Consider the following 57,671-nt stretch of genomic DNA (forward strand, 5'->3'; position numbering starts at 1 on the left):
TGACCACCTGACCGGCCACGCTCGGGGACGCCGGGACCATGGTGAGGTTGATCTTCATCCCGTGGGCGGCGAACTCCCGCCGGTAGCGCTGCGGGTCGGCCACCGGGTCCTTGATCCTGACCTCGATGTAGCGTTCGCGGCGGACGAAGCTGAGCGCGGCGACCGGCTTCGGGTCGAACGTCCCGGGCCGGGCGCTCGTGGACGGAACGGCACGCGGGTCCGGCGCGGAAGGCGTCGGCGACAGGATCAACGCGGCGGCGGCGGCGCAGGCGCCCGCCGCGACGAGCGGAACGCCGAGGGTCCAGCGCCACCGGCGGCGGGGCGCCGGCGCCTCGGTGCCGGTGTCGGCGATGATCTGTGCGAACAGCGCCTCGCGCGTCTCGGAACGCACCGGCCGCACGGCCTCGTCGTCGCTCAGCGGTGCGGCCTGGTGGACGAGGACGTCCAGGTCGTTGGTCATGCGGGCTCTCCCTTCGAGCGCGTGACGAATGCGGGGACGGTCGTGTGGTCGGCGCCCCGGCGTTGCAGTTCCTTGGCGAAGCGGCGGCGGGCGCGGTGCAGCCTGATGCGGACCGCGTTGCGGGAGACGCCGAGCACCGTGGCGATCTGCCCGTTGTCCAGTCCCTCCCAGGTGGCCAGGCCGAGCAGTTCACGGTCGCTGTCGGACAGCGCCCGGAACGCCGCGCCGATCTCCGGCCGCGCCGGGTGCGGGGCGGGGGCGGCCGCCAGGTCGGCGGCGAGATCCCCGGCGATCCTGGCGGTCAGGTCCCGGCGCCGCCGTTCCCCGCGCCGCTGGTTGGCCAGCGCGCGCCGGGCGACGCCGTAGAGGTAGAAGCGCGCGGCGTCGCCTCGCGGGACGTCGTCGAGGCGGCGCCAGGCGACGAGGAACGTCTCGGCGATCACATCGGCGGCGTCGTCGGGGTCGTCCGTGCGTCTGCGCACATAGCCCGTGACGTGTCCGAGGTGAGCCGCGTACAGCTCCTCGAAACGGGCCGAACGTTCGTTTCCCAAGCCGTCTCCTTCCGGAGCGCCGCCGTGCCGGGGCGCTGATGACCGACGACGAGGGAGTGTCCGGCGGACGGTCGAGCATTTCACGCGAAATGCTCGGCTCCGCCCGGACATCTCGACGACGGGCAGGAAGTGAAGCGGCGGGCGCACGCCTCGGGGGCCCAGGGGGCCGAGCCGGATCGCTGCGAATAATGAGGGAATGCGACTCACCCTTCTGGGCGCCACCGGGGGCACCGGGCGTGCGCTGCTGGACCAGGCTCTGGAGGCGGGGCACGAGGTCACCGTGGTGGTGCGGAACCCGGACGGGCTGCCGGACGCCGTCCGCGACCGCGTCACCGTCGTGCGGGCCGAACTCGCCGACCATGACGCGCTGGCGGCGGCGGTCAAGGACGCCGACGCGGTGATGTCCGCGCTCGGTTCGCGGGCCGGGCGCGCGCCGACGACGGTGTGCGCCGATGGGGCCCGCGCCATCATCCGGGCGACGGGCGGCACCGGCCGCGTGCTGTTCGTGAGCGCCTCCGGGCTGGAGAGCGACACCGGGGACGGCCTCGCCGCCCGGTACCTGGTGAAACCGCTGATCCAGCGGATTCTCCGGGCCCCCTACGACGACCTGCGGGAGGCCGAGAGGCTGCTGCGCGCCTCCACCCTCGACTGGACGATCGTGCGGCCCGCCCGGCTGGTCGACGGTCCGCGTAGCGCCCGGCCGCGCACGGCCGTCGACCGCAGCGTCCGCGGCGGCATGACCACCAGGCGCGCGGACCTGGCGGCCTGCATGCTCGACCTGGTCAACGACGAGACGTCGGTGCGGCACGTCGTCTCCGTCGCCTCCTGACCTGTCGCACCGCGAGCAGGGCCTGTCGCCGCGACAGCGTGTCAGGGCAGCAGATGCCGGTCGTAGGCGACGGCCACGGCCGCGGCTCGGTCTTTGACGTCCAGCTTCGCGTAGATGTGGGTGAGGTGCGTCTTGACCGTGGCCTCGCTGATGAACAGTTCGGCGGCGATCTCCCGGTTGCTGGTGCCGCGGGCCACCAGGCGCAAAACCTCCAGTTCGCGGGTGGTCAGGGACTCGCTGCGGGGTTCCCGCACGCGGGAGACCAGGCGGGAGGCGATGGCCGGGGACAGCACGGTGCGGCCCTCGGCGGCGGCGCGCACGGCGTTGAAGAGGTCGTCGCGGGGGGCGTCCTTGAGGAGGTAGCCGGTGGCGCCGGCCTCGATCGCCGGGATCGTGTCGGTGTCGGTGTCGTAGGTGGTGAGGACGAGGACCTTGCAGGGCAGGCCGCGGCGGGTGAGCTCGGTGATGGCCTCCACGCCGCCTCCGCCGGGCATCCGCAGGTCCATCAGGACGACGTCGGGGCGGAGTCGTTCGGCGAGGGCCACGGCCTGACGGCCGTCGGCGGCCTCGCCCAGAACGCGGAAGCCGGTGGTCGCGGCGAACATGCCGCGCAGCCCGTCCCGGACCACGGGGTGGTCGTCGACGATCAGCACGGTGATGTCAGCCATGGCGGATCAACGGTACGCGGACGGAGACGGCCGTGCCCCGGCCGGGTTCGGACTCGATCTCCAGGGTGCCGGCGACGCGTTCGGCGCGTTCGCGCATGGCGGTCAGGCCGAAGCCGCGCGAGGGACGGGTGAAGCCCCGGCCGTCGTCGCGGATGTCGAGCGTCACCTCGTCGTCCATGTAGGAGAGGGTCACGCCGATGCGGCTCGCGTGCGCGTGGCGGGTGGCGTTGGCGAGGGCCTCCTGGGCGATGCGCAGGAGGGTGGCCTCCAGCTCGTCGTGCAGGGGTTCCTCCCTTCCGGTGACGGTGAGGTCGGCCCTGCCATCGGTGATCTTTTTCAGGGCGTCGGGGAGCGTGTCGTGCTCCAGCTGGGTGGGCGCGAGGTCCTGGACGGAGCGGCGGGCCTCGCGGAGGCTCTCCCGGGCGAGGTCGGTGGCGCGGCGGACGTGCTCGCTCTCCTCGGCGGCCTGGAGCTGGGTGATGATGCCCGTCAGGCCCTGGGCGATGGTGTCGTGGATCTCGGCGGCCAGGCGGCGGCGTTCGTCCGCGACGCCGGCTTCCCGGGCCTGGACGATGAGCTGGGCCTGGAGGGCGGCGTTCTCGGCGAGGGCCTGTTCCAGACGGGCGTTGGTCCGTTCGAGTTCGGCGATGGTCTCCGCCTGGACGCGGGCCTGCTCGGTCTCTCTGTCGGCGAGGAGGCCGAAGAAGAGGATGAGCCCGGAGTTCAGGACGAGCAGGCCGCCGAAGGCGGCCACATGGTGGAGGCTCTCCGGCGGCAGGCCGCCCGCCTGGGCGCCGGCCATGGTGACCACCGTGACGGCGAATCCGGCCGGAACCCAGCGGCGGGCCAGGTAGTGCACGGTGTCGAAGTACCCGAGCACGGCGTAGATGCAGAAGAAGGGGTTCAGCCAGGTGAGGGCGAAGGCCAGGACGCTGCGGATCCAGTAGTGGATGTGGCCCGGGATCCGCTCGGTGACGTGGAGGATCTGGAGGGCCAGCGCGATGAGGACGAGGGGAACGGCCGTCCGCTGCTCCGCGGGCGACATGACGACCTCGCGGACGAGCAGTGCCATCAGGGTCGCGAGGGACAGCAGGCCGAACGGTCCCCAGCGGTAGAACCGTTCCCACTGCTCCTGGATCGTCGCCATCGCGAGTATTTTCCTATTCCCAGCGGAACCAGCGCACGGCGGCCGCGATCAGGACGGCGGCCCAGGCGGCGGTGACGCCGAGGTGCGTCCAGTCGGGCCAGGCGCCGTCGGCGGCCTGGTGGAGGGCCTGGGACGCGGCGCCGAACGGGAAGTACTCGACGATGTGACGCAGCAGCTCGGGCATGGCCTGGACGGGGACCCAGACGCCCGCGACGAACATCATCGGGAAGACGGCGAGCGAGCCGACCACGGTGGTGGCCTTGGTGGTGGGCGTGACCGCGGTGACCGCGGCGCCCATGGCGAGCGCGCCGAGGGCGCCGAGGAGGAGCGCCAGCAGGTAGCCGGGAAGATGACCGGGCAGCGCCACGTCGAAGGCCAGCCGGCCGACCGCGATCACCAGCAGCGACGAGCCCAGGGCCGCCGCGAAGTGCAGGACGATCTGCGCGGTCAGCAGCGCGGCGGGCCGTACGGGGGTGGTGGACATGCGGCGCAGGATGCCGCGTTCGCGGTAGCCGGACAGGACGGGCGGCAGCGCCTGCACCCCGGCCATGATCATGGCGAGCAGCACGTTGACCGGGACGTACAGGTCGATGACCCGGCCCCCGCCGAGCTCGGGGTCCGGTTCCCGGAACGACGGGATCAGGCCGAGGATCGTCAGCAGGACGCTGGGGAAGACGACGATCCAGAACAGGGTGAACGGCTCGCGGCCGAAGAGCCGCAGCTCCGCCTTGAGGACGGCGGTGGACACGGACACGTCAGTTCTCCCGGTCTTCGGTGAGTTCGAGGAAGGCGTCGTCCAGCGTGGAGTCGGTGACCCGCAGCTGGCGGGCGGTGATCTGGTGGCGGGCGAGCAGGGAGATGACCGCGTTGACGGTCGTGTCGGTGCCGTGGATGGTGAGGTGGCCGTTCCGGCGTTCGATGGTGGCGGCCTCGGGCAGGCCGGCCAGGTCGCCGTCGTCCAGGGGCCGGGACGGCGCGAACGAGATCACGGTGCCGCCGGAGCTGCGGCGGATCAGGCCGGACGGGGTGTCGAGCGCGGCGACCCGGCCCTGCTTGAACACCGCGATCCGGTCGCAGAGCCGCTGGGCCTCCTCCATGAAGTGCGTGACGAGCAGGACGGTGACGCCGGAGTCGCGGACCTCCTCGATCAGCTTCCATGTGTCGCGTCGGGCACGCGGGTCGAGACCGGTGGTCAGCTCGTCCAGTACGACGACCTGGGGGCGGCCGATGAGGGCCAGGGCGATGAACAGGCGCTGCTTCTGGCCGCCGGACAGCCTGCCGAAGCGGGTGGTGAGCTTGCCGGTGAGGCCGAGGCGTTCGGCGAGGCCGCGCCAGTCGGCCGGGTCCGGGTAGAAGGCGCCGTAGAGCTCCAGGGCCTCCCGCACGGTCAGCTTCTCCTGGAGATCGCTCTCCTGGAGCTGCACGCCGAGGGTGCGGGTGAGCTCGTCGCGGTCGGTGCGCGGATCGAGGCCGGCGACGCGGACGGCGCCGGCGTCGGGTTCGCGCAGGCCCTCCACGCATTCGACGGTGGTGGTCTTGCCGGCGCCGTTCGGGCCGAGGATCCCGAAGATCTCCCCCTCCTCGACGGCGAACGTGACGTCGTCCACCACGGGACGGCCGCCGTAGGCCTTGCGCAGGCCGTTGACTTCGATGATGGGCATGGTCCGAGGATCGCCTCGGGCGGTGCCCGCCCACATCGCCCGAGGCGCTCGTCCCGCCATCAGCCGATCGGTTGATGCCGCCGTACGACCACGGCGGCGGCGCGGGGCCGGCCTGCCCGGCCCCGCCTGTTCACCGTCAGCCGGAGACGCTGGGGCGGCCGTTCTCGACGTGGCCCATCAGGCGGCGGCGGAAGGTCTTCTCCCCGCGGATCGTGATCTCGACGTCGTACCAGCCCCGGCGGGTGTGCCAGTTGACGGTGCGGCTCTGACCGGCGGGGACGGTGATCTCACGGCGGCGGTTGCCGTAGGCCAGGGCCGCGAGCCGGAAGGTCAGGGCGGTGCGGCCGGTGTTGCGGAGGGTGATGCGCAGGTCGGCGCCGGGCGTCGACGTCACCTCGGCGGTGTCGCGCACACTTCCGGCGAATTCGCGGCGGAAGCCGTTCGGGCCGATGAGCGTCAGGTCGTAGGCGTCGCCGTTGAGGGGGATGTCGGCGCGTTCGGTGCGCGACACGTCGAAGTGCCGAGGGTGCGGGAACTCGCCCGCGTACGGGTAGAGGGCGAAGTGCACGCTCTCCGATCCGCGGTTGGCGAGGTCGACGCGCAGCGTCCGGCCCGTGACACGCGCCGACGCCTCCGGCTGGTACGGCAGGGGGCGGGCGGGGCGGGTGCCCGGCTCCTGCGACGGCATGCGCTGGTCGGCGGGCGGGGTCGGACGCCAGCGGCCGGTGAACGGCGGAACGTCGCCGGGCCGGGTCAGCTTCGGCGGGTGGCCGGCGGAACGGAAGTCGAACGCCGAGGTCAGGTCGCCCGCCACGGTACGGCGCCAGTCGCTGATGTGCGGCGCGCGCACGCCCAGCCAGCATTCGGTGAACCGCACCAGCGACGAGTGGTCGAACACCTGCGAGTTGACGAACCCGCCCACCGACCACGGCGACACCACGATCATCGGGACGCGGAAGCCCAGCCCGATCGGCTTGCCGCCGGTGAACTCGTCGGCGGCCGAGGACGGCGGGATCGGCGGCGGCACGTGGTCGAACAGGCCGTCGTTCTCGTCGTAGGTGATGAACAGCGCCGTGGACGACCACACGTCCGGATGGGACGCGAGGGCGTCGAGGATGTCGTAGGTGATGCGGGCGCTCTGGATCGGCGACGACGCCCCGGGGTGCTCGGAGTCGACCGACGACGGCACCAGGTACGACACCTTCGGCAGCCGCCCGGCCGCCACGTCGGCGCGGAAGCGGGCGGCCAGGCTGCCGGGCTCGTGGCGGCGCAGCGCCCGTTCGAACAGGCGGCGCTCGGCGGCGGGCAGGGCCGCGACCTTGGCGTCCAGGTCCTTGAGGAGGCGTTCGCGGTCGGCGGCGTCCGCGCCCTGCACGGCGCCGTAGAACGACTCGATGGACTTGTACCGGGACGGGATCACCTTGGCGGCGATGCGCTTGAACGAGGCGAAGAACTCGATGTTGTTGTCGGTGAAGTTGTCCCACTCCTGGTAGACCTGCCAGGACACCCCGGCCTTCTCCAGCAGCTCGGCGTACGTCGTCCACGTGTAGCCGGGGTGCGCGTCGGAGTAGGCGGCGTTGGTGACCGCGCGCGTGCCGTCCGCCTCGAAGCCGGTGTACCCGGAGACGAGGTAGTTGCGGTTCGGGCTGGTGGAGCTGAACACCGAGCAGTGGTAGGCGTCGCAGATGGTGAACGTGTCGGCGAGCTCGTACTGCAACGGGATGTCGGAGCGTTCCAGGTACGTCATGGTCGCCGGGGTCTTGGCCCCGATCCAGCCGTTGTTCCAGCCGTCGGCGTGCGCGGCCTGCCCGTCCGGCCAGCCGTGCGGCAGGTCGCCCATCCACTGCGGGTCCCTGCCCGCCGTCCGGGCCGCCTCGCGCAGGGAGAACGGCAGCACCGTGCCTCCGCCCGCCGAGGGCTGCTCGAACACCGAGCCGCCGCCGGGAAGCCGGAGCGCGTTGCGGTCGGAGAAGCCGCGCACGCCGCGCAGCCGTCCGAAGTAGTGGTCGAACGAGCGGTTCTCCTGCATGAGGAAGACCACGTGCTCGATGGCCTTCAGCCCGCCGGGGCGTACGGGCAGGGCGAGCGCCGCGTGCACGGACGGCGGCAGCAGGGAACTCGCCAGCGCGCCGCCGCCCACGACCGCGCCGCCCCGCAGGAACCGGCGGCGGCCGATGCCGCCGCCACGAGTGTCGGTGTTCATGGGAGCTTTCTCCAGCGCCGCGATGACGGCCGCCGGACGCGTGGGCGGCCCGCCGGTGTCCGGGCCGCGAACGGTGCCCGATGCCGCGCGGGTGGTTCAGCCGCAGGCGGCGGGGAGGGAGAAACGCCGCGACCACTTGCGCAACGAGGACCCGTCGGTGGTGGCGCAGATCCGGTTGATCGCCTGGTCAAGGTCGGTGGACCACACGCGCAGGACGCGGTCGTTCCCGGCGCTGGCCATGGTGCGGCCGTCGGAGCTGTAGGCGGCGCTGTCGAGGGCGCCGGTGTGGCCCCCGGTCAGGGGGTTGCCGGACGGGTAGGCGCGGGACGGGACGGAGACGTTCCACAGCCGCACCGTGCCGTCGTCGCCGGCGCTGGCCAGGGTGCGGCCGTCCGGGCCGAACCCGACCCAGCGCACGGGCAGGCTGTGCCCGGTCAGGGGGTGCCCCGGCGCGACGGGACGTGCGGGGTCGCGCACGTTCCACAACTGGACGGCGTGACCGGCGCCCGCCGTGGCCAGCAGCCCGCCGTCGGAGGAGAAGGCGCCCCACAGGATCCCGCCCTTGTCGCCGGTGACGATGGGCGGCAACGCGCGGGGGCGTGCCGGGTCGTGGACGTCCCACAACCGCACCTTGTCGTCGGAACTGCTGCCGGCGAGGGTGCGTCCGTCGGGGCTGAACGCGGCCCAGTGCAGTTTGCTGATGTGCCCGGTGAGGGGCCGCCCCAGCCTCGTGGGGTGCGCGGGGTCGGACACGTCCCACAGCCTGAGCGTGAAGTCGCGCCCCCCGGTCGCCAGGACGCGTCCGCTGGGGTGGAACGCCAGCGCGTCGGCGGCGGCTGCGTCCCCGATGGGGATCGACGCCAGCGGGCGTGGACGGGCGGGGTCGGACACGTCCCACAACCGCGCCGTACGGTCGCGGCCGGCGGTGGCGAGTATGCGGCTGTCGGGGGTGAAGACCGCGCGTGTGACGTCATCGGTGTGCGCGGTCAGGGGCGGCCCCCAGGGGCGGCGGGAGCGGGGGTCCCAGAGCCGTACGGTGCGGTCGTCGGAGGCCGTGGCGATGGTGCGGCCGTCGCGTGCGTAGGCCACCGCGTTGATGGTGCCGGTGTGGCCCGTCAGGGCGGTCTGCGGCAGGTTCCACAGCCGCACGGTGCGGTCGTTGCCCGCGCTGGCCAGCCAGCGGCCGTCGGGGCTGAACACGGCCCAGACGACGAAACCGGTGTGGCCGACCAGGGGCGGCCCCAGCCGCCCCGGCCGGGCCGGGTCGGACACGTCCCACAGGCGGAGGGTGTGGTCCGCGCCGCCGGTGACGAGGGTCCGGCCGTCGGGGCTGAAGTTCACGGCGAGGATCGTGTCGGTGTGACCGGTCAGCGGCCTGCCGAGGGGCCTGGCGCGGGCGGGGTCGGACACGTCCCACAACCGCACCGTGCGGTCGTCGCCGACGCTGGCGAGGGTGCGGCCGTCGGGGGAGAACGCGACCGCGTACACGTCCTCGCGGTGGCCGGTGAGGGGCGGCCTCCACAGGGTGGGGTGCGCGCGGTCGGTGACGTTCCACAGCCGGATCGTGTGGTCGTGGCCCGCGCTGGCGACCGTGCGGCCGTCACGGCTGAACGCCGCGGACGCGACCGAGTCGGTGTGGCCGGTGAGCGGCTCGCCGAGGGGCTTGGCACGGGCGGGGTCGCGGACGTCCCACAGCCGCACCGTCCGGTCGTACCCGGCGGTGACGAGGGTGCCGCCGTCGCCGCTGAACGACACCGAGAACGCGTAGCCGGTGTGGCCGGTGAGGGGCTGCCCCAGCGCCTTGGGACGGGCGGGGTCCGACACGTCCCACAGCCGTGCCGTACGGTCGCGGCCGGCGCTGGCGAGGGTCCGGCCGTCGGGGCTGAACTGCAGCCAGTTGACCGAGCTGGAGTGCCCGGTCAGCGGCGGACCCAGCGGACGGGGACGCGCCGGGTCGGAGGTGTCCCATAGGCGGATGGTGGTGTCGACCCCGCCCGTGGCCAGGGTGCGGCCGTCCGGGCTGTAGGCGACCGCGTAGACCGCCTGGGTGTGCCCGGTCAGCGGTCTGGACAGGGCGATGTTCTGCGTGTCGAGCAGGTCGGTGCGCGCCAGCCGGGTGGGACGCAGGCGGTAGGCGGCCAGGTCGAGCCGGGCGGCGAGCGACGGGTCGGTGTTCGCGACGTGGTCCGCCGCGGTCATGATCCGCTCGGCGGTGGCGCGGTCGCGTTCGGTCCTGGCCGCCGAGCGCTGCTCGACGGCGACGGCGGCGGTCACCGAGGCGAGCAGCGCCAGCGCGGCCAGCGCGGCGACGGCGGCGCGGCGCACGACGGCGGCGCGCCGTTCGTGCCGGGCCGAGTCTGCGAGGAAGTCGCGCAGGCGGTCGCCGAGCAGGACGTCGTCGCGGTGCCGGTCGGCCCACTCGGTGGCGGCGGCCAGGCGGCTGCCCCGGTACAGCAGGCCCGGGTCGCGGTTCTCGCGGTCCCAGGCGAGGGCGGCCTCCGCCAGCCGCTGATGGGTGAGCAGGTCGGCGCGGTCCTCGTCGCGCCAGCGGCGCAGGCGCGGCCAGGCGTCCAGCAACGCCTCGTGCGTGATCTCGACGGTGTCGGCGTCCAGCGTGACCAGCCGGGCGCGGGCCAGCGCGTCCAGCACCGCGTCGACGTCGGGGCGCCCGGCGCCCAGCTCGTCGCGGTGGACGCGCCGCTTGGTGTCCCCGGTGCCGTCGCCGAGGGCGACCAGGCGCAGGAAGACGCCGCGGGCCAGCCGCCGCTGCTCGGCGGTCAGGCCGGTGTGGACGGCCTCGGCGGTGCGGGACAGGGCGTGCCGGATGCCTCCGGCGGCCTCGTAGCCGGCCAGGGTGAGGGTGTTGCCGCGGCGGCGGCGCCACGTCTCGCGCAGCGCGTGCGACACCAGCGGCAGCGCGTTGGCCTGGCCGCCCGCGTCGGCGATCACCCGGGCCAGCAGGGCGCCCTCGACGACGCATCCGGCCCGGACGGCGGGCTGGGTGATCGCCCGGCGCAGCTCGTCGGTCGTCATCGGCCCCACCGGCACCTGGGCGTCCCGCAGCGCCTCCACCAGGTCCGGATGCTGGGAGCAGCGGGCGTAGAAGTCGGCGCGGACGCCGAGGACCACACGGGTGCGGCTGTTGGGGGCGTTGACGGCGGCGAGCAGGGCGGCGATGGTCCGGGCGCGCTCGGACTCGTCGGCGCACAGCGTGAAGACCTCTTCGAACTGGTCGACCACCAGCAGCAGGTCGACGTCCGCGGGGTGCCCGGCCAGCGCCTCCAGCACCGCCAGGTGCAGCGCGCGCTCGTCCACGGCCAGCTCCTTGCGCAGCGCGGGCGCCGAGCCCCCGCCGAGCCCCGCCAGCGACACGGCGCACTCGTCCAGCGGATGCGGGCCGGGGGTCAGCAGCACGGTGGGCCACGCGGCCCCGGCCGCCGCCGTCTCGGCGCGGATCCGGGCCAGCAGCCCGGCGCGCAGCAGCGAGGACTTCCCCGAGCCGGACGCCCCGAACACGGCCAGAAACCGCCGCGAACGGACGCGGCGGACCAGATCGTCGGTGAGCCGCTCCCGGCCGAAGAACCATTCACAGTCCTCCGGCTGAAAGGCCGCGAGACCCGCATAGGGGACTCTTTCCCGATCGCCGGCGGGCCCGGATGTGATAGACCGTGAATCTGCGGATTCGTCGGGCTCGTCGGAATTGTCGGCCGCCAGTTCCGCGGCCGCCCGCCGCCACCGCTCCTCCCATTCCGCGGTGTCACCCTCGCAAGCCTGGACATATGCGAGCGTGACCGTCAAACTGGGCAATCTACGTCCGGACGCCGCGTCTGCCAGCGTGGACGCCGAGTAATGCGCCCGCCGCGCCAGCTCACGATAGGGCGGGGAACCCGCTTTCGCCCGCAGCAGACGCAGATCCGCGGCGAATCGCGTCACCACCCCGCCGTCATCGTCCAGCGGCCGTTCAGGACGAGGCATCGCCACCCCACATGGTCACGTCGCTGCGCCCATTGTCCGGCGGCTGTTGTCCGGTGTCCACTCACCGACACCGGACAACTTTCAGCCGTTAGAACCGATCCAAGAAAGACCGGTCACAGCACCCGGGAGCATATCCGGTCACCGACAAAAAACCTTCAAAAGGAGAAACAGCCATGAAGCTCTCCACTGCCGCCCGCGTCGTGGCGGGCGCGGCCCTGGGCGCCGGACTGGTGGCCCTCGCCCCGCCGTCCGACGCCCCCGCGGCCACCGTGTCCACCGTGTCCTCCACCACGTCCACCACCGCGTCCACCACCGCCGGCCCCGCCCGCGCGACGACCGCACTCCGGGAGAACTGCTGGAAGGGCAAGCCGGATCCGATCAGGGGCGCCCGGATGGAGTACTACGAGTGCCGGCGGGACATGCCGGGCACGCAGCAGACCTTCATCTACTTGCGGGTCAAGGACACCCGCGCCGACGGCAGGTGCGCCGTGGCGCGCGGCGCGATCGGCTACAGCTGGGACCGGCACTCCGTCCGCACCCGGGTGAAGGTCAGGAGCTGCACCCCCGGCCGCTGGTCGGCCTGGCGTACAAGCGACTGGTGGAACGGCAACCAGGGCTACGAGTACGTCTACCTCCGCCACCGCTGACGGTCGCGGCGGCTGACGACCTCCCCTCCCCCTGACACGCAGGTTCCCCTCCGCCCCCGGCGGAGGGGAACCTGCGGCGCCTCCGCCTTCTCGTCGTAGGGTGGGCGACCGGCGCGTCACGGCGCCCGCGGCGAACGCGCTCGTCGCCGCGGGCGCCGTGGCCGCCGCGTGAAAGCCGGGAGTGAGGGGGGAGCGACATGAACAAGCTGGGCGTGCACGCGCTGGTGTGGACGGGCGGCTGGGACGAGGACGAGGCGCGGCGCGCGATCGCCGAGACGGCGCGCGCCGGGTTCGACCTGATCGAGCTTTCGGTGCCGGTGCCGTCCTCCGTCGACACCGGCATGACACGGCGGCTGCTGGACGAGCACGGCCTTGAGGTGGCGTGCTCGCTCGGCCTGCGTTTCGACGCCGACATCTCCAGCCCCGACCCCGAGGTCGCGCGGCGCGGCGCCGAGCTGCTGGACGACGCGCTGTCGCTCGCCCGCGGCGTCGGCGCCGGATACCTGGGCGGCGTCATCTACTCGGCGCTCGGCAAGTACCCCGGGCCGGCCACCCCGCAGGGGCGCCGCAACTGCGTGGACGGGCTGGCGCGCCTGGCCGAGAAGGCGGCGGCCGACGGCATCACGCTCGGCCTGGAGGTCGTCAACCGGTACGAAAGCAACATCCTCAACACCGCCGAGCAGGCGCTGGAGCTGATCGACGAGGTCGGCGCCGACAACGTGGTGGTGCACCTGGACACCTACCACATGAACATCGAGGAGCCCGACTTCGCCGCCCCGGTCGAGACGTGCGGGGCGCGGCTCGGCTACGTGCACATCGGCGAGAGCCACCGCGGCTACCTCGGCACCGGCACCGTCGACTTCCCGCAGTTCTTCGCCGCGCTGGCCCGCTCCGGCTACGACGGCGTGATCACGTTCGAGAGCTTCTCGTCGGCGGTGGTGTCCCCCGCCCTGTCCAACGACCTGGCCGTCTGGCGGAACCTGTGGCAGGACGGCGCCGACCTGGCCCGGCACGCCCGCGAGTTCATCGCCTCGGGCCTGGCGGCGGCGCGGGGCTGAGGGCACGGGCTGTTCCATGGGCGTTCCCGTCCTGGTCGGCGTCGACCTCGGCACGAGCGGCGTCAAGGTGGTGGCGCTCGGGCTGGACGGCGTGGTCCACGCCGAGGCGGCCCGCGAGTATCCCGTGCGCAGCCCGGCCCCGGGGCAGGCGGAGACGCGCCCCGAGGACTGGTGGGACGCGGTCGTCGCGGCGCTGGGGGAGGTGCTGTCGTCCGGCGCGCTGGAGGTCGCCGGCGTCGGCCTGGACGGGCAGATGCACGGCCTGGTGCTCGCCGACGAGGACGGTTCGCCCGTACGGCCCGCGCTGCTGTGGGCCGATTCCCGCGCCACGTCCGAAGTGTCCGCCTGGGAGCAGCTACCGGATCCGCTCCGGCACAGGCTCGCGAACCCGCTGTCCCCCGGCATGGCGGGGCCGCTGCTGCTGTGGGTGCGGCGGAACGAGCCCGCCGCCTACGAGCGGGCGCGTGCGGCCCTGCTTCCCAAGGACTGGTTGCGTCATCGCCTCACCGGCGGGGCGTTCGCCACGGACCCGTCCGACGCCTCGGCCACGCTGCTGTGGGACGTTCCCGGTGACGGTTGGGCGGAGGACGTCGTCACGGGGGTCGGCCTGGACGCCGCGTTGCTGCCGCCCGTACGTCCCTCCGGCGAACGAGCCGGAGGGCTTTCGGGCGGTGGGCTCTCGGGCGTCGACGCGGGTGTTCCCGTAGCGGTCGGTGCGGCGGACACGGCGGCGGCTCTGCTGGCCACCGGGCTCACCGACCCGGGAGACCTGCAGATTTCCGTGGGGACGGGCGCGCAGATCGTTCGTCCCGTCCACGACCCCGTCGTCACTCCGCACCCGCGTACGCACCTGTACCGCTCAGCGGCGGAGGACAGCCGGTGGTACGCGATGGCGGCCGTGCAGAACGCGGGGCTCGCCCTGGGCTGGGCCCGGCGCGTGCTTGGCCTGAGCTGGGAGGAGTTGTACGCGGCGGCGGACGGCCCCCCGGGCGCGGGCGGGGTGACGTTCGTTCCGTACCTGACCGGTGAACGTTCCCCCGTGCTCAACGCCCAGGCCCGTGGCGCATGGCTCGGCTTGGACCTCGCCAGCGACCGCGCGTCCCTGGCCCAGGCCGCCGTCGAGGGGGTGGCGTTCGCGATCCGGCACGCCCTGGAAGAACTGCCGTCCGTCCCGGGGGCACCGCTCGAACACGCACGTCTCGTCGGAGGCGGAATCGCCACCCCCGGCTTCCGCGCGCTGCTCGCCGACGTGTTGGGAATCCCCCTGCGTCCCGTGGGGGTGCGCAGCGCGTCGGCCGTGGGAGCGGCCATGCTCGCCGCGTCGGCAGCAGGACTTCCCATGCCCCCGCCACCCGTCACCACCGATCCCGTCGTCGTCCCCACCGGCCGCGCCGAGCAGTACCAGGGCCCGTACCGCCGCTACCGCGACCACGCCGAAAGCCTGGCGGGGATACGCTCACCCTGAGCGGCCGCGCCGCCGGGGCTCATAGAAGGAACATGCTCCTGGAGTCCTTGGCGCGAAGCTGCGCCTTTCCGTCGGTGGCCAGGCTGATGACGGCTCCGACGGTCGCCGGCGTCTTCGTCTGCCACCCTACGACGGTCCCGATGGGCTTGGCCGTCACCTGGACGGTGTAGAGCTTCTTATCGCATGTGGCGGGGCCTTTCCCCGCGGCGACCCTCCGTGGCAACTCATCGCCGCTTTGCGCGACGGCGACGCTGAGGGTGTTCCCCTTGGTGCAGGTGTACGTCACCGTCACCGCCACATTCCGCCCGCCCTTCAACACCATGGCCCGGTCGGCCCGGATGACGTCGTGCGCGATGGTGTCGGCGGACGCCACCGGCGCGGTGACCAGCAGCGCGGCCGCGGCCGCACCGAGCGCGTTAACCCGTTGCCTCGCCTTCATGGTGCCCTCCACTTCCGTCGTGCACGTGGCTCGCGCCCGTGGCTTGGTCTGTGCATGGCTCATGTGCGCGGCTCATGCGCGTGGCGTCATGCGCGCGGCTCTGTTTTCCACGCTTGCGGAAGGGCTGCGATTTCCCAACCAAGCCCGCGCCAATATTTCCGATGTGCGGCGCAAGGGCGGTTCGGAGGCGGTTCGGAACGGATCAGGGGATGTGGGCCACGCCGCCGTACATGGAGACCTTGTCGACGGGCGAACGCGCCTCCGGTGCGTCATCGGGACGCCACTCGACAATCGAGGTGATGCCGGGCGGCAGCAGTTCCAGTCCGGTGAAGAAGCGGGTGAACTCCTCCCGGGAACGCAGCCGGAACGGCACTCCGCTGCGTTCGTTGGCCGCGACGGCCTCGGCGTACTGCTCGGGCGTCAGGTGGTCGCCGGTCGCGTGCGTGATCACGACGTGGCTGCCCGGCGGGAGCGGTTCCAGCAGCCGGGCGAGGATGCCGTAAGGGTCCTCGTCGTCGGGCAGGAAGTGCATGATCGCGACGAGCATCAGCGCCACCGGCCGGGACAGGTCCAGGGTGGCGTGCAGCTCCGGATGCGTCATGATCCCGTCGGGGTCGCGCAGGTCCGCCTCCAGGTAGGCGGTCGCGCCCTCGGGCGCGCTGGTGAGCAGCGCGCGGGCGTGAACGAGCACGATGGGGTCGTTGTCGACGTAGACGATCCGCGCGCCGGGGTCGATCGCCTGGGCGACCTCGTGGACGTTGCCCGCCGACGGCAGACCCGTGCCGATGTCCAGGAACTGCCTGATGCCGCGCTCGGCGGCCAGGTACGACACCGCGCGCCTGAGGAACCGCCGGTTCTCCAGGGCGGCCAGGCGTACCGTGGGGAACCCGGAGGCGACCATCTCCGCGGACGCCCGGTCGGCGGCGAAGTTGTCCTTGCCGCCGAGCCAGTAGTTGTACCTGCGGCTGGGATGCGCCTTGGTCGGATCGATCCCCAGGGGTGCCTGCTCGTTGTCCACGCTGACCTCGTTTCGCCCCGTTCGCCTGGAGCGCCGCGTGCGGGCGCCGGGTAGGCGCGTCCCATTCTGCCGGGACGCGCGCCGACCGAAGCGTCGGACTTGTCTCAAACATGAAACTTGTACGCAACCAGGTGGCGTGTCCGTACAAATCAGGACATGATCGGCTTCGTTGCGACGGTGCGGCGAGCCGGAAGGCGTAGGCGATGGACCTCTTCTACAGCCCGTACGACTTCGACGTGCAGGAGGACCCCTACCCGGTCTACGCGCGCCTGCGCGACGAGGCGCCCGTCTACCGCAACGAGCAGGACGACTTCTGGGCGCTGTCCCGGCACGCCGACATCCTCGCGGCGCTGCGCGACTCCGGCCGCTTCTCCAGCCGCAACGGCCTGCGCATCGAGCCCGCGTTCTGGGGGCCGGACGCGGAGCGGTTCTTCTCGTTCGTCGCCATGGACCCGCCCAAGCACACCCGCATGCGCGGCCTGGTCTCCCGCGCCTTCACCCAGCGCCGCGTCCAGGCCCTCGAACCGCGGCTGCGCGAGATCGCCCGCGCGCACCTCGAACCGCTGCTGGACGGCGACGCCTTCGACCTGATGGAGTTCGCCGGCCGCTTCCCCACCGACGTGATCTCCGAGCTGGTCGGCGTGCCCGAGGCCGACCGCGACCGGCTGCGCGACCTCGGCATGGCGATCATGTACCGGGACGAGGAGTCCACCGACCTGCCCCCCGAGGCGCTGCAGGCCATCGGCGCACTCGTCGGCTACTACACGGAGCTGACGGTCGAACGCGCCCGCGAGCGCCGCGACGACCTGCTGTCGGGCCTGCTGGACGCCGCCGAGGGCGACGACCGGCTCACCCCCGAGGAGATCGTCGGAGTGCTGATCCTGCTGGTCGGCGCGGGCATCGAGACCACGATGCTGCTGCTCGGCAACGCCTGGCACGCCGCCTGGAAGCACCCGGACGAACGCGCCCGCGCCTTCGCCGGACGCGTCGAGGACTGGATCGAGGAGACCCTGCGCTGGGACCCGCCCACGCAGGCCCTGGCGCGCACCACCACCGAGGCCGTGGAGCTGCACGGCGTGAAGATCCCGGCGGACGCGCGCATCCTCCTGCTGGTGGGGTCGGCCAACCGCGACCCGCAGGTGTTCGCCGACCCCGACCGCTTCGACCTGGACCGGGACACCGGGCCGTCCCTCGCGTTCGGCAACGGCCGCCACCACTGCCTGGGCGCCAACCTGGGCCGCCTGGAGGCCCGCATCGCCCTGCGCGAGCTGGTCGACGTCATCGCCGACTACGAGATCGACACCGCCGCCGTGAAGCGCGTCCACTCCTCCAACGACCGCGGCTTCGCGTCCCTGCCGACCCGCATCACGACCCGCCGCTAGACCGGGGCTACGGCAACGGCTAGAGCACCTTGCCTTGGACGTAGACCCACGCGTCGTCATGCCGGACGAACCGGCTGACCTCGTGCAGTTCGCCCGCCTGCCCGCCCTGCACGTAGTGGGCGCGGAACTCCACCGTGCCCTTGCGGTCGGACGGCCCGCCGTCGGCGACGCGCAGGATCTCCAGGCGCTGCCAGCGAAGGCCGGGGTCGAGTTCTAGTTGCGGGGGCCGCGTCGCGGGATGCCAGGTCCTGAGGAGATAGTCCGTTTCCCCCAGGGCGAAGGCACTGTAACGGGACCGCATGAGCTGCTCAGCCGTCTCGGCCTGTGCGGTGCCTTCGTGCAGCCGTCCGCAACACTGCGCGTACGGCATCGACGACCCGCACGGACACGCCCGACGTTTCCCCATACACCCATTCTGGGGCCGGATAGCGGGCATCCGAAAACGGTGGTACCGGCAAAACGCGGACCACCTGTGATTTACGCAACAACATTTCGGAATAGGCGGGCGGCGGATTCTGTGTCACGTTGAGCACGTCGGGGGGGCGGCCAGGAGTCGACCGGGAGGAGACCCGATGACGTGGCGCCGGAGAGTGCTGTCCACCGTCTCGACGCTCGTGCTGGGAGTCACCGCGGTCGTGGCCGTGGACGTCCCGGCGGCGTCGGCGGCCCCGCTGGACCTGTCCAACTTCAGGTTGCAGGTCGCGTCCAACGCCGAGTATCTGAAGTCCACCGTCTCCAGGCTCGACGCCGACCTGCCCAACGTGGGCGTCGGCGACATCATGGCGGAGGCCAACCGCACGGGCAGCGTACGGAACGGGGCCGCGTGCGAGCCGGCCGCCGTCACCGACGCCGACAGCGACAAGACGGTCTCGGTGTCCAAGAGCCTGTGCTTCGAGGACGGTGACAACGGCACCACCGACTGGATCCCTCAGGGCGTGACGACCGTGGCCGACGCGCAGGCCGACCAGAAGTGGGGCACCTCCAACCAGCCCGTCCTGGTCAGCTGGTACTTCGCGGGCAGCGCCCCCACGGGCAACTCGCAGAAGGGCGTGCGGGTCACCTTCATCGACCCGAGCACCGGACGCTACCGGCACGTCCTGCTCGCCCACCCGTACGAGAACTCCGCCGGCAACGCCAGCTACACCAGCGTCCGCACCGACCAGACCGCGGGCGAGGGCACCTCCCTGCACGCGGGCGGGATCGTCTGGTACGGCAACTTCCTCTACGTGGCGGACACCGGGCGCGGTTTCCGCGTCTTCGACATGCGCCACATCTACGACCTGACGGCCGCGGGCAGCAAGGGCAACGTGACCGACAAGAGCAAGATCGGCCGCATCGACGGCGTCTTCTACGGCTACGGGTACCGCTACGTCATGCCGGAGGTGACGGTGTGGCAGCACTCGGTGCCCGACAGCGGAACGCCCTGCACGACGAGCGCCGTGGCGCCGAAGTTCTCGTTCGCGAGCCTGGACCGCAGCGGCGTCGACCACCTGCTCGCGGGCGAGTACTGCGACGGCGCCATCGGCCGCGTGTTCACCTGGAAGATCGCCGACGCCACGCTCGACGGGGAACAGCGGCTCAGCGGGTACTGGAACGCCGACGCCGCCTACAACCTGCCGGTGTCCAACGTGCAGGGCGCCACGCGGTTCGGCGGGCGCTGGTACATCAGCCAGAGCCACGGCCAGAACGTGTCCGGCCAGGACGACCTGGGTGAGCTCCACACGACGACACCGGTGACGTCCACAACGGGCACGTTGCGTGTGGACAGGACGCAGCCCGCCGCCATAGGCGTGGAGGACCTGTCCCACTGGCCGTCGGGGACGCAGGACTCGCCGGCCCTCGGCACCATCTGGTCGGTCTCCGAGCACCGCTACGGCCGCATGGTGTACGCGACGCCCCCGCAGTAGTTCCCCGAGGACTTGTGGGCCGTGCCTGCGGGGGGCGCGGCCCACAAGCTGCTAGACCGGCCCGCGTCGCGCCGGGGCAGCAGCACCAGGCTCACCACAGGGACCGCCGCGAGGACGAGCCAGGGCACGGCAGCAGGAAGCCCCGAATCGAGCAGGGAGCCTGTGGCCGCGCTGCCGACGAGCACGACGAGCCCGGAAATCGACGACATCGCGCCCGTGTACAGGCCGAGGCGACCGTCCTCGGCCAGATCGGGCACCCACGCCCGCGCGGCAGGGGCGACCAGCATCTGGCCCAGGGTGAGCAGGACGACGAACCCCGCGGCGGGCACGAGCCCACCCGTACCGGTCCACCCGGCCGGGCGGGCCGCCGCCACCACGGCGAACCCCGCCGAGATGACCAGCAGGCCCACGGCCATGGACCGGCGCAGGTCGAGCCGGTCCGCCGCCCACCGCGTCACCGGAAGTTGCGTCAGGACGACCAGCAGGGACGACAACGCGAACAGCCATGCCAGGGGAGCCTGCGAGCCCGCGGCCCGTTCCACCTCTTCCGGCAGGGCGAGGTACAGCTGGTTGTACGCCAGCAGGTAGGCGCCGTAGGCACCGCACACGGCCAGGAAGCGGCGGTTGCGCAACATCGGGCGCACGCCTCCGCCAAGGCGTGTCCTGGCGCGGCCGGGGATGTGCTGGGGCAGCAGCCAGAAATGCCCGGCGAGCACCACCACGAAAACGCCCGCCCCGGCGAGACAGGCCGTGCGGAAGTCCACGGCCAGCAGCAGCGCGCCCAGCAGCGGCCCGACGAACGCTCCCGCCTGGCTCGCCACGGTGAACAGCGCCAGCACGCTCGTCCGGGAGCCGCCGCCCGCCTCCTCCCAGCACACCGCCTGCCGGGCGATCTCCGACTCCACCGCGGGGGAGAACAGCGCGGCGGCGAACCCGATCAGCAGGACGGCCCCGACCACCGCCCCCACGGCCTGGGCGTATCCGAGCCAGGCGAATCCGGCGATCCGCAGCGCGCAGCCCGTGAGCACGACCGGCCGCACCCCGAACCGGTCGACCAGCGCGCCGCCGACGACGAACAGGCCCTGCTGGCTGAACGTCCGCAGCCCCAGCACCAGCCCGACCAGCCAGCCCGCCAGGCCGACGGTGCCGCCGAGGTGCTCGGCCAGGAACGGCAGGACGGCGAAGAAGCCGACATTGAAGGCGAACTGCGTGAGGATCAGCAGGCGCGGCAGCGCGGGCAGGCTCCGCCACGTCCGCTCTCGCCGGGACTCTCGCCGGGCCGCGGAAAGGGGGCGGATCACGTGACGTCCTCGGGGATTCCGGCGGGCACCCGCCGGGTCGCCGCATGCGCAGTACCGCGCGGCCACGGCCGGGGCCAACGCACCCCACCGGCCGCCGTCACCGCGAGCGCTCCCAGCAGGGCCAGGACGCACGCCGGGGCCAGGACGGCCCAGGGTGCGCGTTCGGCATACGGCTGGTTCTCGGCGAGCAGCAGACCCCATTCCGGGGACGGCGGTTGCGTCCCCAGCCCGAGAAAGCCCAACGCCGCCAGAGCCAGAGCGATCCCCGGCAGCCGCAGCAGGGCGTGCCGGACGACCGGGGGCAGGATCGCGGGCAGCAGTTCGTACCGCAGCAGGTACCACCGCCCTGCCCCAAGCGCGCGCGTCGCGGTCAGGTGCGTGGTGGCGCGTTCCTGGCGGAGCAGCGCGGACGTGTGCGCGGCCAAGGGCGACCAGGCGACCGCCGCCACGGCGAGGGCGGGCGTCCACGGGGTGCTGCCCGCGATCCCGGCGGCCAGCAATCCGGCCAGTACGGGCGGTACGGCGTTGACCGTGTCCACCAAGGGGCTGGACAGCCGGGGCAGCAGTCCCAGCAGCACCCCCACCATCAGGGCGGCGACGCTCACGGCGCAGGCGACGGCGAGCGTGCGAAGCGCCCCGTGCCCCACACGCGCCAGTACGTCACGTCCCAGCGCGTCGGTGCCGAACGGATGGGCGAGCGAAGGCGCCTGGAGCCTGGCGGAGGTGTCCACCGCCAGAGGGTCGTGCAGGAGCCCCAGCCCGATGACGCCGAGCAGCAGCCCCCCGTACACCAACGGCAGGACCCGGGGCGTGGACGGCGTCGGCCGGTGCAACGACTGGAGCGCCCCGTCGCGCAGGGCGCTTCCCAACAGCAGCCGTGCCGCGAGCCGGGTGAGCCCTCCGGCCGTGGCGGCGAGCAGGATAAGGGCCAACGTTCCGGTCTGCAGGACGGGCAGGTCCTGGGCGATGGCCGCGTCCAGGGTGAACCGTCCGAGTCCGGGGATGTCGAAGACCTGCTCCACGGCGACCGAGCCGCCCGTCAGGCCCACGACGAAGACGCCCAGGTTCGGCAGCACACCGGGCACGGTCCGCCGCACCGCCTGCCGCGCGATGCTCCGCCCCGGCACGCCGCGGGCGGCGGCCGCCAGCGCCCACGGTTCGGCGAACGCGCCGGGGAGGAGGTCGTCCAGCATGCGTCCGAGTACCGCGCCCGTGGGCAGGCCGAGGGCGAGCGCGGGCAGCACCATCCACTGGGGCCCGTACCAGCCGAGTGCGGGCAGCCAACCCAGTTGCACGCCGACCACGGTGGCCAGCACGGAGGCGGTCAGGAATTCCGGCAGGGCCGCCAGCACCGCCGCCCCGCCCCCGGCCCGGCGCCCCACGAGCCGATGCCGCGCCCCCAGCCACAGCGTGCGCGCGCACACCGCCGCCACCGTCAGCGCGGCGACGACCAGTGCCCCGGCCATCAGCAACAGGGACGCGCCCAGGCCCTGCACGAAGGCGGGCAGCACTTCGGCGCCGGAAACCCACGACGTGCCCGCGTCCCCGTGCAGCAGCAGCCTTCCGAGCCACCGGCCGAGCAGCCGCAACGGCCCCGCGTCCAGCCCGAGTTCGTCCCGGATCGCCTGCAACACCTCGGGCGTGGGGTCGCGTTCGGCCGAACGCGCCTTGAGGACGGTCAACGCGGGATCGGTGCGCGACAGCCAGGGCAGCAGCCCTATCCCGCACAGCAGCACGGCGACGAGCGCACCCCGCCAGAGCAGAACCAGCCCGTTGCGGATAGCGAGACCCTTGGCAGCGCCCGCCGCAGCACGCATGCTCGCTCCGCCGCGTCCGCTCAGCGCCGTGTTCCGGTGCCGACCAGCAGCCGCTCGTACGGGTCCAGCACCGCCCCGCGCACCGAGGACCCCACCCCGGTGATGATCTTCTGGTGGACGAGCGGGACGACCGCGTCCGTGCCCAGCACCGCCGCCTCCGCCGCCATGACCGCGTCCTGCCGTTCGTCCGTGCCGGCGGTGGACGCAGCGCGCGCCACGGCCTCGTCCACCTTCTCGTCGCACAGCCGCGCCAGGTTGTAGCCGCCGTCGCAGGTGAAGTCGCTGGCCAGGACGGACGCCGGATCGCCGGTGTCGAGCATCATGTTGCGGGCCGCCACGACCGCGTCGAACTTCCCGGCCAGCGCGTCGCTCTCCAGCCGCGAGTAGTCCCGGACGACCAGGTCGACCTTGAAGCCCGCCCGCTGCAGCCGCTGCTGCAGCACCTGGGCGACCTCGGGCTGCTCGGGCCGGTTGTCGTAGGTGGCCAGCGTGATGGTCGCGCCGCCGGGGTCGCCCGCCCGCGCCCGCCCGGACGGCTGCACGCGCTTGCCCGCCGCCCAGGTCAGCGCGGGCCCGAACAGCCCGTGCCCGGGGTCGGCGCGCCCTTCGTACACGTCCTTGGCCAGCGCCGAGGTGTCGATCGCCTCGCGGGCGGCGGCGCGCCGCGCCGGGTCGCCGAACACCTTCGACCGGGTGTTGAGGTACAGCGCCGTGAGGCGGGGCGTCGCCGTCTCCCGGACGGTGCCCCTGTCCAGCGAGGACGCCTGCGCGACGGGGATCGCCTCGGCGAGGTCCGTCTCGCCCGTGCGCACCGCGTTGGCGCGTGCGGTGCCGTCCGGAACGAACCTGACGTCGACGCCGGAGACCTGGGCGCGTCCGCCCCAGTACCTGTCGAAACGTTCCAACGTCGCCCCGCCCGTGACGCCGACCTTCGTCAGCCGGAACGGGCCGGTGGCCGTGCCGACCGGATCGACCCTGCCGTTCGCGTACGCCTTCGCCGAGAACACCGCCAGGCTCGGGTTGGACAGCCGCAGCGGCAGCACCGGGTCGGGTTCGGCGGTGCTGACCCGCACCTGCCGCCCCTCGGCCGCCTCAGCCGTCAGCGTCACGCCCGACAGCGCGGCCGGTACCGGCTTGGCCTGCGCCGCTCGGGTGAGGGAGGCGGCGACGGCGGCCGGGGTGACGTCCGTGCCGTCCTGGAACTCGGCCTCCCGCACCGTGAACAGCCAGCTGCGGCCGTCGCGCTCGCTGCGCCACGACTCGGCCAGCGCGGGCACGGCGGTGCCGTTGGCGTCCAGCCGGGTCAGCCCCTCGGCGACGCCGAGCCGCGCCAGGCTGATGCCGTCCTGGCCGTAGGGCGAGAAGTTCTGCGTGGGCGGGAAGGCGAGCGTGACGCGCAGCCGCCCGCCGTCCCCGGAATCCGGCGAGCCCCCGTCCGACTGGGCGAAGCAGCCGGACAGCAGCGGGACGAGCAGCGCACCGGGCAGCAGCCGGCGAGGCAGCGAAAGCATGATCCCCTTCCAGAGGTCGAGAGCGGTCTACCGGCCGGCCATGGGGATCTCGAAGTGGACGATGCCCTGCCCGCCGTCCGGCTCCTCGGCCCGCTCGTCGCACACCACGGTGCCCAGCGACCGCCACAGGCTCTCCGCGCCCGGCACGGACGGGTCGGTGTGCAGGTAGACCGCGCCGTAGCCGCCCTCGGCCGCCGCGAACTCCAGCAGCTCGCCGACCAGCCGCCGGGCCAGCCCGCGCCGCCGGTGCTCCGGACGCACGTACACCCGCCGCACCTGCGCGGTCTTCCCGGACGGATACCGCGCGGCCACGCGCCACGGGTTCGGCGGGGACTGGGGCCCGCGCGAGTCCAGCGCGGCCGTGGCGACGACGTCGTCCCGCTCGTCGACCGCCACCAGCAGCGTGTGCCGGGGCGACGCCAGGTAGGCGCCCTCCAGGTCGATGATGTCGCGGTGCCAGCGCGGCACGTAGCCCGTGCCGAAGTCGCGGTAGACGGTGTCGAGCATCACCGACCGCGCGCCGTCGAGATCGTCCGCCGTGGCCCTTCTTATGCGATACGAGTGCACCTGCGAATAATATGCAGCAAGCGTCGCCGGGTCAGCGACCGCCCTCCGGCTCGGGCACCGGCGCGCGGCCCGCCGGCTGCGACGCGCCGGGCCGCGGCTCCGCCACGGCCGTCTGGACCAGCCGCGGCGAGGCGCCCCGCTGGATCCAGAACCCCCTGCCGGGCGGCTGCGGAGCCGGATACAGCGGCGGGAACAGCTGCCCCTCGGACCGGTCGCCCGACATCAGCAGCGCCGCCGTGCCCGTCTCACGGACCGCCAGCAGCAACGGCTCGTACAGCCCCCGCGCGGCCCCGGCCACCCGCCGCGACACCACGAAGTGCAGCCCGATGTCGCGCCCGCTCGGCACGAACGGCAGGAACGGTTCGAGCGGCTGCTGCCCGGCCGTCGTGAGCAGGTCGTAGTCGTCGACGAGCACGACCACCCGCGGCCCGCCGCTCCAGCGCCCCTCGGCCGAGTCGGAGTCGGGCATCCGGGACTCCAGCTCCCCGGCGACGCCCGCGGCCAGCCCGGCGGCCAGCCGCGCGGTGCCCGCGTAGCCGCCCAGGTACGGCTCCGGCACCACCTCGCGCAGGCCGCGCCGCGGATCCATCACCGCGAACACGACCTCCTCCGGCGAGTACCGGCTGACCAGCCCCTCGGCGACGAGCCGCAGCAGGTTCGTCTTGCCGCACTCGCCGTCCCCCAGCACGATCAGGTTCTGGTCCTGGTCGAACAGGTCGAGCCCGACCGGTTCGAGCGCCCGCTCGTCCACGCCGACCGGCACCGCGTCCGGCATCCGGCTCGGCCCCGGCAGCGCGGCGGCGGGCAGATGGTGGGGCAGCACCCGCACCGGCGGCGCGGTGGGGCCGGTCCAGGACGCGCGGATGGCCCGCGCCGCCGCCTCCACCACACCGCCGAGGTCGTCGGTGTCGGGCAGGCCGTCGAACCGCGGCAGCGCGACGTGCCCGAACAGCCTGCCGTCGGTGAGGACCCGTCCGGGCAGGTCGGCGGCGATGGTCTCGGCGAGCTTGCGGTCGACGGCCGAGTCGGTCGGGTCGTTCAGCCGCAGCTCGACGCGCTGCCCGAAGTTCGACTGCATGGCGATGCGCACGTCGTTCCAGCGCAGCATCCCGGCGACGACGTGGATGCCGTAGCCGCTGCCGCGCTGCAACAGGTCCGACACCAGCTCGTCGATCTCCTCGAAGTCGTCGCGCAGCGCCCCGAACCCGTCGATGACCAGGACGACGTCGGCGCACGGCAGCTCGGGCACCCTCCCGGCGGCGTGCAGCCGCCGCAGCCCGGCGACCGAGTCGATGCCGTGCTGCCGGAACACCTCCTGGCGGTGGTCGAGCATCCCCAGCACCTCCTCGACCGTGCGGCGCACCCGCTCCCGGTCGGCGCGCCCGGCGACGCCGCCGACGTTCGGCAGCCCCGCCAGCGCCTGCAACCCGCCGCCCACCAGGTCGACCCCGTACACCGCCACCTGGGCGGGGGAGTGGGTCAGCGCCAGCGACAGCACCAGCGTGCGCAGCAGCGTCGTCTTGCCCGTCTGCGGCCCGCCGATGATCGCGACATGGCCGCCCGCGGCCGTCAGGTCGACGTCCCAGCGTCCCTGCCACTGCCGGCGCGGATCGTCCAGCAGCCCGACCGGCACCCGCAGCGGCGCGACCGGCGCGGACGCCCGCATGCCGTCACCGGTGACCCCCACCGGGCCGACGACGGCGTCCAGCGTGACGGCCGCGGGCAACGGCGGCAACCAGATGGTCTGGACGCGCTCACCCGTCAACTGGCCGACCAGCACGTCCAGCAGCGTGGGCCCGGCCGTCCGCTCCGGCAGCCGCCCCTGCTCGTCGACGGACGGGCCGGGCGCGTCGGCGGCCACGTTGTACACGGGATACGGACGCACCGGCGCCGGCCCCGCGTCCTCGGGCTCCTCCACCACCGGCCCCCGGTACGGCCCCGACACGTACCCGCCCTTGAACCGCTGGTAGAGGCTGGTGTCGACCTTGAGGTAACCGAACCCCGGCAGCGCGGGCAGATGGAAGGCGTCCGGCGTGTCCAGGACGGTGCGGGACTCCTCCTCCGAGAACGTGCGCAGCCCGATCCGGTACGACAGGTACGTGTCCAGGCCGCGCAGCTTGCCGCCCTCGATGCGCTGGCTCGACAGCAGCAGGTGCACGCCGATGCTGCGCCCGATCCGCCCGATCGACAGGAACAGCTCGATGAAGTCGGGCCGCGCCGTCAGCAGCTCCCCGAACTCGTCGATGATCACCAGCAGGTGGGGCAGCGGCGGCAGGTCGGGCCGGTGGTGGACGCGCTGGTAGTTGTAGTCGCCGATGTTGGCGATGTTGCCCGCGTCCCGCAGCACCTGCTGCCTGCGCTGCACCTCCCCCGACAGGCTGGCGTAGGCGCGTTCGATCAGCCCGGCGTCGTCCTCCAGGTTGGTGATGACGCCCGCCACGTGCGGCAGCTTCTCGAACGGCGCGAACGTGGCGCCGCCCTTGTAGTCCACGAGCACCATGGACACCTGGTCGGGCGGATGCGACAGCGCCAGCGACAGCACCAGCGTCCGCAGCAGCTCGCTCTTGCCCGACCCGGTGGCGCCCACGCACAGCCCGTGCGGCCCCATGCCGAGCTGCGCGGCCTCCTTCAGGTCGAGGATGACCGGCTGCCCCGCGTCGTCCACCCCGATCGGCACCCGCAGGAACGCCCGCTCGCTGCGCGGCGCCCACAGCCTCTTGAGGTCCAGCCGCTCGGGCTCCTCGACGCCCAGCAGCCTGGTGACGTCGAGCGTCCCGCCGTGCGACGCGGACTCCTCCACCGACTCCCGCGACAGCCGCAGCGGCGCCAGCATCCGCGCCAGCCCCAGGATGGTCGGCGCGGGCACCTGGTCGAGCGTCCCCTCCAGAACGGCCGGAACGGCGCCGCGCAGATCCTCCACCCGCACCTGCTCACCGTCCACGGTGATGCGCACGCCGACGTCACCGGGCTCCTGCGTGCGGTCCGCCACCAGGTGGATCACCGTCGCCGCCAGGCCCGCCGGGTTGATCGTCTCGTCCGGCCGCACCAGATCCGCGGCCACGTCCCCGTACAGGTCGTGCACCACCACCAGCCGCCGCAGCAGCCGGTACGCCTCCCGCTGCCCCAGGCCGCGCCGCACCTCGGTGGCGAAGTCCGTCCGCTCCTTCAGCTCGTCCGCCAGCAACGCGCTCAGCCCGCCGGGAGTCGGCGCGACCAGACGCAGCGGCGCCCCGCCGTCCCGCCGCGTCGGATCGAGGACGTGCGGCAGCCACTTCACCCAGTCCCAGTCGCCGATCCGGTCCGCCCCGGCGGCGACCCCGAACGCGACGTCCTCCGGCGCGTGGAAGGCGGCGAGCTGCGCCAGCAACGCCCGCATGACCGCCAGCACGTCGTCCCGGGAGCCGATCACGCTGACGTTGCCCGCCATGTCCAGGGGCACCGTCAGCGGCATGTCGGGGGCGGTGCCGAACCGGCGGATCGCCCCCCGCGCCTCCGCCAGCATGAACGGATCGGTCGGCGCCAGCGCCGTGCCGCGCTCCCCCAGCTCCAGCTTCGTCCCCGGCATCGTCCCGGTCCCGACGCGCACCCGCAGGAAGTCCGGATCCCGCCGCCGCCGCTCCCACAACCGCGCCGGATCCCGCACGACGTCGTACAGCGCCTCCGGCGGCGGATCCAGCAGCCGCGCCCGCGTCCGCGCCTCCCGCTCGGCCCGGCCGAGCTCCTCGCGCAGCTCCTCCAGATACTCCAGGTACCGTTCCCGCTGGTTGCGTCGCTGCCGCGTGACCTGCCCCCGCCTGGAGAGCAGCAACGCCGCCCCCACCAGCACGGCCACGACGAGCATCACCGCCCCGAGCGCGATGAACGCCGGATTCCGCAGGACGGTCATCACCGTCAGCGACGCCATCATCCCGACGATCGGCAGGATCGCGAACACCTGCCCGCCCACCCCGCCGGCCTCGGGCAGGGTCGGCGGCGCCTCCACCTCCCGCGTCTCCTGCGCCGCCAACGGCTGCACGGTCCGCGCGGGCCGATGGACGATCCGGACCGTCACGACTCCTCCTCGCCACCCTTGACCCGATCAGACCAAACGTGTCACGGCGAAGCGTATTGCGCACCCCTGACATCACCCCGCCCGTAATCCAACGCAGCCCATGCGCCCTGGAATTGATCACCGACTGACGTCCGAAAACGGGTTCTCATGATCATCCACGCCCATACGGCGATTCGGCCGAGGCCCCACCCCTAGACGAACCACTCCGGGACGAGCCCCCCTGCCGCTGAACACTCGAGGAGCGCCCTGCGAGAACACACCACCCGAAGAAGGACTAGGCAGAGAACCGCCGCCCGAAGAAGACCTATGCGGCGAAGCGGCCCCCGCAGAGACGCTCGGCGGCGGAACCGCACGCGAAGCAACGCTGTCCGGAAAAACGACCCCCGCAGACACACCCGGCGGCGGACCCGTGCCCGAAGCGGCACCCTGCCGGAGGCGGCGCCCGCAGACCCAACGACCCGACGCGCATTTCCCGCGACAAGACGACGATTCGCGCCCGCGTGGCCGACATGCTGCTCCAGACCGGCGACGTGAAGGAAGCCCTCAACGCGGGCAAGGCGGCGCTCCCCGCCTTCTCCGTCGTGACGTCGGGCCTCGCCCTCAACACCGTCCGCCCCCGCCGAGCCGCCGCCGACGACCGACCCGACGCCGAAGAGCTCCGCCACCACTACGACCAGGCACTACGCGCCTCCGCCGCCTGAGCAAGCGATCCCACGCCGGGGCAGGGCGGCCATCGGCCCCCGACGGCCGTGGTGGGACGGTGCCATAGGCCGCCGTCCGCGCTGCCGGCCCCCACACCGCCAAAACAACACGCTGGGCCGGTCAAAGCGCACCGGCATGCCTGCCGACTGCTGAGCCTGGGAGATATGAGGCGCTTCTCCTTGGTCATCATCCCTGCATAGGCTCCGATGCCGTGTCCACCTTCATCGCCCGTGCGTTCACAGGGCAGCACGGCGCCCACGGCAACCAGGTTGTCGTTGTCCTTGCCGACGATGAGCTGCCCGGCCCGCAGGAGCGCCAGAAGATCGCGGCTGGAGCGCCGGCGCCCGCCACGGTATTCGTCGCGCCCGATCGCAGGCAGGTGCGGATTCACAACCGCATGCTGGAGCGGCCATTCGCCGGTCATCCGCTGCTGGGGACGGCGGCCGTGCTGCGGAACATCGGGAAGCCGGTGGACCGGTTGGCCACCCCTGCCGGTGAGGTGTCTTTGTGGCGCGATGACGAGGGTGCCGAGTGGCTTCACGCGCCGTCTCACTGGTCCCCGAACACCTACCACCGTCGGGTGAGCAGTCCGGCTGAGGTGGAGGCGCTGCTCGAACCGCCGCCAGATGAGCCAGTGCAGGTCTGGGCGTGGATCGACGAGGCGGCGGGGCTGGTACGTGCGCGCCGGTTCGCGCCCAGTGAAGGCAAGCCCGAGGATGAGGCGTGCGGGTCCGCATGCATGGTGCTGTCCACACTGCCGGCCCGTCCGCTGACAGTTGTGCACGGGCGGGGATCGGTCATCCGAGTCCGACCTCGTGACACCGGGGTCGACCTCGGCGGCGCCCGCGTCATCGATTGAACCCAGCGTGCGGCTTTCGCCGTGCTCACGGCAAATGCATCAGTGGCCCAGGACACTTATCGCGCCGTGTTGATGACCTTCTGAGCCCGATTGAGACGGCGCTCGAAGGGCCCGACCGACGACGCCGACTTGGGTGTCGCTCTGCAAGAGTTTGTGGGGGAGCCACAGGTCACAGCCGGTGAGGAGGGGTTCGGATGCGGGTCGCGGTGATCGGCTTCGGCGTTGAGGGCCGGGCCGCGGTGGACTACTGGGCGGCGCGCGGAAACCAGGTGGTGGTGCACGAACGCGGTGGTCCGGTCGACGTTCCCGACGGGGTCACCCTGGCCGATGACTACCTCGCCGGGCTGGACACGGTCGACCTGATCGTCCGCAGCCCTGGTGTCCGCCCCGAAACACTGCCGGCCGAGGTGCCGACCACCAGCGTCATCGCCGAGTTCATGGCCCGCTGCCCCGCCCCGGTCATCGGCGTCACCGGCACCAAGGGCAAGGGCACCACCGCCACCGCGATCGCCGCGATCCTGCGGGCCGCCGGGCGGCGGGTGTTCGTCGGCGGCAACATCGGCACCACCCCGCTGGCGCTGCTGCCCCGCATCGATCCAGACGATCTGGTCGTGCTGGAGCTGTCCAGCTTCCAGCTGATGGACCTGCAGCGCTCCCCGCAGATCGCGGTGGTGCTGGCGGTCACCCCCGACCACCTGAACTGGCACCGCGACATGGACGAGTACGAACAGGCCAAGTCCTCCATCGCCCGCTACCAAACACCCGATGACCTGGTCGTCTACGCGGCCGACAACCCGCCCGCCGCCCGGATCGCGGCCACCGGCCCGGCCCGGCGCGTGCCGGTCGGCGACCCCGAGGGCGTTCACCTGCACGACGACGCCATCTACCTGCGCGACACCCGCGTGATCGAGACTGGTGACGTGCCGCTGCCCGGCCCGCACAACCTGACCAACATCGCCGCAGCGATCGCCGCCACCCACGACCTGATCGGCGGCGACCACCAGGCGATCCGTAGTGCGGTGCGCGGCCTCCAGGCGCTGCCGCACCGGTTGCAGGTCGTCGCCACCCGCAACGGCGTCACCTGGGTCGACGACTCGCTGTCCACCACCCCGCAGACCACCATCGCCGCCATGAACGCCTTCGACGGCCCCAAGATCCTCGTCCTCGGCGGCTCCACCAAGGGCGTGTCCTTCGACGACCTGGCGCAGGCCATCGCCGAAGCCGCCGCCCACGCCCGGATACGCGCCGTCCTGCTCACCGGCGCCGAAGCGCCCCGCATCGCCGCCGCCCTGGACGCCGCCGACGTCACCGGATACGAACACGTCCCCGGCCCCATGACCGACCTGGTCGCCCGTGCCGCGCACCACGCCCGCCCAGGTGACGTGGTGCTGCTGTCACCGGCCTGCTCCAGCGTCGGCGACTACCGCAACTACGCCGACCGCGGCGACCAGTTCGCCACCGCCGTCCACGCCCTCCCGAGTTGACCCAGACCCGCCTTGCGGAATGGGCGACCAATTCCGTGCGTCCTCCGGCTGATGACGCGTCAGGCCATCGGCCTAGGCACGGCCATCACCGCATCCCCAAGCCGAAAACCGCCCTCCCCTGACCACCGCACGCAGCGGCGTCGGCTCCATCCCCCCGGCGCACGACTTCACCTGGCGTCCCCTGCACAGGCGCCGCCCGCCGCACCCGCACCATCACCGAGTGCCGCCTGATCCGCGCTGCTGACGCCTCACACCGGCCGAACACGGCGCCGCCCTCTTGACGACAACGCCGCCAAATCGCCCATGGGCCCCGCGTCCGCCGATGGCCGGTCCGTTGCACTGCCATGGGTCCAGGCGGTGAGCCTGTCAGAAGTAGGGGGTCACGGCGGGGCGAACCGTCTTCTCGGCCGATGTATGCGCCGATCCGGCGGCACATGATCGACTCATGGCACTCAAGACCCGAGCGCTCGCGACCGTCACCGGGCTGTTCACCCTCTCGACGGCGCTCGCCTTCACTGTCCCCGCCGCCTCCGCCGAGACCGATCCCGCCCTGCCTGCACCGACCGGCGCGCGGCAGGTCGGTACGACCTCCCTGTATCTGAAAGACACCTCCCGTCCCGATACCTGGGTGCCCTCCGTCAACGCGCGAGAGCTGATGGTCTCCCTCTGGTATCCGGCGAAGGCCCATGACGGGCAGAGGGCCCCGTACATGACGCCGAAGGAATCGCAGGCTCTGCTGAAGGGTTCAGGAATCACCGGCGTACCAGGGGACGTGCTGAGCAAGACGCGCACGCACGCCTTCCGCGACGCCCTCCCGGTCGGCCGGGTACACGGCATGCCGCTCGTCGTGCTGTCACCCGGCCTCGCCTGGCAGCGCAGCTCACTGACGTCCCTGGCCGAAGATCTGGCCAGCCGGGGCTACGTGGTCGCCGGAATCGACCACACATACGAGACCCACGCCACGACCTTTCCGGACGGCCGCGTGACCACCTGCGTCGCCTGCACGGTCCCGGCCGAGGAACGCGCCGCACGGGCCATCAGGGGCCGGGCGGCCGACGTCTCCTTCGTCCTCGACCAGCTCCTCGGCAGGCACTCCAAGTGGAAGGGCAGCGTCCTGATCGACCCGTCGAGAATCGCGATGGTGGGCATGTCGCTGGGCGGCGGAAGCGTTCCCGAGACCATGCTCCGCGACACCCGGGTGCGCGCCGGGCTCAACCTGGACGGCCCGCACCGGGTGGCGATCCCGCAGCGCGGCCTCCAGCGCCCGTACATGATCCTCGGCCAGGCGAGGCAGGACGCCACCTGGGACCGCGACTGGCCGCACGTGACAGGCTGGAAACGGTGGCTCGCGGTGCACGGAGCGATCCACTCGTCCTTCACCGACTACGACACGCTGACCCAGCAGATCGGCGTCGACCAGGGAAGCAGGCTCCCCGGCAACCGCTCCATCGAGATCACCCGGGCGTACGTCCGCGCCTTCATGGATCTCCACCTGCGCCACCGGCCCCAGCCCTTGCTCGACAAGACGTCCGCGCGCTATCCGGAGGTGACGTTCGAAGGCCGAGCCGGTACCTCCCCCGGCTACGGCAACACCCTCATGCTCCAAGACGTCCAGGCCGAACCCGCCTGAGCCGATCGGCTGGCCGTCGTGACTACAGCGAGGTCAATCCCGGCTTGGCGGTCGGCTCGGGATTGGTGCGCCGCCGACGCCAAAGGTGAGCACAGCCGGCGGCCACACACCGCCTGGGGGCGTCTCGGTCTTCCTCAGGGATGTCCGGCCTCTCCGTTCAGCGAACTGATCGCCTTGCCGAGGGCGTTCTGCTCGTCTTCCGGCAGCGATCGGGCGGCGTGCAGCATGTGCAGGGCGGTCTGGAGCCGCATGCGGTCGGCTTCGGTGCCGAGGTCCGCGAGGTAGGGGGTCACGACCAGGCCGAGGGCCTTGAGGTCGGCGCGTGCGCAGAAGCGGGCCAGAAGATCCTTCAGGAGATCGTCGGCGGCGCGTGGCGCGGCTCCTACCGAACGCAGTCCTTCGGCGATCGCGAACCGGTTCCAGTCGGCGTACTGCCCGTCCGGTACGTCATCGATGTGCGCGGCCGCCAGTTCGAAATGCCGGCGCGCCTGGTCGGGGTCGGCGAGGCCCCTGTAGGCCTTGGCCATGTTGAGGTGCAGAGAGGCGTAGAAGCCCTTGACCCGGTCGTCGCCCACCCGGTCCGCGCGGTCCAGGCTCTCCTGGTTCCATCGGAGGGTTTCCTGCGCGGTCGGCTGGTGCCGGGCGAGGTAGTGGGCGGCGACGCACGCCTCGTAGTCATCGCTCGCGATCTCCCACGCCCGCTCGAACGCCGCGCGCGCGTCGGCGTCACGTCCCTCCGCCTCGGCCTGCATGCCCTGGGAGCACAGCTGGACGACGGGGTTGTCCGGGTTCATGTCTTCCTCTTTCTTCGCCGTCTCATACCGTGGCGGCCGGTGGGATGCGGTCACCGGCGCCGGTGCCCCGGACCGGCATGACGAGGGTGGTGAAGCTGCCCTGGTCGGCGGAGCGGACGACGACGGGCTGGATATCGGACGTGACCTCCAGGAGCACATCCGGGCCGACGCCGACGTCGAGTGCCGCGAGCAGCACGGCCGGGTCGAAGGCAATGCGCAGCGGGGGTCCGGTGCAGATGGCGGGCAGTTCGGCCGCCGCGGGTTCGCAGCCTTCCAGCACGAGCCGGTGGTCGTCGGCGTGCAGGGTGACCGGCCCGTCTCCCGCACCGTCGGCGAGCCGGTCGCGCAGTGCCTGCCTGCCGGTGATCAGGCGGTTCCGGACGGCCGGCAGGTGATCCAGGATCATCCGGTAGTCGGGGTACGTCCCCTCGATCGCCGGAAACGTCACAGATTGCCCGTCGCCGTGGATCCGCGCCGTCTGGCCATCGACCTCCAGGCCGACCTCCGCCAGGCGTACCGCCCAGGGGATGACGTCCTTCATCGCCGAGGCGTCGACCACGACCTGGCCCTGTGCGCCCTCAAAGGAATGCGGTCGCAAGGTCCGGACCGCCAGGCGGTACCGGTCCGTGGCGACCAGGCGGACCTCCTCGCCGTCCAGTTCGATCAGCACACCGCCGAGGATGGGGAACTCCTCGGCCACGGCCGGAGAAGCCGCCGCGGGCACCACCTGGCGGACGGCGCTGGACAGTTCAGCTCCACCGACCCGAGCCACGGTGCGGGACGCTCCGGCCGACAGGTCACGCAAGATCTCCTCGATCGCCGACTGCGCCGCGGCCGCCGTCTCCCGTGACTTCCTCGCGTGCCCTTCGAGGACGGCACGGGCTTCCTCGGGGGTGCCGTCGAGCACCACCGAGGCCTCCGTCAACGGCATGCCCGCCGTCCGCAACCGCCTCACGAGGACGGCCCGAGCCTCCTGGTCCGGGTGGTAGTAGCGGTAGCCGGTCGCGTCGTCGACGAAGGCGGGACGCAGAACGCCACAGTCGTCGTAGAACCGCAAAGCGCTCGGAGCCAGCCCCACCCGGCGCGCGAAGGCACCGATGCTCAACAGCGCGTCGACATCATCCATGAGCTGGATTGTCCGGCTTCAACCTGCTTGAAAGTCAAAGCAGCGCGGCCGTCCCAGGGGGGAGCGCCAAGCCGCAACGTGCGGGGCACCCCGCGTCCGGCACAACACCATCCACCATCGCGTCAGCAGCCCCCGCGACGGCGAACCGACTTCATTGGTGCCCACGTCCTAGCGACGGCAGCAACCGAGGACTTGCGATCGGCGCCAGTGAGCCGCCCCGGAAAACCACCACCGGGGGCCTCAAAGGAACGAGCCTGCGATCTTGCCGCCGAGCCCCCCAGTACGATCCGCACCGCCCTGGCGCGAGTCGACCCCACCAGTGATCACAACGGGGCTCCACACCGACGCGAAGAACCACACGCATGCCCCGGGGCGCGCCGCACCCAGCGCGCGCACCGAACCGCGCCACTGAGCCGCCCCGAAAGACGCCCCCCGGGGATGCTTTTCGACGGAGTCACCCAGTCCCCCCAGCTGGCCCCGACCCGCCTCCGGGGGGAGAACCGGGCGATGGAGTGGCTCTGCTGCCCGGGCACAGCTGCAAATAAGCCACCAGCACACGTCGGCTCCGGCCTCACCCACACCTCGAGCAGGGGTGCGCAGCTTGGCGCGCGACGGAGAGCGCCGCGCCTCCTGACGGACCCGTGGCCCAGGCCGCCCCATCGACGCAGAGGACCACGGCCTCGTCCCAGGAGTCCAGGGGGCCCGAGGTCGACCACAGCCGGAGAGGGCCGTCGAAGGGATTGGGTCACCGTGGTGCCGGCCGCTGATTGCAAGGGGAATACCATCGGCAACGACGGGGCGGGCATACGAACACCGGGGCCGCCAGCCCCTGACCTGTGGCGTCGTCTTACCAGAGAGCTCAACAGTGCGTGGCGTTTAGCGCCGCGTCCCGAAGGTCCATGCCGAGTGCCGACCACAGGTGATCCTCCGGCCGACTGCACCCGCCCGTGACGCACACCGACACGTCGCCGCCTTGCCGACCTCAAACCGCCCGCCCCTTTGGACGTGCTCCCGCTCGCCTACGAATCGGCAGCGCCAACGTTGGGTCAGACGCCGGCAGCGAACCGCCGATGGTCGATCACGACCGTTCCGGCCATCTTGTCGTGCAGGCACTGCCGCAGCGGCTTGTCCCAGAGCATCCACAGCAGGTTGAGCGGCCCCACCAATGGAATGGCGGCACCCAGGAACGAAAAGAACATGGGATAACAGAATGCTCTCCCCATCGCCCGCACTGCGGACAACCGCGAACCGGGCGCCCCGGCGACGGACACCCGCAAGCCCATGACCCGCTTGCCGATCGTCCGCCCCCACACCGCAAGCTGGACGGCCTCGTAAGCCCAGATCCCACCGAAGATGCTCAGCACGAGCGCGGCCACCGCCGCGTCCGGCATGGTCGAATCCCCGTCGGCATCACCCTGCGAGAACACGGCCGTGGCGACCGCACTGAGCAGCGCCCCCAGCAACACGAGTATGGCGATGTCGATGAGCCGAGCGACCAACCGCCGCCCAGGATGCGCAGCCCCGGGCATCACCCCCGGCCCACGGTACGGGGGCTGTCCTCCCGGAGGCAGATGCGGGAATCCCGGAGGCGAAGGGCCATAAACCTGCTGCGGAGGAACCGGCGGCGTGAACGGAGGCTGGTTCCCCATCGGACCACCGGGAGGCTGATAACCACCGCCAGGCTGCGGAAACCCATTGCTCATACCCCGCATTCTTTCATGCCGGACTCCGCCCCCACCACGGGAATAACCGACCACTCCTCATCAGCGACCTGAGCGGCCATCGCCGAGGCCATCAATAATTCGGCTGAGCGCGGACCATAAGCAGCATTCCGCTCCACGTGACGTCCAAGACTTTCCGAATAGCGCGAGACGCACACGCACTCACCGTCAACCTGCTACCCACCCGAACCCCAGCGAGCATTTCGCGGCGTCAAACGGCGGCGATGACCGTTCACACCCGTTGCCACGAAGCCCACCTGGACGCGCGTCGCTTCTTGAAGAGTCCACCGCGTTCGAACGGCCCGAGCGGCCTGATACTCCAGCCCTAGATCGGGCTCGCGAGGTCGGAGTGGGGATCGAGGTTCTCAGTTCTGGATAAGTCGCTCGGCGTGTTCGGCTTCGCTGGTGCGGACGGCGCTGGGCTGGGTGTCCAGCAGTCGCCAGTGTGTGGTCACCCCGTCTGGGCCGGTGAGGCTGGACTCGGCCAAGGCCTGTTCGATGCGGGTGCGGACGCTGGCTTCGGCTGCGGATTCGCTGGCGAACAGCACCCGTAGTCGCACCCGGGTGCCGGAACGCCGTGCGTCGGTGTGGTGTGGGGCCAGCGGGCAGGGCGACTGGTGCTCCCAGTGTCCGCACAACGCGACCGTGATCGCCGCACCTGGTGCCCGAATGTCCTCGCCCGGGTCCATTGCGACGACCGCCTCGTGGGCGAATGCTTGGCGCACGGTTCCAGTATCCGGCGCAGTGATGCCACCGGTCGAGCCAGAGAATCGTGGGCTGCTCTTCTGACCCCGGTTAGTGATCAATGAGACGCCGCTGACGTCGGTAATGGCAGCGGCGGGCTCGGGATTGGCGGCGTCGCCAATGTGACCAACGGATTTCGGGGCCGATGGGGTGCCGAAGCTGGTTGGCGGAGGCGGCGAACCTCGTTGACGACGATGCTGCTGGTACTGTCGCGCATTCCGGTGTTCATCACCATGGGGTTCACCACCGGGATCGTCGTCGCCGTGACCGTGGCGAGCGCGGTGACGCTGCTGCCGGCCGTACTGGGCTTTGGGGCCGGCGGGTGCTGCGCAGGCGCGACCGCGCCACCCGGGGGGGGAAGATCTCCGTGGAGTCGCCGCGCATGCCGCGGTGGGGCCGACGGGGTGGCGCGCCGTCCCTGGGTGTGTGTGAGCGGAAAAAATTCGCCGGTTCGTCGCCGTTCATGACGTTCACCGGTGTTCGTGCTGACCAGTTGGCATGGGGCCAGGTCGCTGTGCCCCTCGCCTTGGCCGCAGCCCAGATCGCCTGGTAGGCCTCCGGCGAGGAAGGCCAGGTGAGCGGAGGCAACCATGGCCAGTCGAAGTACCAGTACCAGACCGGACGCTTGCGGACCCGGTAGTGAACCAGGCCGGTCCCGTTCTTGGTCGCCTGAAAGCACTCCATCTGGATCCCGCAACGCGGCACCAGCACGAGCAAGCCGAGGGGCGGCTGGCGTGGCAGCGGTAGACGCCAACCTCGGAGGGTTTGCTATGAAGCGGCGGGCCAGCATCCACTCGCGCTCGTTCAGCTGAACCATTGTCCAGCCGTAGAACCGGCGACCTTTGGCGCCGCCGCAGGAATACCGTTACCACGCCGTGCCATCCAGGGCGGCGAAGATTTCACCCCACGAGCCAGCGCGGCTCCTCGAACAGCAATGGCCGAACCGCGACACACGCCGGTATCCGGCTGCCCATGCTCATGCAGTTCGAAGGTGGCCTGGTCACCTTCGGGACGGCTCACTCCACAGCGACACCGCAGTCGGTTTCGCGCTCGCGGAGCCCACGGATGGCGCGGCCCCGTTCTCACCCAGATGGCGCAGGCGACTTCAAGACGACCGCGGTGCCCTGGGGGGCGACACAGAGGTCGATCCGCCAGGGTTGAACTCGCCCGTGCCGGTGGCCAGCAGCCCGGTCCCTTCGCCGAGCGGAACGCCCCGCAGCCCGATGTCGGGTTCCACCGGGCCGACGACGAGGTATCAGGACCCGAAAACAAGGACAAATTAGGGCGTTTCTTCCCCCAGTCCAGGTCACCGTTCGCGCACAGGACCAAGGCACGAAGACTACGGGCGCGTTACTCTTCTCTCATTACAGGCTTTTAGCAATGCGACAATCAGAGTTCCCGCTGTACGCCTGTCGGATGGCCAAGGTCTGCGAGAACTGGCAGACGGCAGTCCAGGATCAGGCGTACCACCACCAGTGACCGGGCGATGTACCAGCTGGAATCATCTCCTCTGGCAGGGCATCACTCTGCGAGAGAGCATCCCGAAGTTCTTCATCGATGTCGTCGATCTCTTCCATGTCCAGAAGTGACATGGTGGCGCTGCCCAGATAATCCTCGGACAGCGTAGCGAGCATCGAACGGTAGAGGCATGCACCAAACCTTGAATCTGCGCGGACGGCAAGCGCGCGCGACTCCGTCGCGGAGACGAAGGCAGCGAGCCGATGGCGACGTCCAGCCGCCAGTTCGATCAGACGTTCCCGCTCTTCCTGGCCGCCATATGGACCGGAGTTCGTCAGTGAGGCGGCCAGAAGCATCAGCAGGGCCCGGTCGATGGGGGCGTCATTCGCCAGATCCGCGAGGCCCTGTTCGTAATAGGCGGCAGGCGAGCCGGCAAAAGCAAGCGTTCGCACGTTCTGCACTGTCCGCGGCCAACCAAACGAATCAAGCCACATTTCACCGGCCCCAGTGATCCTGAGTACGGCCTCCAGCGTGATGGTGGTCCCCGCCGCCTCGGACGCCGGCCGATGAAAGACCAGCTGTGTCGCCGTCGCGCGCTGGAGGTCGCCTTCGGCGACGGTTCGCGAGGCGGCCAGATGGTAGGCGGTGATGGCCGAGCCGGAACGTTCCGCGACAGGGAGTTCATCGATCCGGCGGAGGGACATCGTCGCGGCTTCCGTCGGCGACTCGAAGCAGAGTATCCCGGCAGAGGCCCGAGCGACCGATACGTGACTCTCCGGCGCCCTCGGATCCACGCCGACAGGCGACCGCCCGAGGTTGCGGATCTCTGCGATGTCCTCGTCCAGCTTGACCTGGACCAGGCGAGGATCGGCGGCCAGCCGATCGGCGGCCAGCCGATCGGCGTCTCGTTCCGGCGGCATACCTGTCATCACCCATAGGTTTCGAACATGTAGAGGTCTCTTCCGCTCAACCTTAGCCGCCGCTCCTCATCGCTCATATCAGTCCGCTTCGGAGCGCTCCACCACCAGTGTGTGGGCGGCAGGTTCGGAGGCACGTACTTGGCGTCGACGGGCGGTGCGTCCTCAGCCGTGTCCTGCAGGTCCTCATCTATCCCGGCCAGATCTGCACGCCGCTCTTCGTCAATCAGGTTCCACTCTGCGAAATCCTCGAGCAGGATTTGCAGTGCGGAACGCGCCAGCGCCGCATGCGCGAATCCGTCATAGCGACCTTCGGCCGCAAAGGACGCCGCGTCCTCGATATAGTTGTCCAGGTTTCTTGGATTGTTTCCGTTCTGCAATCCCTCAGCCACTCGCCTTTTGAAGGCGTGAAGCCTGGCGCGCTGAAGTCCATAGTCGGAACCACACAAGGATCTGAGAACGAGAAGTTCACCCAACGCCTCGGCGAGTTGGTCTTCCGTGCCTGCGGCTGATTCCTCGATGGAATCGACTACCTGCTTGCACAGCCGGTCCGCCGACGGCGTACGTTCGGTGAAATCGATCATCTACCGCACCGCCTTGGGTTCACCGTAGGTAGCGAGCACAGTCTCCCCGTTGGGCTTGACGTAGACGACGGCCTCCACGGTGCGTGGATTGCCGTCGGCTCCGATTACTTCGCGGTGGAACACCATCTGGCGGCTACCGGAAGAGGATAGTTCGTCCTTCACTAGAGCACCCTGGCCAATGGTGCGTTCGGCGCTCTTGAGATAGTCGTCCACCACATGACCGGACTGCGCGCTGACACCAACCTCATGGTAGTGCTTACGCGCATGGTACGCGGCGGAGGTGTCACTGCCCATGCCGATGTCGTCTGCATGCGCTCGCACGCTCTGTTCGAGGCTTCGGCCGGTCAGTTCTGGGTCGAGGGTGGCGTGCGTGTGCGGTCGGGCCCGCCGCGCGGCCGCGACATCGTTGTTCAGGTGACTGTTGAGGTCCTCGTTCAGCACCCACTCAGCTGCGGCCAATGCTCTGCTCTGGCCCTTGTGCGTTTCGCCTCGCGGGTCGTGCTCCTTCAGGTAACGGCGGTACTCGTCGTAGCGGGCTTTGAAGTACTCGTAACGGTGGGCGAACTCCCGGGGGTCAGCGGCACCGTCCATTGCGAACCTGACCGCTGCCGGATGCAGCGTGTCCTTGACCTTGCTGCTGAAGCCTTGCGCGATGGCGGAGGCGAGACGCTGCCAGTCAGCGCCCTCCCGAGGCTCCGGGCCACGAAGGCGAGCGATGTCATCGTCGGATAGTCCACCGTCTCGCAGGGCCGCTTCGAGGCGATCAGCCCGATCGAGCTTCGCAGCGACTTCTGGGTCTGGAGAGTCGCCGTCCGAAGAATTGTTCTCGCCATGTCCAGCGCCGTCTCGCCCAGGCTGATGTGGCCCCTGCCCGCCCGCACCGGCGTCACCCTCGTCATGTTTGGAGGGTGTTTGGTCGTCAGTGTCGTGTTGATTGCGGCGATCAGCCTGTGCGTCGTCCTTCCCGGGGCCTGATTTCTCCCGCGGATCGGCGGGCCGCTCGTTCGGCGCCGATTCCGGCTCACGGCCTCCCTGCGGCTCCCGGCTCCCTGAATCCCGCCTCGTTCCCGCAACGTCGTCCTGGCTTCCACCGTTCTTAGACTGCGTTCCCTGATCGGGTTCGTCTGCACTGCCCCGGCTACGAGGCCGTCGGGCGTCGGGTACTTCTCTGATGTCTTTGGGACCTTCGGCTCCATGATGAAGGTCGTCCAAGCGACGTTTCAGATCCCCGACTGTGGGCGCAGGCTTATGCGGGTTTAGCCTGGTTGCTCCCCCGTCCTCCGGTGAGTGAGGACGCTCATCGGCGGCGGGCCGGCGAGCAGCAGGGGAATCTTCGGGAAGATGAAAGCGGATTGAGGCGGGATCGATTACTTGGGGGGCCTTGGTGCCGCGGAGGGAATCCAGTTTTGTCTGGATGCCGGTGATGATGTTGCGGCCGACGTTGGCCAGGCCGGTGAATCCGGGGATGTGACCGGCGGCTCGGGCGGCGGCGCCGCCCTTGCCGAGCTCGCCGGCCTTGAGGAGCTTGGTGATCGGACCGAGGGTGGCGACGTTGACGGCGGTGGCGCCAAAAGCGCCGGCGTGGTTGCCCTTGGCGTGTTCGTCCCAGCCGACGAAGTCCTTGCCGAGGGCCTTCCACGCCTCCAGACCTTCCTTGGCCCTACCGTCGCCTCTGATGGCGGACGCGGCCAGAATGACGGGGCTGGAGCCGTAACCGAGTTTGAGCAGGCCGTCCCAAGAGGCGAGGAACGTTTCCGTGTTGGTGAAGTCGACCAGGGAGAAGGTGCCGGTGACCAGGCCCCAGGCCGCCTTGCCCGCGCCTTTGGCGAAGCGTTCCCACCAGGGGTCCGGCTCCTTGACGGTCGACCCCCAAGGGACACGGGCGCCGTCAGGAAGGCGGGCCCAGCCGTACCGCTGGTAGCCCGGCGGGAGTTTGCCGTGGTCGTCACCGAACTCGCCGGGGACGTAATGCGGGCCGCCGGTGAGGGCGTTGATTTTGTTGGCGCAGTCGCGTTCGGCGCGCTGGAACGCGGTGACGCCCCAGGCGTTCATCCGGTTGATCAGGCTGTTGTAGCGATCCCGGGTGGCGTCGTCCTCCATGGCGTCCGGGTCGCCCATGACGTCGCCGTTGAAATCGGCGATGTCGGCCTTGAGAATGGTCAGCTGCTGCTGGATCTTGGCGACCTCGGCGGCGAAGGCCTCCAGTGCCGACACGACGGTGGCCGTCTGGCTGCCGACCGTGTCGCCCTCCGCCTGCACGGGGCCCATGGCGGCCAGGACCTTCTCGGCTTCGGGGGCCGTGTAGAACTGCCTGAGGCCGCCTTTCGTCCAGACGCTGTTGACGCGCCGCCCGGTCTCCTGAATTCCGGCTCCGGCCTTCTTGAGGCCCGCCGCCGCCTGCTGCACTTTTTCGGCGACCCCGGAGAAGTCCGGCAGGCCGCTCATGTCGATGCTGGTCACTTGTGCTTGTACAGGCCGTTCGGACCCGGCGCCTCGATCGCGGCGCGTTGCGCGGCGGCCGCCCTGCGCGCGTAACGGCGGGCGCGTTCGCCCATCTCGTGGTCAGCGGCCACGTAGTACGAGGTGGCCTCGGAGGTCTTCGTCACGGCACGGTTGATGCGGCTCTCCATGCCGTTCACCCGGGTCCTCGCCTGCGTGCCGAACCGCAGCAGCGCCGCGCTGACGATCTCGCTGCGGCAGGCGGTCCCGGCTTCCTTGAGGTGGGTGAAGAACGCCTTGTCGTGTTTCCACAGCGGCTGCGACGCGGCCGCCGCCCTTCTGAGCTCCCCAAGTACGCCACCGTCATCGATGCCGTAGCTGGTCATGCGACCACGCCTCCCCGTCGGCGTCGGATAGATCAGGACACAATGGCCAATTGGAAGTTATCTATCCTGACGGACACTTTGCCCGCGGTGATTGTCACGATCAAGTAACGGCCGAATCTAGGGGCGTCTTTATGGTCGTCCAAAATTCGGCCGTGGTCGTGTGACGTCGTACGCTGCGTCGCGACCCGGCGGGCTTTGCGAGGAGGTTCTGTGGAGAGCGGCCACCAGAGGTGGTGCGGGTGACATACGACGTCATCGCGTTGACACAGCAGATGCCCGACGTGCGGACCCTGCTGGACGGGCTGAGCGCCGCGGGGGAGGACCTGCGGGTCGACGTTCCTGAGCACGGAGGCGTCATCCAGCTGTTCGACGACGAGGGCGGGCCGCTGCTGTCGGTCGAGGCGCCCGTGCTCGTCCAGGTGGCAGGCGAGGCGGAGCGGCTGCTCGGCCCGTCAGCCGCAGGACTGCGGCCGCCGCTGTGGTGGGTGGAGGCTCGCGCGGCGGAACGGCAGGGCGCGCCCGAGCTGGCCCGCGTCTTCGCCGACGCCCTGGTCAACAAGCTCGGGGGCGTGGTCTGGGTCGCGGAGGACCAGCCGTGAGCCGTCCGCATCCGGCCATCGACCTGGTCACCGACGCGGCCGCGATCGTCATGCAGAAGCGTCCGGTGGTGCCGCTGTCGACATGGCTCGTCGACGCCATTTCGGTCGTCAGCGAGGCGCAAATGCCGTTGCAGCTCGTCACGCCGCACACGGCCCGGCTGACGATGCCCCTGTACGAGACGTTGCAGCCGCCGTACTTCCGATGGGTCGTTGGGCACCCGTCCGGCTTCTACGACGGCGGCACCGGGGAGCGGCTGCGGTTCGACGGCTCCGCGTTCGTCCCCGAGGATCCGCCCGGCGTCGCCGACCCCTACGCGGTCGTTCCAGTGGGCGTGGACGGGGCCCAGTTGATGCTGGACTTCCGCGTACGGCATCCAGCGGTGGACAACGCTCGGCTGGGGGGCGCCACGGAACTTTGCTACGAGATGCTCATCGGACACAGACCGTCTGGGTGGGGCACGAGCGAGCCCCTCGCACAGGCGTGGAACCCCGAGCACATCACCGATCTGTGTCGCGGCCGGGCCCCACAGAGCACGCGGTTCTTCCATACAGGGCCGAGTGGGGTCCCGGCCATCGGAGTCACGCGCGTGAGTCGTAATACAGAAGGCATCGACGAAGCGGTCACGCTCCACCTGGGATACGGGCCGGTGCAGGCCCTACCTTTGGCCGTCCTAGCGGACGTCGTTGAACGGCTCGTCACCGACCACGGCCTTGTGGACTTCCAGGCTCACGCCCGTCCGGGACGTCCTGACCTAACGGCGGTCCCCAACGACACGGGCACCGCAGCCCCGATCGGCATGGCGTTGGGCTCGGACGCCGTACGCGAGATCGGCAGTGAACGCGCCTTCGCTCCCCCTGGGATCACCGCGCGACAGCTGGGCCACGCCCGCTTCCCCGGCGCCTGGTACCAGATCGGCGACGGAGACGACACGAACGCCTGGACGACCTGGCGCCGGCTCTTCGAACACCTGGCCCCAGGCCTCAACAACCAGGACGCGCCCAGACCTGGTGACCGACGGCAGCAGGGGACGTCCGAGGAACAGAGTGTCTCGGACGCACCAACACTCGAAGAAGGCGTCTGGAGAAGACGACCACCTCGAAGCGGGTAAGGCTTCCGTGAGCCGATGTGTCGTTCACCAGCAGACGCTGCCCACGGACAAGGACACGCGCACCTCGGGTCATACTTCCCTCCACCGCGACCCACGGACCCGCGCCAGTAGCACGCCGCGACTGTGCTCCTGCTGCTCCAACGGGTCGGCCCTGATGGCGCCACCCCCAATGCTCTGGTGTCCTCTCCCACGCCCCATGCCTGAAATGCAGGGCCAGTGCTCTCCGCAGTGCCGAGGAAGGCGGCCGTGCGCCTACACGTGACCGTGCGCACGCACGGCGTGGATCACTCCAGGACGTGGGCGGGCGCTCCTCGGCGATCGAGACGCCGCCGCCTGATTCCCGCGGCGACGGGCACGTCACATCACATGGATCGCCTTCGGATGGAGGCGCATTCCTCCTCTACCGCCCTTCTGAGGTTGGCGGAGAGTCCGGAGGAACCTGCGATCCTGTCAAGATATGGCACTGACCTTTCCCTGCCCACGGCCCCCATCACTTCGATGAGGTGGCCACCGAAATTACCCACCTGAGGGGCGTACACGGCCGCGAGCTCGAAGAACTTGAGAAGCAGCGGGTGATCGGGCTGCTCACCAAATATCTCGTCAAGCCAGTCGATGACGGTGATGGCAGCCATCTCGACTCTGCCGTTGCACCACATCCAGGCGACTGCGTGGATGAACTCTTTCGGCGGTTCCCGCCAGGAGCGGTCGATCCAGGAAGGGTCGAATCCATGAGCCCAGGACTGGAAATTCTGCCACGTCATGGCACTTAGCAGAGGCATTGCGGCGACAAGTTCGTGACTCCAGCCTATCCAGTAGGCGTTGACCAGTTCAGGCATTTCGTCTTCAGCTTTTGCGACCTCCCCCGCATGATTCGCCTTGAACCGAAGCAAAGCGGAAAGTGACCGCAGAGCGGCCTCAACATCCTCCTGGCGGGCGGAAAGTTCCCGGACATGCCCACCATCGAGATCGACGATGTTCCAGGGCGCGGCGACCTCTGCCAGTTCAGCGGCTACCAGCTCATCGGCGCCGCCCTGCTCAGTCTTCGACATACCTCAGCGCCTCTTCGATGGTCCGCATTGTGGTTACTCAAGCATCGCTGACGGGGCGGTTCTCGCGGTTTCGAATTCCCGCGCGGGATGACCCCAGCAGGTCACGGCACTCGTTCCTCCACTCGGCCTTGTCCGCGACCAGCCGCCCGGAGTTCATCGGGTGCCGTGACGGGAGGTCTGCGACGGCAACAGGTGGCCGCTCATCTGTACCGGGATCCGGCTGGCGTCTCGTTCGTACGCCGCGTCGCCACGCGGCAGGCGGGCAGACGAGTTCTTGCCGGGAGCCGCCGCGGGCGGGCACTGGGCCGCCGCTGCATCCGAGCGCATCCTCGCCCGTATGGCTTGTTGCGCAAGGCGGACCACCGTCTCAGGAACCGAGCATGTGAGTTTCGACCGTGCTACTGACGCGCCCGTTCCTTCAGTGCCTCCAGGCTGGGTGCCTGCTGCTCCCGAGCGTCGGCCTTGATGGTGCCGCCGCGCGGATCCTCCGGCGCGCCCTTCCACTTGCGCAGCGCCTGAAGCGGGGTCAGCCCCTCGTTGGCCGCCTCCCGCAGCCGGGGGACCCAAACACCACCGGCGTTGATGCCGTCGTCACCCGCAGACGCGCGCTCCACGTAGTAGGCGGCGTCGTCGGTGACGGATGCCCACAGATACCCCAGAACGACATCCCCCCGCGTCACCGGCAGATACCTGACCGCCGCCTCGGTCAATGCCGGGTAGTCGGTCTCAGGCAGCTGCATCGGCGCCAGCGGGCCCCAGCCCTTCGACCGGTCCATCGGTGTACCGTCCGGCCAGGCTTGCACCTGCGTCTCAACGAGGAAGTCCTGGAGCGGATCCACCCAGCCGGGATTGGCCAGTTCCTTCAGTTCGGAGAGAGTCTCGGCCTCCCGTTCCGGAGCATCCGCGGTGATCCCGCCGCCCTCCGGATCCTCCGGGGCACCCTTCCATTTCCGCAGCGCCCCCAGAGGAGTGGCCCCCTCCGTGGCTGCCGCCCGCAAACGCTTTGACCACACGAGAGGAGCCCGGAAGGCGGCCTCGGGACCATCAACCCGGCGGACGAAACTCGCCGCGTGCCCGTCCACCGCGGCCCACAGGTAACCGATCACCTCACCATGGAGGGTGACCGGGACATAGCGAACCGCCCCTCGGGTGCTGCTCTCATATCTCGCGCGCCCTGCCATCACCGACCTTCTTCGTCAATTCAACCTGCACCTGGCCATTCGAGTTGAAGCTCGTACGCGTACGCTTCCTGGCCACGTCTGGCGCGAGACGACAGGAGCACTCAATGCGGAAGCAGCTGCCCTCCCCGGTCGACCTCACAAACTACCTGTTCCAGGCCGCGCGTACCCAGAACTGCGATCGTCGGACGGTACTCTGCCGGGAGGACTGGAGCCCTCCCGGAGGTCAGAGCATTGCCAACCGGTATCAGTCGCCCCAGACCCGAATCGCCTTCGACTCCTGAGGTGCTCAGACTGAGCGTTTTTCGTGCTCCAGCCGAATTCTTAGGATGTGAATCTCCTGCGCAGCGAGGCGATTTCATCCTCAGCAACCTCTCTGAGATTGCCGGAGGTCACCGGCGCGTTGACCACTCGATCAAGGTAGGGAATTGCCTTATCCTTGCCTGCTCGCCCCATCATTCCGACGAGGCGAGCACCGAACTTCCCCGCCCTCGGGGTGTAAACGGCGGCCAGGTCAAGAAATTCAGGAAGTAGCGGATCGCCGGGATGGGCGCGAAAGAACTGGATCAGCCAGTTGATAGCCGCGACAGCGGCAGACTCCACCTTGCTGCTGCACCATATCCAGGCCACCGCCTGGATAAATTCCGGAGGCGGTTCCTGCCAGGATCGATCGATCCAGGAAGGGTCAAAATCAGCTGCCCAGGAGTCGAATGCATGCCATGTCATGTCACTCAGTAGAGGCATCGCGGTGACGAGTTCGTCCTGCCAGCCTATCCAATAGGCGTTGGCCAGGTCAGGCATCCCTTCCTTGGCCTTGGCAATGTCCTCGCCATGATTCGCCATGAATTGAAGCAACGCGGAGACTGACCGCAGGGTGGCCTTGACACTTTCCGGATCTTCGAAGAGGGGTCTGGCGCCTCTGGCTGCCGGATCGACAATGTTCCAAGGCTGGGACACCCCCGCCAACTCAGATGCGATGAGCCCGTCAGTCGATTTCCGCTCAGTCTCCGACATATCTCAGTGCCTCTTCAAGGGTCCGCATCTCTGGTTGACCAAAGAATTCACTAGTGCGGCGACCGGGGTTCTCCCGCTTCCATGCGAAATATCGTCGTGCCACTTTCTGGTGGAACTTCGCCAACTCCCCCGGCGAGAAGGTGCGCTCGCCAATTGTCAAGGAGACGCCGGCATCGACCAGTCGTTGCTCGTTGCGGTGCCGGCCCCTCCACCACCGGACTGGTTCCGGCATCGGAGGGAGTGCCTTCACCATCACGAGGCGCCGGAATGCTCTCCTCTCCGTCCTTTTCGGCGGTTCCCCATGGCGGGGTGGTGGGCCGTGGAGTGGCGGTGCAGCGTGGGGCGGGCGGACGCCCCCCGTAGGTGGCGTAGATGGCACTGGCGCACTGCTGCTCCGCCGCCGACAACACCGCTACCTGGGCCTGGACATCACCCAGGATCCGGTTGTTCTCCTTGGTCAGGTCCTCGTTCTTGGTCCAGTCGTCACCCTCGGCCTTGACCTTGGCCTCCAGCGCGGTGGCCTCGCCGTGCAGGGCCCGCAACTTGGCCTTGATGGGGCTCACGGCATCGGCGTACTGCTCCAGCGCGAACGCCACCTTGCGCAACCGGCCGGCGAAGTCGGCAGTGCCGGTCAGCACGGGGAGAGCCGCCTGGCGCAGCTGCTCGGCCTCCGGGGCGGTGTACACCCGCGGGTTCAAGCCGTTCATCCAGGCAAGGTGCACGTTGGAGCCGGTGGTGCTGATGGAGAACGCGGCGTTACGCAACCGGGCCGCCTCGCCGTACACCTGGGCGGTGTTCAGCTTGGCGATCAACGCCGCGATACCGGCGGCATTGATCACCTGCGCCGCCCCTTCCGCAACAGATCCTCCGGACGCGGCGCCCTCAACGCCGTCCGATGCGCCCGCTCGGCCATCTCCCGATCACCGGCCAGATACGCGTTCGTCGCCAGCGTGACCCCACGGATGCAGTTCGACGTACGCCGCGCCAGCAACAGCAACGTGTACAAGTGATGCTGACCGAACCCCAGCAACGCCGCAGTGATCACCTCGCTGCCCGACGCCTTACCTGCGGCCTCCATCGCATCGGCGTAGGCCTTGGCCTGCTTCTCCAAGGGCTCGACCGCCGCGATGGTCTTCGCGATCGTGCTGCGCACCCCGCCGAGATTGATGTCCCATCCCCGTAGAGTCACCCGAACCCCCGCACGGCCGACAACATCGTTGATCAAGAGTAAAGACGACATGCAAGGAAGAGAAGTTCATAGTCTCGTGTGTTGCCGTCAGCGCATGGGGCTTGCTTATGATGCCGTGGGGGGATTTGCCCGGAATCTTGCCGGACGAAAGCCGGCCGGTGGAGGCGCTGGACGATTCCGCGCGCGGGACGACTCCTTTGCGATGATTCCGGTCAGCATGTCCAAACACTCGTTCATCTGCTCGGTCTCGTCGGCGAGCATCTGTGCGAGTTCGTCGGGCGTCCTGATCACGAGTTCTTCGGGCTCCGTGGACTCGATGTCGTCTTCGGCGGGCCGCGGCTCGTCCACTTGGCCGGATCCGGTCTCGTCGTCGTGGGGCAACTCGAACTTCACGTCCCACCTCCAGGGTGTGTCGCACTATCGGCAGATCGTTCAGGGCCTTGGATATCAGCGCGAAAGTGTCAGTGGTCGTCGTTAGGCTCGCCTCGATGATTCACGACGAACCGGCATCTGTTCACCCACGCGGGCGGATCACCGGCCCCACCTGGTGCGACTCAGAAAGGGACGAGACGCGGTGAGCAAGGACATGGTCGCGCTGCTGAAGACGGCACCGGACGAGGAGTCCGTCGAGGCCGCGCTGGCGGCGGCCGGGCCGGAAGTCTGGGTGTCCGACGTCGGGGATGGTGGTGCTCTGAAGATCTCGGACCGCGAGGGCGGCCAGGTGGTGGCGCTCGTCGAGGCGCCGATCCTGGTCCAGGTGCCCGGTGAGCTGGAGCGGCTGCTGGGGCCGGAGGTGGCGCACCTGGAGCCGCCGATCTGGTGGGTCGAGGTGCACGCCTCCGAGGAGGTGGAGAACGCCGAGGTGCCCGCCCTGCGGTTCGCCGCCGAACTGTCGCTCCGGCTGGACGGCGAGGTCTGGCTCGACGATCCCGCCTACGCCGACAGGGCCGGGTTGAGGAGCCGGTGATGGAACATCCAGCGGTCGACCTGTGCACCGACCTGACCGGGCTGCTGATCGTTAACCGGCCGGTCGTATCGCTGTCGGTGCGGATGGCGGAGGCGTTGCGCTTCTGCGCCGAAACAGAACGCCAGCTGGTGATCGCCGGTCACGCCGGAGGCCGGCTGACCTTGCCGCTCAGGCTGATGTTGGGCCCGGCGGCCCGGTGGGCGGTCAAGGACTCCGACGGCGTCTACTACGACGGGTTGAACGGCGCCGTCCTGCGATGGGACGGTGCCGCCTTCGTCCCGCAGATCGAGGGGACCGAGGCGGTCGTCCACCCGCGGTTCCCCTCCGGCCCGCCGCCGGAAGGACTCCAGCTGCTGGTGACAGCCACCGTACGGCACCCCGCGACGGAGGGGTTGGTGCTCGGGGAAGTGACCGAAATCCTGCATCGCGAGCTGACCGGAAGTGGTCCGCAGGGATGGGGCACCTGCGAGCCCGCCGCCATTCCGTGGCACAAGGACGCGCTGACCGCGCTGTGCCGTGAGCGTTCGCCGGAGCCGACCCGGCTCGTCTGCGTAGGCGACAGCCGGGCCGACCGCCGGGCGATCGGCACGCTGGAGGTCGACCGGGCCGAGTCGGGAGTCGAGGAGACCACCACCGTTGCGGTGGGCCTCCGACCGGACGATTCCCTCCCCGACCTGGCCGAGTTGGCCGACCGGATCGGTTCGCACTTCGGTCTGGCCTCGATGACGGCACAGGCCGTGCCCGGTCGGCGTGACCTGACGACGGAGCCTCGGTTCAACGGTCTGCCCGCACCTGTGGGAGTGGCGGTGACGGCCGAGGCGATGAGACAGACCCCTGCGAACGGCACGTTGGACGTCACGGGTATGCGAGTGCGTCATTTCGACACGGGCGGCGCCTGGTACGGGGTGGGCGAGGGGCGCAACCCCGAGGACTGGGCGAAGTTCCAGGCCGTAATGGCGCATTTCGGTCCCGCAGAGCAGTCGTGATCATGATGCGATGCCCGGGAAGGGAGATCGAACCGGGGTCATCCCACATTGGCACGGCGCCTTCAGGGAGCGATGTGCGAGCTCCCAGGGAGCATCGGCATGCGGAGTCAATGGGTCTTTTGTCTCCGACGTCCACTATGGAACCATGACCATGATGATCGAATCTCATTGGTAGTGACGGAATGGCGGACTGACTGACAAGAGGGGTGTCACGTGGGGCGATGGGATTACGGCCAGGAGACCCTGGTCACCCTGGCAAAGAACACCGGCGGCTCCACCCAGGAGCTCGCGACGCTGGTCAAGCAGCTGATCGCCGCGGCCGAACCGCTCGCGGGGCGGTTCGACGGCGCGGGAAAGGCGGCCTTCGACTCGTTCAAGGCCCGGTCCGACCAGATCATCGCCGACCTGACCACCGGGCTGGGCTCGGTGAACCAGGGACAGATCGGCATGGAGAAGGCCTTCGTCACCGGGGACGAGACGATGGCCTCCGACGCCCAGCGGAACATGGCCGCCGCCAACTTCGACGCCGCCAAGTTCCGCACCGGATCCTGACGGAGGGGAGCACGTCATGGGTGCACGCCGAGCGTACGACACGGGGGCCTCGCAGGAGGCGCAGGGCAACATCCACGCGGTCATCGCCCGCCTGGAGGCGCTGATCGGACAGCACGACGGCGACGTCAAGACCGCGCTGTCGGACTTCGAGGCCACCGGGGTGTCGGCCGAGTACGCCGCCAAGGAGGCCAAGTGGCAGCAGGCGGCCAACGAGACCCGCGAGATCATCCGCCTGGTGAAGGCGACCCTGGCCTCCAACGACCAGACCGCCCAGACCGCGCTCAGCAAGGCCAGCGCAGCCGTAGCCGCCATCTGACCTCGGGGACACCAGTCACGCCGGGCGCAGCGGGCCTGCCGACGTCGAACGGTCCGCATCGCCGTACTCCCGGTCTTCGCGCGGACGAGCCATCCCGGATGGTCAGAACGTCGCACTGGGTGCGGCCGAACCGTCGTGGTCAACAGTTCCGCATCGCCGTACCCCCGGCCGTGGCGCGGACGAGCCGTCCGGCATGGGCAGGACGTCGCACCGGGCGCGGCGGGGCCGTCGTGGTCAACAGTTTTGCCGTCGCTGCGTCGCCGACCTTTCCGCGGACGAGTCGTCCGGCATGGGCAGAACGTCGCACCGGGCGCGGCCGAGCCGTCGTGGTCAACGGTTTCGCGTCGCTGCGTTGCCGGTCTTGGCTTGGGGGAGTGATCCGGCGTGGTCGGGCTGTTGCGCTGGGGGCGGCGGGGCCGTTTCGACGTCGCCGGTTTCGGGGCGTCGGGGTCGGTGGGTGTTGGTGCGGGGAATCGGGGGCGTGGTCGAGGAGTCGTGCGGGCGGCGGCGGGTCTTCCGCGTTGGGCCGTTTGGGCGGGCCGGGTGGGCAGCGCGTCGCGCCGATGGGGCGGTCGGGCGGGGCTCGAGGCGGCCAGGTCTTCCGTGTCGTTCAGTGGTCGGTGTCTGGCTCGGGTGTGGGGTGTTTGGCGCTACCTCGGGCAGTCGGTGCGAGCGGGTCGTTCGGGCGGGGCGGGCCGTCAGCGAAGCGGCGGGTCGGTGGTTCGGTGGACGTTCGGAGCGGGCGCGTCGGCCGGTGGTCGAGGTGTGGCGGGCCTACCTGCCGTGGGTGTTTGGCTCGGTCGGTGGCCTCGGGGGCGTTGGTCTTGGCACCAGTTCGTCGGTCGCCGGTGGATTGACGGTGGGTGTTGATAGGAATCAGGTGTCGGGTTGCCGGGGGCGTCGTTGGAGGGCGTCTGTGGGGCGTCTTGTGGGGGCGTGTCCCTGGTAGTCAGACGGCGGCCGTCGTTCGGGCGGCGGTCGTTCGATAGGAGTGGGAGGAGGTGTCGGTGGCTCGCGATTACGACACGCAACTGCTGGAGTCGGTCGCCGTGCGCCGCCGGCGCCTGCGGGACGCGGTGCTGTTCGGGCCGCAGCGGGCGCGGCGGACGTTCGACGAGAGCCTGATGAAGGTCGTCGTCGGGTTGTGCGTCGCGGCCGTCGTGTGCGCCGGGATGGTCGGGTGGTCGTTCCTGCAGTCCAAGCTCGCCACCCAGAAGAAGCAGGAGGAGCAGGCCCAGCAGGCGCAGGCTCCTCCGCCGGACGGCGGCGTGGCGCCGGTGCCGGCGAGCTGGGTGGGGGCGAAGGTCACGTTCCCCATGCTCCGGCAGGCGCTGACGCAGGCGAACGTGCACCCCGGTCTGTACGTCCTGCCCGGACAACCCAAACCGCCTCCGGCCAAGACGTCCAGCTACTACGTGGTGGCCCCCAGCGCGAACGGCACGAACGGTTTCTCCGGGGGCGTCGTGGAGTACGACCAGGGCCGCATAGGCGCGCAGTTCGCCTCCGAGGACGAGGCGTGCCGATGGCTGTACGGGGAGCTCGTCCTGCGCGAGACGCCGCCCCGGCGGTTGACTCCCGCAGAGGAGTCCCAGGCGGCGGGGCAGGCCGCCAGGCTGGCGACGGACGCCCAAGCCAAGATCACCACGGCGGGCGGCGCCTCGGCCACCATCCTGCTGACGCAGGGGCAGATCGTCGACGCGTTCGGGCAGGAGAGCGGATCGGTGCTGTTCCCGTACGGGACCCCGTTCGGTCAACGCGGGCTGCCCCCGTCCGCACGGGCCACCGTGGACCCGCAGACGCCCAGCGGCTACCACCGCTACCGCGTGGTCAAACCGTTCCAGCTCACCGCGACCGTCTCAGGGCCGACCGCGACCAGCCAGGGCGGTGGCGTCAGGTTCACCGTCAACGCCGGGCTGTTCCCGCGGCCGCCCGCACTCCCCACCGTCCGGTGGCTGCTGCGCAATGGCTACCTCGAACGCGTCGCCGTGTCGCAAATACCAAAATGAGCACACGGCCGTAGCCGAAGCCGAGACACCGGACGAATCCGCAACCGACCGAGGAAAGGGCACAACACCGTGTGGAGCCGGGTCACCCTGGTCGCCGAGCAACGCAGGGTCGATGCGGTCCTTCCGGCGACCGAGCCGATCGGGGCGCTCATGCCGGACGTGCTGCGCCTGCTCGACGACCATGTCCAGCGTCCCGCGCGTCTGCGGCACCTGATCACGTCCACCGGTGAGGTGCTCGACGGGCAGGCGACGCTCGCCGAACGCGGTGTCCTCGACGGCAGCGTGCTCCGGCTGGTACGGGCGGACGAGCCGCTGCCCGCCCCGGTCGTCCACGACGTGCCCGAGGCGGTCGACGACGCCGTCTCCGACCACCTGTGGCGGTGGAGCCCGCGCGCGGCCCAGTGGACCGCGTCCGCCACCACCGCGGTCCTGGCCGCCGCCGCGGGGCTCGTCCTCAGCGCCAACCCCGGCGGCGACGCGGGGTTCGCGACCGCCGCGACGATGGCCGTCGTCCTGGTCCTCACGGGCCTGGCGGTCGGCGCGCTGGGACGTACCCCGCTCGGCACGGCGGTGACGCTCGGCGGCGGCGCGCTGGCGGGCGTCGCGGTCTGGTCCGCCGCCGGTCTGTACGGCTGGGAGCCCTGGATCCGTTGGGGCGCCCTGGCCCTGCTCCTCGGCCTGCTGCTGGCCGCGCTCGGCGCCACCACTCCCCTGGGACGCGGCGGACTGGTCGGCGGCGGCCTGGTCGTGCTGCTCGCCGCCGTGTGGGGCGCCTGCGCCGGCCTTGACCTGGACGCCGCCCGCACCGGCGCCGTGCTCGCCGTCACCTGCGTGGTGCTGCTCAACGTCATGCTGCGGATCGCGCTGACGCTGTCCGGGCTGACCTCGCTGGACGACCGGCGCAGCGCGGGTTCGGCGGTGCCGCGCGGCGACGTGCTGACGGCCCTGGTCCACACCCACCGCAGTCTGGTCATCGCAACCGTCGCCGTGGCGGTGGCCGCGGTGCTGGCGGGCTGGGCGCCCGCGACGCGGCTCGACGGCTGGACGGCCGCCCTCGCCGTGCTGCTCGCCATCGTCGTCGCCAGCCGCGCCAGGATGTTCCCGCTCGTACCGCAGAAGGCCGCGTTGCTGGCCGCCGCCCTGGCGGTCTGGGTCAACCTGGCCTACCGGTGGGCGGACGATACGCCGTGGGCGGCCGCTCCCGCGCTCGGCATGCTGGCCGCCGCGCTGGCCATCCCGCTGGTCGTCCTGAGCACCGAACAGCCCGAGCACGTCCGGGCCCGCCTGCGCCGGATGACGGCCCGCGCCGAAGCCGTCGCCGCCGTCGCCCTCATCCCGGTGGCCATCGGGACCTTCGGCGTCTACGAACGTCTGCTCGACACCTTCTGACGAGGAGCAGGGTGCCTGACCGCGCACACGACCTGCCGCACGGCGAACCTCTGCTCCGCCGGCTGGGGCGCGAGGCGGCCCGGGCGTTCCGGCCCGCGCACGACCTGGCGAACCTGGCCGAATCCGCGGCGGACGTCCAACGCCCGATCACCACGGGACGCCGGATCGCCGTGGTCGGGATGCGCGGCGGGTCCGGCAAGAGCACACTGTCGGCCCTGCTGGCCCTGGTGTTCGCCAACCACCGTCACGACCGTGTGCTCGCCGTGGACGTCGACCCGGACTGGGGCTCGCTCCCGTTGCGCCTGGGCGTCCGCCACCGGCACGCCCTCGCCGACGTGCAGGCCGCCCTGGCCGGCGCCGGGTCGTTCGAGGACGTCGAACCGTATCTGACGTCCGCGGGCGACCGGCTCTGGGTGCTGCCGGCCAACCGTGGGCACATGGGCGACAGTCCCCTGACCGCGGAGATATACGAGCACAACGCCGTCCCGCTGACCCGCTTCTTCGGCGTGACGATCATCGACTGCGGTTCAGGCATGCGCGGCGAACTGCAGCAGGCCGTACTGGCCGGGGCGCACGCCGTCGTCCTGGCCACCCCCGCCACCCCGGACGGCGCCCGCACGGCGGGCCGAGCCCTCGACCTTGTCGCCGCGTCCGGCCTCGGCCACCTCATCGCCCGCACGGTCGTGGTGTTCACCGTCAAGAGCCCGCACACCCGCAAGACCCTCGACCTGGACGGCGCCGCCGCCATCCTCGCCGACGTCGGCACGGGCGCCGTCCGCCTGGACTACGACCGTCACCTGGCCAGCACGTCCACGCTCGACCCCCGCCGCCTGGCCCACTCCACCCGCACCACCGCCATCCGCATAGCGGCCGAAACCCTGCAGCGCGCCCTCCACCCCACGTCGTTGTGAACGGACGACGCGGTTGCCCCGGCTCCATTCGCCGCGTTGTACGGCAAGGGGCGGCTTGCAAGTGCCGGGCCCCTGTGGTCGGCGTTGGCGCCCAAGCACCCCAGGAGGTTTCCATCAGTGGGCTCGTGAAGGAAACCACCTGCTGCTGGTCGCGGTTTGCTGAAGCCCGTCACACCTCAGGGGAGGAGCAGCCCCCAGTACAAGGCCCATGGGACGAAGCCCGCCGAACCCCTTGAAACTCACGTCGGTGGAGCTCAGACCGGGCGGCGCCGGAACCGCTCCGGCGGTGGACGCCCTGGTCGGCGTCACTGTGAACGCCCTGGCGGGCGCCATGCCCAGCACTCCGAACAGGAGCGCCAGCACAACGGTGATCGCTGTCTTCATGCCGAGGACCGTAGACTACAGAGAGTGCTTTGCAAAGATTTCTCTGTAAACAGTCCTGCGGCAGTAGAGTTCTCCTCATGAAGGACGATGCGGAGCCCGTCACCCTGGACGACCCGGGGAAGCTCAAGGCGCTGAGCCATCCCCTGCGCCGCAGGATCCTGCACCGGCTCCGTCAGCACGGCCCCGCGACGTCGACGACCATCGGCGAGGCGCTCGGCGTCAACACCGGCACCGCGAGCTACCACCTACGGCAACTGGAGAAGTACGGCTTCATCGAAGAGATCGCCGAACGCTCCACCGGCCGCGAGCGCTGGTGGCGCCGCGCCGAGTCCCCACGCGACCTCCGCATGCCGACCCCGGACATGCTCGCCCCCGAGGACCGTCCCGTCCTCGCCGAACTACTGCGCCAAGGCCACGCCGAGGACATGGGGATGTTCGGCAAACTGCCCGAGGCCTACGAACGCAGCCCAGAATGGGCACGCCTCTCACGCGGCTACGGCCACATGACCGAGGAAGACCTG

Annotated in this window: 51 protein-coding genes (2 of these 51 running past the window's edge); 21 read left to right on the forward strand and 30 right to left on the reverse strand. The window is 70.7% G+C overall.

The window, feature by feature from the left end; all coding sequences use genetic code 11:
* Both ABZ801_RS00545 and ABZ801_RS00550 read right to left on the reverse strand, forming a co-directional pair.
* On the reverse strand, positions 1-460 hold the 5' portion of the coding sequence (locus ABZ801_RS00545) for a hypothetical protein (RefSeq protein WP_360690760.1). Its footprint begins 458 nt before the window's first position; only the first 460 of its 918 coding nucleotides appear in the window; it begins with the start codon at positions 458-460; the stop codon falls past the left edge of the window.
* Entirely contained in the window at positions 457-1,011 is a 555-nt protein-coding gene (locus tag ABZ801_RS00550; RefSeq protein WP_360690763.1) for a sigma-70 family RNA polymerase sigma factor, read from the reverse strand. The genes ABZ801_RS00545 and ABZ801_RS00550 overlap by 4 nt, the downstream gene beginning before the upstream one ends.
* 196 nt (positions 1,012-1,207) lie before the next feature.
* Between ABZ801_RS00550 and ABZ801_RS00555 the strand changes: the two genes are divergently transcribed.
* Positions 1,208-1,840: an NAD(P)H-binding protein gene (locus tag ABZ801_RS00555; protein ID WP_360690766.1), complete on the forward strand. Its 633-nt coding sequence runs from the start codon at positions 1,208-1,210 to the stop codon at positions 1,838-1,840.
* Between the two features lie 41 nt (positions 1,841-1,881).
* Here the strand turns inward: ABZ801_RS00555 and ABZ801_RS00560 are convergent, their stop codons facing one another.
* From ABZ801_RS00560 to ABZ801_RS00585, 6 genes are all read right to left on the reverse strand, one after another.
* Entirely contained in the window at positions 1,882-2,508 is a 627-nt protein-coding gene (locus ABZ801_RS00560) for a response regulator transcription factor (protein ID WP_360690769.1), read from the reverse strand.
* Positions 2,501-3,655, reverse strand: a complete 1,155-nt coding sequence (locus ABZ801_RS00565) for a sensor histidine kinase (protein WP_360690772.1) — start codon at positions 3,653-3,655, stop codon at positions 2,501-2,503. The genes ABZ801_RS00560 and ABZ801_RS00565 overlap by 8 nt, the downstream gene beginning before the upstream one ends.
* A gap of 13 nt (positions 3,656-3,668) precedes the next feature.
* Positions 3,669-4,409 carry an ABC transporter permease gene (locus tag ABZ801_RS00570; protein ID WP_360690775.1) on the reverse strand — a complete coding sequence of 247 codons (741 nt, stop codon included), beginning with the start codon at positions 4,407-4,409 and terminating at the stop codon, positions 3,669-3,671.
* 1 nt (position 4,410) lies between these two features.
* Positions 4,411-5,316 (reverse strand): ABC transporter ATP-binding protein, encoded by a 906-nt coding sequence (locus tag ABZ801_RS00575; RefSeq protein ID WP_360690778.1) that lies wholly within the window; start codon positions 5,314-5,316, stop codon positions 4,411-4,413.
* Positions 5,317-5,452: 136 nt separating this feature from the next.
* Positions 5,453-7,519, reverse strand: coding sequence for a phosphocholine-specific phospholipase C (locus ABZ801_RS00580; RefSeq protein ID WP_360690781.1), 2,067 nt, complete (start codon positions 7,517-7,519; stop codon positions 5,453-5,455).
* A gap of 96 nt (positions 7,520-7,615) precedes the next feature.
* On the reverse strand, positions 7,616-11,494 hold the full coding sequence (locus ABZ801_RS00585) for a hypothetical protein (RefSeq protein WP_360690784.1): 3,879 nt from the start codon (positions 11,492-11,494) through the stop codon (positions 7,616-7,618).
* A gap of 173 nt (positions 11,495-11,667) precedes the next feature.
* Here ABZ801_RS00585 and ABZ801_RS00590 point away from each other — a divergent pair, with 173 nt between their 5' ends.
* From ABZ801_RS00590 to ABZ801_RS00600, 3 genes are all read left to right on the forward strand, one after another.
* The gene (locus ABZ801_RS00590; RefSeq protein ID WP_360690787.1) at positions 11,668-12,141 is read left to right on the forward strand and encodes a hypothetical protein; all 474 of its coding nucleotides are present in this window, start codon (positions 11,668-11,670) and stop codon (positions 12,139-12,141) included.
* 197 nt (positions 12,142-12,338) lie between these two features.
* Positions 12,339-13,199 carry a sugar phosphate isomerase/epimerase family protein gene (locus tag ABZ801_RS00595; protein ID WP_344941240.1) on the forward strand — a complete coding sequence of 287 codons (861 nt, stop codon included), beginning with the start codon at positions 12,339-12,341 and terminating at the stop codon, positions 13,197-13,199.
* A 16-nt stretch (positions 13,200-13,215) separates the two neighbouring features.
* Positions 13,216-14,664, forward strand: a complete 1,449-nt coding sequence (locus ABZ801_RS00600) for an FGGY family carbohydrate kinase (RefSeq protein ID WP_360690790.1) — start codon at positions 13,216-13,218, stop codon at positions 14,662-14,664.
* Between the two features lie 19 nt (positions 14,665-14,683).
* Here the strand turns inward: ABZ801_RS00600 and ABZ801_RS00605 are convergent, their stop codons facing one another.
* A complete protein-coding gene (locus ABZ801_RS00605) occupies positions 14,684-15,103 on the reverse strand; it encodes a hypothetical protein (RefSeq protein WP_360690792.1) in 420 nt (139 codons plus the stop codon).
* A gap of 202 nt (positions 15,104-15,305) precedes the next feature.
* Positions 15,306-16,121: an SAM-dependent methyltransferase gene (locus tag ABZ801_RS00610; RefSeq protein ID WP_360690795.1), complete on the reverse strand. Its 816-nt coding sequence runs from the start codon at positions 16,119-16,121 to the stop codon at positions 15,306-15,308.
* Positions 16,122-16,324: 203 nt separating this feature from the next.
* Between ABZ801_RS00610 and ABZ801_RS00615 the strand changes: the two genes are divergently transcribed.
* Positions 16,325-17,503 (forward strand): cytochrome P450, encoded by a 1,179-nt coding sequence (locus ABZ801_RS00615; protein WP_360690798.1) that lies wholly within the window; start codon positions 16,325-16,327, stop codon positions 17,501-17,503.
* 19 nt (positions 17,504-17,522) lie between these two features.
* Here ABZ801_RS00615 and ABZ801_RS00620 read toward each other — a convergent pair whose 3' ends face one another.
* A complete protein-coding gene (locus ABZ801_RS00620) occupies positions 17,523-17,909 on the reverse strand; it encodes a YchJ family protein (protein ID WP_360690800.1) in 387 nt (128 codons plus the stop codon).
* 166 nt (positions 17,910-18,075) lie between these two features.
* Between ABZ801_RS00620 and ABZ801_RS00625 the strand changes: the two genes are divergently transcribed.
* On the forward strand, positions 18,076-19,410 hold the full coding sequence (locus tag ABZ801_RS00625; RefSeq protein ID WP_360690803.1) for a hypothetical protein: 1,335 nt from the start codon (positions 18,076-18,078) through the stop codon (positions 19,408-19,410).
* Here the strand turns inward: ABZ801_RS00625 and ABZ801_RS00630 are convergent.
* The 5 genes from ABZ801_RS00630 to eccCa are packed head-to-tail and all read right to left on the reverse strand — an operon-like array spanning position 19,374 to position 28,657.
* Positions 19,374-20,711, reverse strand: a complete 1,338-nt coding sequence (locus tag ABZ801_RS00630; RefSeq protein ID WP_360690806.1) for an MFS transporter — start codon at positions 20,709-20,711, stop codon at positions 19,374-19,376. The genes ABZ801_RS00625 and ABZ801_RS00630 overlap by 37 nt on opposite strands.
* Positions 20,708-22,528 carry an ABC transporter permease subunit gene (locus ABZ801_RS00635; RefSeq protein ID WP_360690809.1) on the reverse strand — a complete coding sequence of 607 codons (1,821 nt, stop codon included), beginning with the start codon at positions 22,526-22,528 and terminating at the stop codon, positions 20,708-20,710. Before ABZ801_RS00635 ends, ABZ801_RS00630 begins: the two co-directional genes overlap by 4 nt.
* Before the next feature lie 20 nt (positions 22,529-22,548).
* Entirely contained in the window at positions 22,549-24,039 is a 1,491-nt protein-coding gene (locus ABZ801_RS00640) for an ABC transporter substrate-binding protein (RefSeq protein ID WP_360690812.1), read from the reverse strand.
* Positions 24,040-24,066: 27 nt separating this feature from the next.
* Positions 24,067-24,606: a GNAT family N-acetyltransferase gene (locus tag ABZ801_RS00645; RefSeq protein ID WP_360690814.1), complete on the reverse strand. Its 540-nt coding sequence runs from the start codon at positions 24,604-24,606 to the stop codon at positions 24,067-24,069.
* A gap of 31 nt (positions 24,607-24,637) precedes the next feature.
* Positions 24,638-28,657 (reverse strand): type VII secretion protein EccCa, encoded by a 4,020-nt coding sequence (gene eccCa, locus ABZ801_RS00650; RefSeq protein ID WP_360690817.1) that lies wholly within the window; start codon positions 28,655-28,657, stop codon positions 24,638-24,640.
* Between the two features lie 500 nt (positions 28,658-29,157).
* On the opposite strand from eccCa, the gene ABZ801_RS00655 reads away from it, so the two are divergent.
* From ABZ801_RS00655 to ABZ801_RS00670, 4 genes are all read left to right on the forward strand, one after another.
* Positions 29,158-29,358, forward strand: coding sequence for a hypothetical protein (locus ABZ801_RS00655; RefSeq protein WP_360690819.1), 201 nt, complete (start codon positions 29,158-29,160; stop codon positions 29,356-29,358).
* A gap of 212 nt (positions 29,359-29,570) precedes the next feature.
* Entirely contained in the window at positions 29,571-30,218 is a 648-nt protein-coding gene (locus ABZ801_RS00660; RefSeq protein WP_360690822.1) for a PhzF family phenazine biosynthesis protein, read from the forward strand.
* 194 nt (positions 30,219-30,412) lie between these two features.
* Entirely contained in the window at positions 30,413-31,702 is a 1,290-nt protein-coding gene (gene murD, locus ABZ801_RS00665) for a UDP-N-acetylmuramoyl-L-alanine--D-glutamate ligase (protein WP_360690825.1), read from the forward strand.
* Between the two features lie 445 nt (positions 31,703-32,147).
* Complete coding sequence (locus ABZ801_RS00670; protein ID WP_360690828.1) at positions 32,148-33,332, forward strand: alpha/beta hydrolase; 1,185 nt, start codon at positions 32,148-32,150, stop codon at positions 33,330-33,332.
* Between the two features lie 134 nt (positions 33,333-33,466).
* Here ABZ801_RS00670 and ABZ801_RS00675 read toward each other — a convergent pair whose 3' ends face one another.
* The 4 genes from ABZ801_RS00675 to ABZ801_RS00690 form a co-directional block, all read right to left on the reverse strand.
* A complete protein-coding gene (locus ABZ801_RS00675; RefSeq protein WP_360690831.1) occupies positions 33,467-34,126 on the reverse strand; it encodes a hypothetical protein in 660 nt (219 codons plus the stop codon).
* Between the two features lie 22 nt (positions 34,127-34,148).
* Complete coding sequence (locus ABZ801_RS00680) at positions 34,149-35,252, reverse strand: MerR family transcriptional regulator (protein ID WP_360690834.1); 1,104 nt, start codon at positions 35,250-35,252, stop codon at positions 34,149-34,151.
* Between the two features lie 1,046 nt (positions 35,253-36,298).
* On the reverse strand, positions 36,299-36,964 hold the full coding sequence (locus ABZ801_RS00685; protein ID WP_360690837.1) for an RDD family protein: 666 nt from the start codon (positions 36,962-36,964) through the stop codon (positions 36,299-36,301).
* A 374-nt stretch (positions 36,965-37,338) separates the two neighbouring features.
* On the reverse strand, positions 37,339-37,698 hold the full coding sequence (locus tag ABZ801_RS00690; RefSeq protein ID WP_360690840.1) for a hypothetical protein: 360 nt from the start codon (positions 37,696-37,698) through the stop codon (positions 37,339-37,341).
* 252 nt (positions 37,699-37,950) lie between these two features.
* Here ABZ801_RS00690 and ABZ801_RS00695 point away from each other — a divergent pair, with 252 nt between their 5' ends.
* Positions 37,951-38,184 (forward strand): hypothetical protein, encoded by a 234-nt coding sequence (locus ABZ801_RS00695; protein WP_360692662.1) that lies wholly within the window; start codon positions 37,951-37,953, stop codon positions 38,182-38,184.
* Positions 38,185-39,174: 990 nt separating this feature from the next.
* Here the strand turns inward: ABZ801_RS00695 and ABZ801_RS00700 are convergent.
* The 4 genes from ABZ801_RS00700 to ABZ801_RS00715 are packed head-to-tail and all read right to left on the reverse strand — an operon-like array spanning position 39,175 to position 43,501.
* Positions 39,175-40,104 carry a hypothetical protein gene (locus ABZ801_RS00700; RefSeq protein ID WP_360690843.1) on the reverse strand — a complete coding sequence of 310 codons (930 nt, stop codon included), beginning with the start codon at positions 40,102-40,104 and terminating at the stop codon, positions 39,175-39,177.
* Positions 40,104-40,676, reverse strand: a complete 573-nt coding sequence (locus ABZ801_RS00705) for a hypothetical protein (protein ID WP_360690846.1) — start codon at positions 40,674-40,676, stop codon at positions 40,104-40,106. The genes ABZ801_RS00700 and ABZ801_RS00705 overlap by 1 nt, the downstream gene beginning before the upstream one ends.
* Positions 40,677-43,136 carry a hypothetical protein gene (locus ABZ801_RS00710; protein WP_360690849.1) on the reverse strand — a complete coding sequence of 820 codons (2,460 nt, stop codon included), beginning with the start codon at positions 43,134-43,136 and terminating at the stop codon, positions 40,677-40,679.
* The gene (locus ABZ801_RS00715) at positions 43,133-43,501 is read right to left on the reverse strand and encodes a DUF6507 family protein (protein WP_360690851.1); all 369 of its coding nucleotides are present in this window, start codon (positions 43,499-43,501) and stop codon (positions 43,133-43,135) included. The genes ABZ801_RS00710 and ABZ801_RS00715 overlap by 4 nt, the downstream gene beginning before the upstream one ends.
* Before the next feature lie 239 nt (positions 43,502-43,740).
* Between ABZ801_RS00715 and ABZ801_RS00720 the strand changes: the two genes are divergently transcribed.
* The gene (locus ABZ801_RS00720; protein ID WP_360690854.1) at positions 43,741-44,100 is read left to right on the forward strand and encodes a hypothetical protein; all 360 of its coding nucleotides are present in this window, start codon (positions 43,741-43,743) and stop codon (positions 44,098-44,100) included.
* On the forward strand, positions 44,097-45,209 hold the full coding sequence (locus tag ABZ801_RS00725; protein WP_360690857.1) for a DUF6177 family protein: 1,113 nt from the start codon (positions 44,097-44,099) through the stop codon (positions 45,207-45,209). The genes ABZ801_RS00720 and ABZ801_RS00725 overlap by 4 nt, the downstream gene beginning before the upstream one ends.
* A gap of 362 nt (positions 45,210-45,571) precedes the next feature.
* On the opposite strand, the gene ABZ801_RS00730 is transcribed toward ABZ801_RS00725, so the two are convergent.
* The 6 genes from ABZ801_RS00730 to ABZ801_RS00755 all read right to left on the reverse strand — a co-directional run bounded on the left by ABZ801_RS00730 (position 45,572) and on the right by ABZ801_RS00755 (position 50,032).
* A complete protein-coding gene (locus ABZ801_RS00730) occupies positions 45,572-46,258 on the reverse strand; it encodes a hypothetical protein (RefSeq protein WP_360690860.1) in 687 nt (228 codons plus the stop codon).
* Positions 46,259-46,656: 398 nt separating this feature from the next.
* A complete protein-coding gene (locus ABZ801_RS00735; protein ID WP_360690862.1) occupies positions 46,657-47,364 on the reverse strand; it encodes a hypothetical protein in 708 nt (235 codons plus the stop codon).
* 396 nt (positions 47,365-47,760) lie between these two features.
* Positions 47,761-48,450 carry a hypothetical protein gene (locus tag ABZ801_RS00740; RefSeq protein WP_360690865.1) on the reverse strand — a complete coding sequence of 230 codons (690 nt, stop codon included), beginning with the start codon at positions 48,448-48,450 and terminating at the stop codon, positions 47,761-47,763.
* Positions 48,451-48,500: 50 nt separating this feature from the next.
* Positions 48,501-49,289 (reverse strand): hypothetical protein, encoded by a 789-nt coding sequence (locus ABZ801_RS00745; RefSeq protein ID WP_360690868.1) that lies wholly within the window; start codon positions 49,287-49,289, stop codon positions 48,501-48,503.
* Positions 49,286-49,690 (reverse strand): DUF6507 family protein, encoded by a 405-nt coding sequence (locus tag ABZ801_RS00750; RefSeq protein WP_360690871.1) that lies wholly within the window; start codon positions 49,688-49,690, stop codon positions 49,286-49,288. Before ABZ801_RS00750 ends, ABZ801_RS00745 begins: the two co-directional genes overlap by 4 nt.
* A 54-nt stretch (positions 49,691-49,744) precedes the next feature.
* Complete coding sequence (locus ABZ801_RS00755) at positions 49,745-50,032, reverse strand: hypothetical protein (RefSeq protein ID WP_360690874.1); 288 nt, start codon at positions 50,030-50,032, stop codon at positions 49,745-49,747.
* A 181-nt stretch (positions 50,033-50,213) separates the two neighbouring features.
* On the opposite strand from ABZ801_RS00755, the gene ABZ801_RS00760 reads away from it, so the two are divergent.
* The 8 genes from ABZ801_RS00760 to ABZ801_RS00795 form a co-directional block, all read left to right on the forward strand.
* Positions 50,214-50,606: a hypothetical protein gene (locus ABZ801_RS00760; RefSeq protein ID WP_360690877.1), complete on the forward strand. Its 393-nt coding sequence runs from the start codon at positions 50,214-50,216 to the stop codon at positions 50,604-50,606.
* Entirely contained in the window at positions 50,606-51,592 is a 987-nt protein-coding gene (locus tag ABZ801_RS00765; protein ID WP_360690880.1) for a DUF6177 family protein, read from the forward strand. The genes ABZ801_RS00760 and ABZ801_RS00765 overlap by 1 nt, the downstream gene beginning before the upstream one ends.
* A gap of 213 nt (positions 51,593-51,805) precedes the next feature.
* Positions 51,806-52,144 (forward strand): hypothetical protein, encoded by a 339-nt coding sequence (locus tag ABZ801_RS00770; protein WP_344941313.1) that lies wholly within the window; start codon positions 51,806-51,808, stop codon positions 52,142-52,144.
* Positions 52,145-52,160: 16 nt separating this feature from the next.
* A complete protein-coding gene (locus tag ABZ801_RS00775) occupies positions 52,161-52,460 on the forward strand; it encodes a pore-forming ESAT-6 family protein (protein WP_344941317.1) in 300 nt (99 codons plus the stop codon).
* 1,007 nt (positions 52,461-53,467) lie between these two features.
* Positions 53,468-54,466 carry a TNT domain-containing protein gene (locus ABZ801_RS00780; protein WP_360690883.1) on the forward strand — a complete coding sequence of 333 codons (999 nt, stop codon included), beginning with the start codon at positions 53,468-53,470 and terminating at the stop codon, positions 54,464-54,466.
* 69 nt (positions 54,467-54,535) lie between these two features.
* The gene (eccD, locus tag ABZ801_RS00785) at positions 54,536-55,855 is read left to right on the forward strand and encodes a type VII secretion integral membrane protein EccD (protein ID WP_360690886.1); all 1,320 of its coding nucleotides are present in this window, start codon (positions 54,536-54,538) and stop codon (positions 55,853-55,855) included.
* A gap of 11 nt (positions 55,856-55,866) precedes the next feature.
* Entirely contained in the window at positions 55,867-56,766 is a 900-nt protein-coding gene (locus tag ABZ801_RS00790) for a MinD/ParA family protein (RefSeq protein ID WP_360690889.1), read from the forward strand.
* 461 nt (positions 56,767-57,227) lie between these two features.
* On the forward strand, positions 57,228-57,671 hold the 5' portion of the coding sequence (locus ABZ801_RS00795; protein ID WP_360690892.1) for a winged helix-turn-helix domain-containing protein. It continues 123 nt past the right edge of the window; the window shows 444 of its 567 coding nt (coding positions 1-444); it begins with the start codon at positions 57,228-57,230; its stop codon lies off the right edge, out of view.

The organism is Actinomadura sp. NPDC047616 (genome assembly GCF_040642915.1).
GTDB classification, from domain to species: Bacteria; Actinomycetota; Actinomycetes; order Streptosporangiales; family Streptosporangiaceae; genus Spirillospora; species Spirillospora miaoliensis.

Coding starts and splice junctions, on each gene's coding strand:
- ABZ801_RS00555 (WP_360690766.1), top strand. CDS start 1,208: ATGCGACTCACCCTTCTGGGCGCCACCGGGGGCACCGGGCGTGCGCTG.
- ABZ801_RS00560 (WP_360690769.1), bottom strand. CDS start 2,508: ATGGCTGACATCACCGTGCTGATCGTCGACGACCACCCCGTGGTCCGG.
- ABZ801_RS00565 (WP_360690772.1), bottom strand. CDS start 3,655: ATGGCGACGATCCAGGAGCAGTGGGAACGGTTCTACCGCTGGGGACCG.
- ABZ801_RS00575 (WP_360690778.1), bottom strand. CDS start 5,316: ATGCCCATCATCGAAGTCAACGGCCTGCGCAAGGCCTACGGCGGCCGT.
- ABZ801_RS00580 (WP_360690781.1), bottom strand. CDS start 7,519: ATGAACACCGACACTCGTGGCGGCGGCATCGGCCGCCGCCGGTTCCTG.
- ABZ801_RS00585 (WP_360690784.1), bottom strand. CDS start 11,494: ATGCCTCGTCCTGAACGGCCGCTGGACGATGACGGCGGGGTGGTGACG.
- ABZ801_RS00590 (WP_360690787.1), top strand. CDS start 11,668: ATGAAGCTCTCCACTGCCGCCCGCGTCGTGGCGGGCGCGGCCCTGGGC.
- ABZ801_RS00595 (WP_344941240.1), top strand. CDS start 12,339: ATGAACAAGCTGGGCGTGCACGCGCTGGTGTGGACGGGCGGCTGGGAC.
- ABZ801_RS00600 (WP_360690790.1), top strand. CDS start 13,216: ATGGGCGTTCCCGTCCTGGTCGGCGTCGACCTCGGCACGAGCGGCGTC.
- ABZ801_RS00605 (WP_360690792.1), bottom strand. CDS start 15,103: ATGAAGGCGAGGCAACGGGTTAACGCGCTCGGTGCGGCCGCGGCCGCG.
- ABZ801_RS00615 (WP_360690798.1), top strand. CDS start 16,325: ATGGACCTCTTCTACAGCCCGTACGACTTCGACGTGCAGGAGGACCCC.
- ABZ801_RS00620 (WP_360690800.1), bottom strand. CDS start 17,909: ATGGGGAAACGTCGGGCGTGTCCGTGCGGGTCGTCGATGCCGTACGCG.
- ABZ801_RS00625 (WP_360690803.1), top strand. CDS start 18,076: ATGACGTGGCGCCGGAGAGTGCTGTCCACCGTCTCGACGCTCGTGCTG.
- ABZ801_RS00635 (WP_360690809.1), bottom strand. CDS start 22,528: ATGCGTGCTGCGGCGGGCGCTGCCAAGGGTCTCGCTATCCGCAACGGG.
- ABZ801_RS00640 (WP_360690812.1), bottom strand. CDS start 24,039: ATGCTTTCGCTGCCTCGCCGGCTGCTGCCCGGTGCGCTGCTCGTCCCG.
- murD (WP_360690825.1), top strand. CDS start 30,413: ATGCGGGTCGCGGTGATCGGCTTCGGCGTTGAGGGCCGGGCCGCGGTG.
- ABZ801_RS00670 (WP_360690828.1), top strand. CDS start 32,148: ATGGCACTCAAGACCCGAGCGCTCGCGACCGTCACCGGGCTGTTCACC.
- ABZ801_RS00675 (WP_360690831.1), bottom strand. CDS start 34,126: ATGAACCCGGACAACCCCGTCGTCCAGCTGTGCTCCCAGGGCATGCAG.
- ABZ801_RS00680 (WP_360690834.1), bottom strand. CDS start 35,252: ATGGATGATGTCGACGCGCTGTTGAGCATCGGTGCCTTCGCGCGCCGG.
- ABZ801_RS00685 (WP_360690837.1), bottom strand. CDS start 36,964: ATGCGGGGTATGAGCAATGGGTTTCCGCAGCCTGGCGGTGGTTATCAG.
- ABZ801_RS00695 (WP_360692662.1), top strand. CDS start 37,951: ATGGGGTTCACCACCGGGATCGTCGTCGCCGTGACCGTGGCGAGCGCG.
- ABZ801_RS00700 (WP_360690843.1), bottom strand. CDS start 40,104: ATGACAGGTATGCCGCCGGAACGAGACGCCGATCGGCTGGCCGCCGAT.
- ABZ801_RS00705 (WP_360690846.1), bottom strand. CDS start 40,676: ATGATCGATTTCACCGAACGTACGCCGTCGGCGGACCGGCTGTGCAAG.
- ABZ801_RS00715 (WP_360690851.1), bottom strand. CDS start 43,501: ATGACCAGCTACGGCATCGATGACGGTGGCGTACTTGGGGAGCTCAGA.
- ABZ801_RS00730 (WP_360690860.1), bottom strand. CDS start 46,258: ATGTCGAAGACTGAGCAGGGCGGCGCCGATGAGCTGGTAGCCGCTGAA.
- ABZ801_RS00740 (WP_360690865.1), bottom strand. CDS start 48,450: ATGTCGGAGACTGAGCGGAAATCGACTGACGGGCTCATCGCATCTGAG.
- ABZ801_RS00750 (WP_360690871.1), bottom strand. CDS start 49,690: ATGTCGTCTTTACTCTTGATCAACGATGTTGTCGGCCGTGCGGGGGTT.
- ABZ801_RS00765 (WP_360690880.1), top strand. CDS start 50,606: ATGGAACATCCAGCGGTCGACCTGTGCACCGACCTGACCGGGCTGCTG.
- ABZ801_RS00775 (WP_344941317.1), top strand. CDS start 52,161: ATGGGTGCACGCCGAGCGTACGACACGGGGGCCTCGCAGGAGGCGCAG.